We start from the raw sequence: 54,841 nt of genomic DNA on the forward strand, positions 1-54,841 counted from the left end.
GATGACGAAATGGCGGAGACTTCGGTGCTGTCGCGCGTGCTTGGCCTCGGCGGGCGGCAAGGTGCGCTGCAGCCGCAGCTTTCTCCTGAAAATGTCGTTCTGGTGGGATTGCGCGAGGCCCATCCGGCCGAGGCGAAAATCCTCAAGCAATCCCGCATCTCGGTATTCACAATGGCGGAGATCGACGGCTCCGGCATGCGCGATGTTATGCGCGAAGCGATCCGGATCGCCTCGTCCGGCACAAGCGGCTTCCACGTAAGCTATTCGCCGACAGCCACGGAAATGCCGGGATGGGCGCCGGGCGCAGGAGGCATGACGGTCCGTGAGACACATCAGGCGATGGAGGCCATCGCGCTCAGCGGCCGCATGACGTCCATGGACATTTCGCCGGTAGCCGCCGGACTAGATTCCCGGATCGGCCATGAAACGGTTAACTTCGTGATGTCTGCTTTCGGGAAGCGGATTTTGTGACGAACGCCCACATCCCGGACTGAACGCCCCGACGTTCGCGGGTTTACGCTTGTTGTTCTGAGAAGGCCGAACGCTGCATCTACCGAGATGAACCTTGGGTGTTTTCGTTCGTCTCCTGCAATTGAGACGGTGCGGAGCACCTCGGGGAGTCCATACCGTTCAAAAGCGTAAGCACGAGGATGATAGCGATCACCATTACCGCCATGCCGATGAACTCCGCCGGCGGGAACCAAGCCGGATGACGCGCCGCCTGCAAGCGGCGCTTGGCCATTGCCTGATCATACTTCGCATTGAGACGCCCCACTTTGGCGGCAATCCGTTCGATATCCGGGTCATCACTCATGGTCATCGATCCTTGCGCAGAGCTCCTCGATGTCGATAGGATCTGTCGTATGAAGGAAACCCCGGTCGTCAGTCGAGATCCTCATTGCCAGCTGTCGGCGCATCGTGAGTCGCAACCGCATCATCGCGAATTGCCGGGCGTTGGACGCAGCTTCCAAAGCATCGTGCATTGGCTCCTTCGGGATGCTAAAAGTCGCGCCTTTGCAACACGGCAAGTACCACGCCAATCTCTGCGTCGGTCATTATTGCAGGCTCCACAAGCGATCTTCCTGAGAGAATCAGTAGAATTTTTGTAAGCCACATTTTTATGTGATGCAATAGAACCGCATATGTATTTTAAAATGTTCCCGTTTTATTCTTCTTCATGTCGTGAAGTTCTACTGCGTTTTTTGGACTTACATTTGTGGGTAACATGGAACTGGCGATTTTGACGCCTAGTATTCTCTAGCCAATTGCCGGGGTCATGACGCCGTGCGCAGTTGCACAACTCGGATGCAGCGTCGTTGGATGGCGCGAATTTTGAAACCGGTTGCAAAATTCCCAAGCGAAGTCACCAAAACTGCGCCCGGCAGCCGTTCACAAAAACGGTCCTGGATTGCCGCCACCAACAGCCGTGTAGCGTCTGATCTCGCAGACCCTCAACCCGTCGCTGCAAAGTGCAAGGGAAGGAACCGGGACGCTCTCACGATTGTAGTAGGAGGGTCTTTCAGCGCGACGCGCGTGACCGGTTCACCTAGAACGAAGGTGTGTAAGCTACGAAGTTGGGACAAAGCCGACGCCTTCGTCTTTCTAAGCTCTCGTTAACCGCTGTCTGCCATCCTGACCCAACGTCAACCGGGCGGTGACGTGACGAAATTCGCTTTAAGCGATCACGCCGAGGTGTGTCTATGTCACGTTTCGCCCAACTGACTTTGGCCGCCTTGCCATCGCCGCAGGCTCCTGCGGCTGCCTACTGCCTTCCACCGGTTGCTCTACCGGGATCGGAATTCAGGACCCTGCCCGTATCAGCGCTTCCACGTCACGATCGTCGACAGTTTCGGCTATCAGCTGCGCGACGTCTTCAATCGGCGCATTCGGGCGAAACACCGAAGGGCAGCCATGAGACGCCGACGTCATATGCAGCGTGTTGAATGAATGATGAGGATTGAGTCGTGCCGTTTGCACATAGAAGTATTTTCATCGCTGCCATTGTTTCGGCGACTGCCCTTTCCCCGCTGACTGCTTCCGCCGAAAGTATAACGGGCGCGTTATCAAAGGCCTATCAGCGAAATTCGACACTGAACTCGGCGCGTGCCGGCGTTCGGGTCACGGACGAGAGCGTAGCTGTCGCCAAGTCGGGCTATCGCCCCACTATAACCGGTATATCGAGCATCGATTACACCTCGCAGTCGGGCACCACGCTGACCACCGGGTCTTTTGGCGTGGAAATCCAGCAATCGCTGTTCGACGGATTTCAAACCATCAACAATGTCGCCTCGGCCGAGGCGCGGGTGTACGCTTCAAACGAAAGCTTGCGCAACACCGAGCAGAACATCCTGTTCGATGCCGCTGCCACCTATATGGACGTCATTCGCGACCGGCAGATCGCCATATTGACCGAGCGAAATCTCGAATTCCTGAACGAGCAGGCGCTTGCCGCACGTTCGCGCCTTGAGGTCGGAGAAGGCACCCGCACCGACCTCGCGCAAGCCGATGCGAGCCGCTCGGCCGCGATTGCCCAGGTCGCCGTGGCGCGGGCGCAGGTAACGGTAAGCGAGTCCATATACAGGCAGGTGATCGGCGAGGCGCCAGGCAAGCTGCAGGCCACCTCTCCGCTTGCCAAACTGCTGCCCGCCAGCCTGGGCAAGGCGTACGCCGTTGCCGAAGGCAATCATCCGGCCATCCTGGCGACGCAACATCTAGTCGATGCGGCCGGCTTTACCGTCAAATCCGCGGAAGGCCAGTTGCTGCCGCAAATATCCGCGCAAGCCGGTATTTCGCGCAACTACAGCGACACGATCGGCGCGCTGAATGACGGCACGTCGGATGCCGCGAGCATCGGCGCGACGCTTACGGTGCCGATTTACCAGGGTGGCAGGACGTCCGCGCAGGTGCGTCAGTCCAAAGAGTCGCTCGGCCAGGCGCGCATCGAAGTCGACGTCAGCCGAGACCAGGTCCGTGCGGCAGTTGCCGCAGCATGGTCGCAATATCGAGCAGCCAGGGAAACCGTTGCTGCTACACGTGAAGCCGTAGCGGCCGCTGAACTCGCCCTCGCCGGCGTCATTGAAGAGCGCGATGTTGGCCAGCGCACGACGCTCGACGTACTCGACTCCCAGGCCGACCTCATCGACGCCCAGATTGCTGTCGCCAATGCGGAACGCGACGTGGTCGTGGCCAGCTATGCGATCCTTTCCGCAATCGGGCGTCTTTCGCCCAGGCGGATCGGTCTCAAGGTTGCCGAGTACAGGCCCCAAGAGCACTATGACGCCGTCAAGGACAAATGGTTCGGGGTGCGGACCCCGGACGGCCGATGACAGCAGTCACCCGGGTTCGGCCAGCGGCGGTGGCAACGCTCGCGCATTAAGCGCTTACCGCTGCCGCGTTGATCGGCTGCAGTGACGATCTATTTTCTCGGCGGAAGGCGCTTGTATTCGACGCCGTCGAAAATCATCGTGCTGGGGTCGGGCGCCGACATTTTTCTCTCTTTGCCGTCACTGCACAGGAACATTGGCCACTCTAAGGCTATGCACTCCAATTCAGTAAACCAGTTGCCAGCATAATTTCCGAGGGAGACCCGGAATACGTCGTTTCCTATCCTGCGCACTGAATCACCGTTGGCGCCAACCCAGGTCCACGGCCCCGTGAGGACTTCGTATCGCCTCATGGCCATCACGTATTCAACCACAACTGCCTGTCTGTCGGCATATAGGGTGGCGATATCGGATTTGCCTGAAACGATGGTCGTCAGGTTCGGACCCGCCCATTTTGTGGCGAGGCCGCCCTCCGCCTTTGCCGGAACCATCGAACACAACAGGATGGTAGCGATCGATGCCCTTTTCACCCTCTCCTCCCAGCGCCGGAGCAGACATGGTCACAAAAGTCGATTCATCCCCGTCGCGGCCCCTTGAATACGTTTCGTTGGCTGAAACATCCCGAAAAGCAAAGGATAGCTGCACCGCGTCTCCTCCAAATAACTCGGAATGCTTAACAGTCCGCTACAAGCCGCAAAAAGCGGACCATTAGCCCATAGGTATTAGTCTTACCGGGTGACGTCACTGTCCTAGCCGCGACTTCAACTAGCGCTGACGAGTCCGCTTCGTGCCCTCCTGGACGGAGGTGTTTCGCCCGTCTTGGCGTCTATCACCGTTTTCCGAAAGATGGGATGCTGGGTCCTGCGATAGCGCCGATCGGCGGTCACGGGAGGAGATTACAATGGCGCGTGACGAGCACAACAAGAAAGAAGCGACCGTCGACCGCGGTAACGTGGATAAAACGGAGGAGATCGATTTCACCCAATACGACGACGATCTTGATGGTGATGGCGGTCGTAGCCTTGATATCAATCTGGACCAGGACTCGCGCCTGGAAAACGATGACGCCATCGGGGTGAAGGTCATCGGATCGCGGCCGGTCAAGGTCGAACTCGATACGGAAATCGACCAAAACGGCGAAATCGACCAGGACGAGGATGTTGACGTCGACGCAGGCGGCGGCTCCGGCGGACGCGAAGCCAGCGTCAGGACGCAACAAAGACTGGAAGTGGACCAGCGAATCGACGTGGATGTCGAAGTCAGCGAAAGAGATGGCGTTGTCTTCATCGAGGTCGGTGTTGACATTGAGGAAGATATTGAGATCGAGAGTGACGCCGACATCAATGTGCGCGATGGCGACCGGAACAGCCTCGAGACGGACATCGATCAGGACGACGAAATTGATCAGAACATCGACGTGGATGTGGAAATCCGCGACGGCCTTGACGCCAGCGTCGATGTAGACATCGTTCCTCTCGTACAGGCCCTCGCGCGCGCAGCGATCGCTTCTGCTCAAGGCAAAGACGGGGACTCGATCGACGTCCGCCTCGACGAACTCGCCGCTGCGCTCGGGGATGTCCAGATAGTCGTCGATGTAAGCGACGACCTCGACCTCTGAACTTCACCGTTTTGGGGCATGCGTGACAGCCGGGCTTTGTCCCGGCTTTTCTTTGACGCTTTTAATATGCACGAAGGCCCATTGGATCTTGGTAGCCCTTCAAGATTAGCAGATTGGGTTAACGATCGCCAATCGGAATGAACCCGATCGGACGTGAGCGCCCATTTAGGTCGGATGCCCATTGGTAACTATTCTCTCCGGCGCAAAACGAACATGCTTCGCCCATCGACGCGCCGTCGGAGGATCCGCCGGATCATCCTCACGGCGGTCGGTCCGCTCCGGCAGCAAATGGCCGAGAGCGGCGTTCCTCAACAACAGGGAGGGAAATCCCATGAAGTCGAACAAACCCAGCTATTTCGATGACAACGACTTCGACATCGACATCGATGCTGATATCGACCAGGACTTCGACCAATATCAGGATCAGGACATAAAGACCAATACCAAGCAGGACTCGGGCGTTAAGATCGACAACGACAATAAGAGCAAGGTCGACAACGACACCGATCAAGACGCCAAGACGGACAATGACGCCAAGGCCGACTCCGACAGCGACGCCGATGCCAAGACCCATAACAAGTCCAGGGCCGACTCCGACAGCGACGCCGATGCCAAGACCCACAGCAAGGCCTACGCGGAAGGGGGCGACAAGGGCAAGGCCGAGGCGAAGTCCGACGGCGATTCCGACGCGCGGTCCAGGTCCAAGGCCGACTCGGACGCAGACGGCGATGCTGACGCGTGGTCCAAGTCACGTGCTGACGCGGACGCCGACGGCAATGCCAAGAACGACAATGACACTGATATCGACGTCGATCAGGACAACAAGAACGATGTCGAGGTCTACCAGGACCAGGACGTAAAGGTCTACGCCGATCAGGATCAGTACGGCAAGCAAGACGCGAACATTGATATCGACTTCGATTTCGATTTCGCCTGAGCGTTCTTCCTGAGCAACGGCGCCCGGATTCTATCCGGGCGCCTGCCGGGGCGCCGAAACGGCCCAAGTTGTCAAGGTTTCGACTTCGCCGTTGGGGCTCCCATGCACCGCTGCGACGTCCTCATGGAGACATTGGCCATGGCTCCCTTCCCATTGAATCTCCTCGGAAGAAATGGATCGCGGCGCAACGGCCAATTTCTGCACGGTGCGCTGGTCCCGGTGCTCGTGCGCAGTATTGTGGGGGAGATGCCGCCGATGTCTGTTGCCTGGGTGAAGGGCCGCGCAAAAAGGGGAATCCAGCGCGCTTCCGATTTCTGCAGAGGGCTGCCATTCCCGGCGTTCGCAGGGGGTTACGCTGCGGGCTGTTCCGAGAGAGCATACGATTTCTACAGATATGCTGTCGACATCGGACGGCACAAGTCGCGTCGTCCGTTCTCCTGGATGCGGGCCGTGGCGACAATAGGGATTGCAGGCGCATCCGGCCTCAGAAATGCTTGGCGTTCTGCGGTTACAGAGCTTCAAGACGGGGAAAAAAAGCGGCCGGCCCTGCATTTTGCGGCCAAGGCCGCTGGACGGACCGAGGTGGAGCAGGCGTTCAGTCTCTGCAAGGCCTCGCTGGTCATGATTTTCTTTCTCAGCTTCTTTGTGAACCTGCTGGCTTTGACGGTCCCGCTGTATCTCTTGCAGGTCTACGATCATGTCCTTTCAAGCCGCAGCCTCGATACGTTGGTGATGCTGACGTCGATCGTGATCGTGGCGCTGGCGGTCCACTCAACCCTCGAGGCGTTGCGCCGCGCGATGCTTGCGCGGATCGGCGGCTGGCTGGACGACCGCCTCCAGGCGCCAGTGCTTGTCGCGGCCGTGCACTCAGCCTTGCGCAACGACCCGTCTGCGGCGGCACAGGCGTGGCGCGATATTGGCGGCTTCCGTTCGTTCTTCAGCGGCAGCGCATGCACAGCCCTCTTCGATCTGCCCTGGACGCCGATCTTTATTCTCGCAATGTTTCTTGTTCATCCGCTTCTTGGCGTGATCGGCCTTTCGGCGTCGGTTGTCCTGTTCGGGTTGGCGATAGTCAACGAGATGGTGACCCGCAAGCCTCTAGCCCGTTCGAGCGCCGCCTGGGTAGTGAGCCAACACCGGTTCGAATCCCTATTGCGCAACGTCGAAGCCATCAGCGCCATGGGAATGTTGCCTGGAGTGGCCCGCCTCCTTCACGATGACCAGTCGGACGCGAAGGAGGCTCAACTAGCCGCAGCAGCGCGTGGTTCTGCCATTCAGGCCTTCGCGCGCTTCATCCGACTTGTCACACAGGTCATCGTTATGGCCTGCGCCGCCTGGCTTGTGATTTTGCACGACATCAGTCCGGCAGCGATCTTTGCGACATCGATCCTTCTGGGGCGCTCGCTAGGCCCGGTAGAGGGCGCCATCGGCACCTGGAAGGCGGTCAGCAGCGCGCGTCTGGGGTACGCTCGCGTCCACAAGATCCTAGCTGCCGCGCCCCGGCCTCGAAGAGCCATGGAACTGCCGCGCCCCAATGGGCAACTCTCCGTCGAGCAGGTGACCTTCATGCCGCCCGGCGCGGACAGGCCGGCGCTTTGTCGGCTGAGTTTCGCCGTCAATCCGGGCGAAATCCTTGGAGTGGTTGGTCGCTCGGGCGCCGGAAAGTCGACCCTTGGGCGTCTCATCGCCGGTACTCTCACTCCTACAGCAGGCCATGTGCGCCTCGACAGCGCAGACATCGGGATCTGGATGGCCTCCAGCGGTCATCGTTATTTCGGCTATCTTCCCCAGGACATAGAGCTATTCGGCGGCACCGTTAGGGACAACATCGCTCGCTTGCAGGATGCCCAGGCGCATGATGTCATCACTGCCGCTGCGATGGTGGGATTGCACGAAGCGATCATGCGGCTTCCCCTAGGCTACGAGACCGATATCGGCGAAGGCGGCATGCGGCTGTCGGGCGGGCAGCGGCAGCGGCTGGGGCTGGCACGCGCGCTCTTTGGTCGCCCACGTATCATCGTGCTGGACGAGCCGAATGCCAGTCTCGACGCCGAAGGCGAAGATGCCCTGCGGCGGGCGATCCAGGAGATGCGAGAACGGGGATCAACAATCATCCTCATCGCCCAGCGCCTTGGTATTATGAACATGTGTGACAAGATTCTGGTGCTCGACGACGGCAGAATGGACGCTTTCGGGAGTCGCCGCGACGTGGCCGGGAAGATCAAGGCCGGGCGCACAAGCATTCCCATCAGGCATTCGCAGATCATCACCGCGCGGAGGACTACAAAGCAACTAGCTCACGAGGACGAACAGTCACCGGCAACGATAGCGGCAGGCCTCATCATAGGGGAGGAATCCGAGAGGGTCGTGTCATGAGAGGTTCGAACCACACCATCGCACACGATCTTGCGGAAATTCTGCCACCGCCATCAGGAACGCCGTTCCGGCGCCTGCGCCTCCTTGCGGCGAGCGCATTTGCAGTTGTCGGTGTGTTCGTGATCGGCTTCGGCTTGTGGGCGATTTACGCACCGCTGGAAAGCGCCGCCATCGCCGCAGGGGCTATCGAGGCAGAGTCGAGGCGCAAGACCATCCAGCACCTGGAGGGCGGGATCATCGGGCGCATCCTCGTCGCCGACGGCGACGAAGTGACCGCCGGGCAAGCACTGATCCGGCTCGACGACACCAGGACTCGCACCACCGTCCAGATGCTTCAAATGCAGCTCTGGGAAGCACTGGCCCTGGAGGCGCGCCTGCTGGCCGAACGCGAGGGTAGCGAAACCATCACGTTCCCGGAAGCTCTTACCTCGGCCGCTCAGGGCGACCCCTCACTCGCGGAGACGATGGCTGGACAGATCAACATCTTCGATACCCGCCGCAGGCTCCAATCATCCCGGATCAGCGTCATTCAGCAGCGCAAAGCCCAGACGAGGCGGGAAATCGCCGCGCTACGCTTTGAGGTGGAAGCGGCGACGAAACGCGCGGCGATCATCAAGAAGGAACTGGCAACCGTGGCCCCCATGGTCATCAAGGGACTGCAAACGCGCGGGCGCCTCTTGCACCTGGAGCGCGAACAGGCTGAGTTTGATGGACGGATTGGCGAAACACTAGCTCAGGTTTCGCGAGCCGAGCAAGCAGTCGGAGAATCGGAAGCGATGATTCTCCAGCTGAAGAGCGACCATTACACAGAAATCGCGCAGACCCTACGCGACACACAAGCGCTGATTTTCCAACTCCTCGAGCGCATCCAGGCGGCCAACGACGTGCTCGCCCGAACGGTAGTTCGCGCCCCCGAGGCCGGCACCATCACGGATCTGCGCATTCACACCCTCGGAGGGGTTGTTGTCGCTGGCGAGCCCCTAATGGATCTCGTTCCCCATCAGGACCGTCTGATAGTGCTGGCTCAAGTCAAACCGGAAGACATCGACCTGGTTCGTCCCGGTCTCGAGGCTAGGGTCCGTCTCCTGTCCTATAAGGACCGCCGGGTACCCCCAGTGGAGGGCGTCCTCACCTATGTCTCCGCCGATCGCTTCGTCGACAAGGAAACGGAGCGAGCCTATTACACCGCCCACGTCCGGATCAACGAGGCGCACCTGCGCGAGTTGCCGGAGGTCGAGATCATGCCGGGTATGCCGGCCGAGGTACTGATCAAAACCGGCCAGTTCACCGTCGCCCAATACATGTTGCGCCCCTTTCTCGATAGCTTCAACCGTGCCTTTCGAGAGGATTGAGACATGGGGCAGCAGGATCAGTGTGGGGAAGCGACTGACATTTGTGGATCATCGCCGGCCGTCGTATTCGCGAGGGCTCGCGGGCCAATGCTTTGGAGATGAATGATTAGGCGAACTGGGTCGCCCCGTCGGAAGATGTCTCTCGAAGCGGGCGCACCATTGGGGAACGTGCCTTGTGGCACTGGAGGGTTTTATGATTACCGCCGATGATGGCACTCGCGACCTGCTGCCACCGAACGAAGCCGATCCAAAGGAAATCATTGGAACTGAGACGATGTTCGACGGCAGCTTGGAGCGGGCGATCGAGGTCCCGCTCTCTACCATCCCGTCCGCGGCGATGCAGCCGGCTGCTGATCTGCCGCCGCCGAGCGAAGCCAATCCAGAGGAAATTATTGGAACTGAGACGATGTTCGCCGGCAGCTTGGAACGGGTGAGCGATGTCCCGCAATTTACCATCCCGTCCGCGACTATGCTGCCGGATGCAGATCTACTGCCGAACGAGCAGGAGGATTTGCCGCTCGATCGGGGTTTCCACGGACAACCCGCGCCGGTACCGATCAAGGGACAGGCGGTGTCAATCGATGCGTCTTCCACCGCGTGCGGAGACGGAGGAGCCTGCGGCCGTGACCATCGCGAAGACGGACCGGATAAGAAGCAACCGCTGCCAGAGAGCGATGAGACCAGTGGCGCGAGCCGCTGTCCGAGCCGCTCTGACGACATACTTGGCGAGGTTGATGATGCTCACAGCATTAATGTTGCGCAGATCGCGATTGTCGACCAGGAAGCGAGTGTCATGGTCAGCGGCTATGTGGGTGAGGTGGTCGCGCGTCTTCACATCAACCAAGACCTCATGATGGACCAGGACGTCGACATTTCCTTTGCAATCGACGGTGATGGACACTTCGCCCTTCTGCTCGACCAAAACATGCGCATAGACCAGGATGTCGAGATTGACCTTGAAATCTTCGATGTTGACGGGATCCTCTACGTCGATCTTTTCTTGCACGACTCGATCGAAATCGAGCAGGACACGACTGTCGACATGCGCATCAGTGACGGATCTCCTGGTGGCACAGTCGAAGTGAACCAGGACCTCGAGTTCGATCAGGAAGTCGATATCGACATAGACATCGAAGACGAATTGAAAGAGCGCTATATCGTCAAAGTAACTGTCGAATCGCTCCAGGAGGTCGATGCCGAACAGGACGTTGCGGTAGCCATCAGGTACTTGAATGGCGAAATCGATATGGATGTGGACGCCGTGCAAACGGCGGCCGTCGAGCAGCAAACCATCGTGCAGGCCGATTTCAGTCTTGCATAGGGCGTGTGGACACGGGATCCCTTTTCATCTGACGCGTGGTTCAAACGCTGCTCCGTGAGAAGAGCGGCTTGATTCGAGTCTGATGAGCGATGAGGAGTGGGCGTTCTTTACGCCATTCCTGATTGAGACCAGGTAGCGGAGGGACGGCGTCCGCGTGATCACCGGTTCTGGACGGGCATCTTCTGGATCACCAGGATCGGTTCGCCATGGCGCGACCTGCCAGCCGAGCTCGGGGGACTGGAACTTCGCCGCTGGACGGAAGCCGAACTCTGGAATGTGATGCTGGCGCTTCCCGAAAGTGACATCTCCGACACACGCCGCAAATCATGGACAGCAACATCGTCCAGGCGCATTAGCATGCCGCCCGGGGGAAAGGGGGGGATTCAGAAATGCTAATGGCCGTTCGCCGTGGCCTCACGACTAACACTTAATACCGAACGGATGCACAAGACCTGCCATCGCCTCCTCTCTGAGCCAGGCTAGGCCACCAATATGGCCGACAATGAGCGCCTGATGGAGGAAGACGCGCCCGATCCGGCACGATGCTGGCCGACAAGGGCTAGGACGGCGATGCGATTCGTCACGATCTGGAACGCCGCAGCGCCGATCCGGTGATCCCGACAAAGTCGACTGCATGGTCCAGTACCTGGTCGACAAGCCGACCTACGCCCTGCGAAACCACATCGAATGGTTCTTTAGTCACCTGAAGCACTCACGCAGCATCGCCACACGCTACGACAAGCTTGCGTCCAACTCATCGGCTTCGTCCGGATCCCAGCGATCAGGAAACGGATCACCTAGCGATTTTGTAGAATTACTGCGCGGCAAATCACTGAAACTACTATGCAACCAGCAATTGAAGTTGAAAATTTGAGTTAAATGCAAGCATTTTTAACCATGTCATCAACTAAATGTAGACTGGCGCTGGTTAAAGCGTTTAGGTGATATTGGGCGGCAAATGAGGGGGGAGTAATTGACTCTCTCGTTTTCGGTCGAACAAAACGGCTTATTTGACGAACGTGCTGCTATCGTCGTAGTTGATCGTCATCCTCTGCCGCGAAGTTGCCTTGCCCGCATCCTTCGGAACGAATTCCAGGATTTCACCGTCCTGGAGATCGAGACTGTCCACCAGTTCGACTCCATAATCGGCAAAAACATCAGCCTGGTTGCTCTCAATATAGGGAGCTCTGCCATGACTGATGAATGTGTGCTGCAGAATCTCGCCTATGTTCGTCGATCACTGGCCGAAGGGCCTCTCATACTTCTTACCAAGCTCGACGAGTCAATGATATCCGATGCAATGATTTCCGAAGTCACCCACTATGGCGTGAGAGGCTACATCACGGCTTCTGCCTCCGTTGAGATTGCCCTTGCGGCCCTTCGATTGGTAATCGCCGGTGGTGCTTACTTTCCGCGGGCGGTGGTTGTGGACTGTCCGAATTGGACGCCCGTCTCATCCGACAACATCGTGGCGTTGCAACCAGCTATGCCCATGAGCGACGCCGCGCCTGAGATGTGTGCTATCACCAAAAAGACCAATGTCGCATTCACGGAACGCGAACGACAGGTTTTGGCGACTTTGTTGCGTGGCCTGCCGAATAAGGTCATCGCCAGCGAGCTGAATTTGTCGCCGAACACGGTCAAGTCGCACATCTCGCGCATCATGCAAAAACTACATGCGAAGAACCGGACCGAGGCGGTTGTTCTATCCCAGCACGCCGGCTGATACAGTCCGGTTCGTTGAAGCGGAAAGAGACTGACCAATAAAGAAACGACTTTGCAGCTTGCCGCAGCCTGTCCCGCGCTGTTAGGCGGAGCCGCGACTAAAGTACCACGAATCGGACCATAAACCCTTGTCCCGCAACTGTTTTACTCGACCTGAATGGAACCGCTGCAGCCGCAGCCTTCTCCGGAAAGCATCGTTCTTGTGGACTTTCTCGAGTCTTGCTTCTCGGTGTTCACCATGGCCGAGATCGACGGCTCTGGCATGGGTGATGCCATGCGCGAGGCGATCAGGATCGCTTCGTCGGGAACCCGGGCTTCCATGTGAGCTATTCGCCAACCGCGACCGAGATGCCGGGATGGGCGCCTGGTTCCCGCGGGACCACCGTGCGCGAAGCACATCAGGCGATGGATGCGATCACGCTCAGCGGCCGCATGGCATCCATGGACATTTCGCCGGTAGCGGCCGAACTTGATGCCCGGATCGGCCTTGAAACGGTTAACTTCGTGATGTCTGCTTTCGGGAAGCGAATCCTTTAAGCTGACAGAGAACTCAGATTGGTGCTATCGAGAGGCCGTGGTCGATCGTTCGGCCAAGGATTGGGAATGCAGGGGTATCAATGGTACCGAGGTTTTGGAGCCGGCTGTGTTGAACGGCGTCGGCTGTTCAGGTAACAATGTGGCGGCGCCGGGCATTGTCGCATGACATTTATTGAGACGAAAATGCATCCACGCCGAGCATTGTTGCATGAAACTCAGTAGCTTGCGCCTGCCCGCCCGATTTGCCCGTTATGCAGGGACTCTGCACGATTTCGGAATCGCGGCCGGCTCGTTCGTCCTGGCTTACCTGACCGTTCTCGGCGTCCAGGCGTTCGAGGTGCCGGGCAATGAGGAGAAGACGCTCGGCTTCGTGGCCATTTTCGGGATATTCTATTTCGTGTTTTCGCTGCACCGCGGTTCGTGGCGGTACGTCTCAATTCCCGATCTGATCATCATCATCAAGGTGGCGGTCGCGACCACCGTGATCTACACGGTCGCGTCGTTCCTGATGACCCGCGGCGCCAATGTTCCGCGCTCGGTGCCGATCCTGGCAGGAGTTTTCATGGTGACTGCGCTTGCCGGCTCCCGGCTGGCCTGTCGCCTTCTGGTCGAGAAAGTCCTCTGGCGCACAAGCCCCCTCGCTCCCTCGCCGGCAAACCGGCGAAATGTGCTTCTCTATGGGTTGAACGACAGCGCGGAAAGCTTCATACGGGCAAGCCGCCGGGGGCAGAGCGAGTTCAACGTCGTCGGCATCCTTGACGACAGCATGCTGAACCAGGCCAGAACGCTTCAGGGCGTCAGGGTTCTCGGCTCGTTCGAGGATGTCGGAAAAATCGCCGACCGCCTGGAGCGAACCGGCATTCCCGTCTCCGAGTTGATCGTCACCGAAGCCGCCCCCACCCGCCAGCAGCTCGGCGAGTTCGTCGAAAAGACGGCAAAGCTCGGCATCAAGACTTCGATAATCCCGGATGTCACGGAGACCGCGCTCATTACGAGCCACTCGCTGCTGGAACCGAAAGAAATCGAACTCGGAGACCTTCTCGACCGTCCGGAGGTCGTAACCGACATATCGAGCATAGCCCGTCTCATCAACAACAAGACGGTTCTCGCCACCGGTGCCGGAGGGTCGATCGGTTCGGAACTCTGCCGCCAGATCGCGCAACTCGGACCGAGACTCTTGGTCATCACCGACAGTTCGGAATTCCATCTCTACATGCTCGATATGGAACTCCGGGAAAAATACCGCGATCTGAAAATCAGCACGCGACTCATGGACGTGCGCGACAGCACACGGGTTTCGCGGCTGTTTGCCGAAATGCGCCCCGACGTGGTGTTCCACGCTGCCGCGCTCAAACATGTGCCGCTGGCCGAAAGCAATCCGGTGGAGGCAATCAAGACCAATTTCCTCGGCACCAAGAATGTCGCCGACGCAGCCCTCGTCAACGAGGCCGCAAGCTTTGTGATGATCTCGACCGACAAGGCGGTGAATCCCACGAATGTCATGGGGGCCACAAAGCGGGCTGCTGAGGCCTACTGCCAGGCCCTCGACATCAGCTCGAAAAAAACTCATTTCAAGACGGTCAGGTTCGGCAACGTTCTCGGCTCGAATGGCTCGGTGGTGCCGCGATTCCAAGAACAGATCCTGGCCGGCGGGCCCGTGACGGTCACCCATCCCGACATCGTGCGGTTTTTCATGACGATCCCGGAAGCGGTCCGGCTAGTGCTGAACGCGTCGGCCGAACACACTGACACCGAGCTGCAACGCGGCAAGATCATGGTGCTAGACATGGGCGAGCCAGTCCGCATCGTCGACCTGGCCGAACGCATGATGCAACTCGCCGGGCTGAAACCCTATGCCGACATAGACATAGTGTTTTCCGGCCTGCGGCCGGGAGAAAAGCTCTTCGAGGAGCTTTTCGATCCTTCCGAAGCCCAGGACCTGCGCACGGAAGACGGCTATGTGATTGCATCGCCGCGCGTGATCGACAAGTTGCTTCTGGACAAGTCGATTGCGGAACTGCAGAACGCGGTAGCACGTGAAGACCGCGGGCGCGCGCTCGAACTGCTGCTTCACATCGTTCCCGAGTACCGCAGCGCCAAAGCAATGCAGGAGCAGGCTGCTAAGCCTGTTGCGCAGGATTTCGACGACGCCGCGCCATATTCATGAGACGTTCGATCCAGTGACGGTGACTGCAGGAAATTCAGCGGTTCTTTCGTCTGGAGACACCAACGGCTATATGCTCCGCGCTTCGCTGCCGCGAGTCGGTGGAACCAGGACGGTCCGTGGAGTACATACCGAGAAGCAGGCTCCTTCCGTCAGTGTGGGAGAAGCTTGCCGCCAGCTGCCGCGCGGCGATGGGGAGCGACCGCCGTTCACAATGCTGGCGAGAACTTCTGACTCCGCACGCCAATCGTTGTTTCTTGTGCTTACAGATATTGCTACCAGATTGAATGGTAGCTGACGGACGGACGCAGCAAGAGCGACAAATGGGATTCGAAGACGAGAAACAAGCCGTGCCTGCGGGAACGACGTTTACACCCTCGGTGCTGAAGGATTACCGCTGCGACTTGGAGACGGATTGCAGATGCTCGCCCGAAATGCGCCCGACCTGCGAATACAACGTGAAAACGCGGCCCGCATGGAACAGCGTCATATACCGGCATGGCTCGAAAGCCACAAAAAAGGCCGAAACAGCGAAGAAACCTTCGATGCTTTACGAGGTGAATTCGCCCATGGCCATTCGCCTTTTGCTTCTGCTTCTCGTAATAGCGGGAGCGGTCGTAGCCGTGACCTGGCATTTCGGGGAGTGGATTCGATACTCCATCCAATAAAGGTCGCATGAAACGCGCATTCGACATTGTACTTGCCGCTATCGGACTGGTGGTCGCGGCGCCGCTATTCCTGGCTGCCGTGATATTGATCCGGCTCACCTCTCCGGGCCCGGCGATTTTCCGTCAGATTCGCGTGGGGCTGGACGAGAAGCCGTTCACCTGCCTGAAACTGCGCACCATGTACTGCGAAACCGGGAACGTGCCGACCCACGAAGCGGGCGCGTCGTCGATCACGCCGGTCGGAAAGCTTCTTCGGCGGTTCAAGTTTGACGAACTGCCACAATTGTGGAACGTGCTGATGGGCGATATGAGTTTCGTCGGGCCGCGGCCATGCCTCCCGTCGCAGACCACGCTGATCGCCGCGCGCAGGGCCTACGGGCTCTATGCGATATGTCCCGGCATCACCGGGGTGGCGCAGGTCGCGGGCGTGGACATGTCCGAACCCGAAAAGCTGGCCGTACTCGATGCGGTCTATCTGCGCGACATGTCGCTTGCCGCCGACATAAGGTTGATCCTGGCAACGGCGCTCGGCTCGGGGCAGGGTGACCAGGTAAGATCGGTGGAATAGGCCCGGGATGCAGTTCAGCCGAGCGAGAGCGCCGGGGACATCGCAGCGGTCTGCTTGTCGTCGACGAGCAGACGCACGAACTGCTCGGTCACCGCATCCTCGCCGAACTGGCCGTTCCTGAACAATTTCAGTCCCGCACGGCCCTGAACGTCCAGTAGCTCCGGATCGGCAAGGTAAGTGTCAATTGCGGCGATTATCGATGCCGCCATTGCGCCGGCATCGCCCGGTGGGATCAGCGTTCCGTTCACGTCGTGGCGGACGATTTCACGGCATCCCTGAAGATCCGTTGCAAGACAGGGGACGGCACTCGCCGCCGCCTCGATCAGGATGCGTGGGATGCCCTCGCCGTAGCGGGATGGCAGGCAGACCAGATCGACGCTGCGCAGAAGCTCGGGCATTTCGGAAACTTCGCCCAGGAACTTGATCGCGCTTTCGCGCTTGAGCAGTTCCTGCGCATAGCGGTCTGGGTCGTGCGGCTCGACCATGCCCGCAACCAGGAATTCGACCTTGCTGTTCCCCGAATAATGGCGCGCCGCCTCCACGAACGCGTCCAGTCCCTTCGACCGCAGCAATCTCGACGCAAACAGGATTTTCACGGGCGACCGCACCCGGCGATCGCCGGCGGGATGAAACCGCTCCGGATCGACGCCGGCACCGCTGATGACGGTCGAATTGTGCCGGCCGATCAGCCCGCGATGCAGCCAGTCATCACAGTCGTCGGCGGTCTCGAAGGTGAAGTGCACGCCGGGACGCGACGACAGAAACCGTATGGAGGCATCGACTAGGGACCGCGCCAAGCGGTCGGCCACCCTCTTCCGCGTGCTCGACGGCGACATCAGTCGCCCGAGGCCGGGTATGGTGATCAAGATCTGGCGCGGTCCGCTCCCTAACTTCCGCGCCAGCACGGCGGCGAGGCCCGATAGGACCGCTGGCTTAAGCGTGATGAGGTGCACGGCATCCGGCTTTTCGGTCCTGAAATGCCGCAGCGATCGGCGTATAACGTTCGCGTCCAGAACCGGATGGAAGGAGAAGCGCTCTATCGGCATATGCTCGTGGCGCCAGCCGGCCGGCGGTTTGCCCATCGGCTTTCCCCCCGTGATGACGGTCACGTCCGCGCCAGTGTCTGCAAGCCGCTCCACCACATGGAGGCGATGCCTGAGGAAATAATCGCTGTCATTGCATATGACAGTGATCCTGGTCATTCGCTGTTCTCCGACGCTTTGCGGCCTTTGAGTGGTGCGCATCCATCGCATAGTCAAGCGGAAAAGGCCTCCGCCTCCAAACAGCTGCCGGAAATGCATCGACCGAACGGCTAGCGACGCGCCTCCAGCGATATGCTGTCCTTCGGGATACCGTAGAGCGATTCAAGATGCCATCCCGGCGACAATTGCAGCGACAGACGCGGCGCCTTCGCCAGCGACGCCGAAAGCGCCCTCAGCGCTCGCAGCTTGGAGCCCCGGAAACGGTAAGCGGCCGCGATTTCGAGATCCATATAGCTGTCGAGGCGGGCAAACAGCGTACGGTCCAGCACGCTTCGCCATTTCGCCCGTATGGCGCCGGCGGCGGCCTCGATTTGCTCGGGACGCTGCACGCGCTGTCTCTCGATCGCAATGGCCGCGACCGGAAGTATTTCGAGTGAAAAGCCCTTCAGAGCCAACGACAGGAACCAGTCGACGTCCTCGAAGCGCCTGAGCGTCTCATCCTGGAAGCCCGCGGCGGCAACGGCTTTGGCCCCGTTCAGGATCACGCATGAGCCTGGCGAGAACCAGCATCCGGAGGCGAATGCGCGCGGCGTGGCGGCGGGATAGGGCCAGCGCAAGCGGGAGGCTTCGTGGTTGGCGGTGAAGTCGATCCAGCCGCAGCCGAAAATGGTGGTCTCCGGCGCGCCGTGGCGAAGCCTCTCCTGCACGCCTTGCCATCGCTCCGCTATGCTGCCGCGGAGCAGGTAGTCGTCGCTGTCGAGGAATGTGATCCAGTCGGTGCGCGCCTCGCGCATGCCGGTGTTGCGGGCGGCGGCAGGCCCGCGATTGCCTTCATGGCGTATCAGGCGAACATTCAGGCGGCGCGCCAGATCAGGGTCGATCGCCGAGGGGACGGGTGAACCGTCGTCGACCACGACGACTTCTTCGGGCAGGCTATCCTGGCCATCGACGCTTCGGAGCGCCCGGTCCAATGCATCCGGGCGGCCATAGACCGGAATTATGAGCGTCAAAGGCACTTTCTGCATGATGAACTGCTAACAGAGAGCCAGATTGCGGGAAAGCTCAGCCGTCAGACCGCAACTCGGAATCACGCCCGCTGCCGAAGACAAAAAACAGGCTGGTCAATATTCCGACGATGAACAGCGAATCGGACAGATCATGGCCGATCATGTTGTTCAACAGACCGCTTAGGAAAAAGCTCGTCGCGATGCCGGCGGTCATCGCCAGGCCATAGTCTCCCATCTCGTCGCGGTTCTTGCGCCAGGCCAGGATGACCGGACCGAGAAGCATCATCGCGACAATCAAGGCGCCGGGAATGCCGTCGCGTACGGCATAGTTCAGAAAGACGTTGTGGAAATGCGAGTAAGGGAGAGGCGTTCCCGAAATCGCCTTGGTGCGCTCGATCATCAGTTCTTCGCTGTGCCCCGGCCCGTGACCGAAGAACGGCGCTTCCGTCACGAGTTGCCAGCCGGCTTTCCAGACGGTCAGCCGCTGGCCGACCGATCCCGAATAGTCGCCCTTTTCCACTATCTGCCCATAATCTTCGATCAGCAATTCGACACGGTCACGGACGAAGGGTGTGGCAAACAGCCCGAAGGCCAGCAGTGCTACCGAAAATGCCGCCATCGACGGCAGCAGATAACGCCGCGCTATGTGATCACGATAGAACCAGATGCAGACCGCCGGAACGATGGCGAGTCCGGGCCACAGGCCGCGTGTTCCCGACAGGATGATGCTGCCGACGGATGCGAGTGCGGCCAGCGCGAACAGCACACGCCATCCGCCATGCGCGCGCTGGCTGGCCAGGAAAGTGATCGTGAGGGTGATGAAGTTCGCAAGCGCGAAAGGATAGGCGTTGCCGGCGCCACCTTCAGCCCGCAAGCCAAATCCGAAGCTCTCTACAAGGGCGATGACGAACGCCACATAGGCGCCGCCCATCGCAGCGAGTTCGACCGCGTCGCGAACGCCCGGGCGTTCCGAAACCGAAAGGCGAGAATAGATGGGCAGGAAAGCGAGATACAGCGTGTTTTGACCGATTTCGTACAAGGTGACGACGCCATTGAATGTAACCGCCCCGGCGAGCGCTTCGATTGCGAAAAACCCCGCAAAGATCAGCGCCACTATTCGCGCTTCGCGAACACGCGACAGGGGAAAATCCCGTCTCAGGAGGCGGACGATCGCCCAGATGAACGCACCGCCGACCATGAAGCTGACGGCGCTGCCGATAACCGCGCCCCAGCCGGTGACGATCCCCATATAGAGGCGATTCATCCTGTCCAGGGTCAGGCCGAAAATTGGTTGGGGCACTATGATTTCGACCTCATGACTTCGACTTCTGAAAATCTCTTGCCGCTTCCGCCAGGCCAGGCCGGGGATCTTCGGTTTGCCGCCATCCATCGTCTGCCAGCGCTGAAGAATCGCAAATCTGCTCGGCAAACAGGCCCTGCCAGTCTTCGCTGCGCCCGGCAAGCTTTGCAGCCGTCTTGAGCAGGCTCGCTGGAACAGGCAGCAGGCGCCCTGGCCTGCCCAGCCCGGCGCGGAGCGCGGTGAATATCTCGGCTGTGCTCACCGGATCGCGGTCGCCCGCGAGGTAGACCTGCCGGGTTTGCACCATCTGGAGCAGATCGACCACTGCCGCGGCAAGCGCCTCCACCGAGAGCAGCGATCGACGGTTGCGAAGGGCTCCGAATGGGAGAGGGTAGGGGGTATCGGCCAGATGGAGCATCCTAGCGAGGTTTCCTTTCATACCGCTCCCGTAGACCGGCGGCAGGCGAAGTATCGCAAGCCTGGAGGCGTTTGCGTCCGGATAACGCGCCAGCGCAGCGAGTTCCGCAGCCCGCTTGGACCGCCCATAGGCGCAGGTCGGCTTGGCAGGCATTTCCGGCGTTAATATGCCGTCGAAGCCGGCGTCGGCGACCGCGCGGATCGACGACATGAGCAGAAACCGGCCCGCAACCACCCGCGCTGCGGCTTCGGCAAATCGCGCCGTCAGCTCCGCATTCGCCTGCATAAATTCGGATTCCGGCGTTTCGGCGGAAGCATTGGTGAGACCTGCACCATGCACGACGTGGTCGACGCCATTGAGGACACGCTCGAACTCGTCGAGCGAAGCGGAAGGATGTGGGAGGGTGGCGGTCTCGACACCTTCTTCCCATGCTCCGATCGTCCGCGAGATTGCCCGAACGGAAAAACCGGCGTCACGCAGATGCCGCACGACCCTTCGCCCGACGAACCCGCTTGCACCCGTTACCGCGACCAGCATTCGCGAGGCTATTCCTCGCGGAAGGCGCGGGCGAAGGAATCGGCGAGCGGCTGGATAAGATATTCGATGAAGGTTCGTTCGCCCGTTCTGATGAAGGTTTCGACCGGCATGCCTGGATAGATCTGGTCGGCGCTAATCTCAGGAGGCAGGTTTTCGGTGATCTTCAGCCGAGCCGTGTAGTAGGGCAAGCCATTGGTTTCATCGATCAGGCGGTCGGCCGAGATGTAGAAGACGGTGCCCGGAACCTGCGGCGTGGTGCGCGCATTGAGCGCGGAAAAAAGCATGCTGGCTTCCTGGCCGACCCGCAGCAGGTCGATATCCTGCGGGCGGACCTGAGCCTCGATGATCAGTTCTCGCGTCGTCGGCAGCATCTGGATCATCGGCTCACCCGCCCGGATCACGCTGCCGGGTGCGGTGTAGGCGGTCTTTACTATGATGCCGTCGGCGGGCGCCCGGATGACCGTACGCTCAAGTACCGACTGGGCCGCGCGTACCTGCTCTTCCAGATCGGCGATCGAGGCGCGAACGGTATTGAGTTCGCCCACCGCCTGTTCGACCCGCGTGGTGGTCAGCCGTTCAGTCTGCTGCCGCGCTTCAACGATCTGGGTCGCCGAACTCGCTATCTGGGATTGCAGCGCGCCGACCTGGCCGATGAGTTCGGCCTCGCTGCGCAGCAGCGCCGTATATTCCGACCGGTTGGTCAGCCCCTGTTCCAGCAGCTCCTTCTTGCGGTTCACCTCCTCCCGCACGATGGCCAGCTGATCCCCGCCCGCCTTTTTCTGGGCGTTCAAGCCCTCGATTGCTTCCTTGAGAGCAGCGACGCGCTGGGCGAGTATCTCAAGCTCCGCCCTGTAGCGGGCAAGGCGGGCGGCGAACTCCTTCTGCTGCTCGCTCACGATCGCCAGATGTTCCATCTTGTTTCCCGGCGCCGAGAAGCTGTCGGGCATGGAAAAGTTTTCCTCGCCGTCTCGCTCGGCCTCCAGGCGCCATCCCTTGGCCTGCAGTGCGACCATCTGCTTGACCAGGCGATTGAGCTGAGCTTCCGCGACCGTGGAGTCGAGTACGATGACCGGTTCGCCGGCGCGGACGCGTTCGCCCTCCCGGATCCTGATCTCGTGGATGATTCCGCCTTCGAGGTGCTGGATATTGATGTTTTGGCCGGCGGCTGCAACGATTCCCGGCGCGATAGCCGCGCCCGCGAGCGGCGCGGTAGCAGCCCAAAAGCCAAAGCCGCCGACGAAAGCCACGATGGTCAGATAGCCCGCCGCGGCAATCCTGCCGGTGCGTGTCGCCACCCGCTTGCGCCAGTCTATTGTCTTCTCAGTCATTTCCACTCCACGACCCGGCTTAACCCCACCTGGGTCACCCGACCGAGACCCGCACCGGCTCGCCCGTATCGCTGCGAGCTGGCGCAGGCTGGGTCTCGGGCGCCTTTTGCGGCCCTTGCGTCAGGCGCTGCAATACGTCCTTTGCGGGTCCATAGAGCTCGATCTGCCCGTCGCGCAACATCAGTACCCGATCGCATTTGGCTGCGATCGACGGTTTGTGAGTGATGATCACGACGGTCCGCTTGCGCGCACGCGCCTCGAGGATCGACTTTTCCAGCGCCTGTTCGCCTTCCGCGTCCAGATTGGCGTTCGGTTCATCTAGGACGATGAGCTTGGGGTCGCCGTAGAAAGCCCGGGCAAGGCCGATGCGCTGCTTTTCGCCGCCGGAGAGCCGCACTCCGATCGGGCCGATCTCGGTCGCGTAGCCTGCCTTTTGGCGCAGGATCAGCTCATGAACTTGCGCGCGCTGCGCCGCCGCGACGATCTCCTCGTCGACCGCCTGCGGGTCGAACCGCGAGATGTTCTGGGCGATCGTGCCGGGAAACAGCTCTACATCCTGAGGCAGGTAGCCGAGATGGCTTCCAAGTTCGTCCGCATCCCAGTTTTTGATATCGGCGCTGTCCAGGCGGATGACGCCGGATCGCGGAGCGATCGCGCCGACGATCAGCCGAGCCAGCGTGGATTTCCCGGCCTGGCTCGGTCCGATCAGGGCAACGGATTCGCCGGCCTCGATCTTGAAGCTGATGCGCTTGATGAGCGGCGGAGCGCCCGGATCGGCATCGGGAACGAAATAGATGAGCTGGTCGGCGGCAAGCGCGCCTTGCGGCTCAGGCAGAGATACATGTTCGCCCGCTGCGGCCGCGGTTCCACGAGCCAGCGCCTTCAGCCTTTGCCAAGCTCGCTGCGCATCGACGAGCTGGCGCCAACCGCCGATGATCTGGTCGAGCGGCTGCAAGGCGCGACCGGAGATGATCGATGAGGCGAAGATCATGCCCGCCGTCATCTGCGCATCCAGCACCAGATAAGCGCCGACGCCGAGGATCGCGATCTGGAGAACCATCCGGATGGTGCGCGACAGACCGCTGTAAAAAGCATTGGTCTTGTTGACCCGGTCCGATGCGGCAAGCGAATCGGCAAACCGGTTCCCCCACAATTGGAGGATGTTCGACGACATGCCGAGCGCCCTGACCGTCTCGAAATTGCGGGCGAAAGACTGCGCGGAGTTCATCGTCGAAACCAGCGTTTCGCTTGCCGCCCGGCCGCTGCGGCTGGTCGCCGCCTGGTTGAGAATGGCCACGGCGATCATCAATGCCGCGCCGATAACTGTGATGATGAAGAGCAAGGGATGAATGAAATAAAGAAGCACGATGAACAGCGGCGCGAAGGGGACGTCGAAGAGAAAGAACAGCGCGCGCGAAGACACGAAGGCCCTGACCGTCGCAAGGTCGCGAAGCGGCTGGACATCGCCGAGACCCGCCCGGGGTCCGTTCATCGAAGCCAGGAACATGTCCGACCCGATTACGGTGTCCAGTTTCGAGGCCACGCGGCTGGCATATTGCGCGCGAAAAACTTCGAGAAGCCCCAGAACAATCAGTGAGGCTAGTGCGAACAGCGAAATATAGACCAGCGTGTCCATGCTGGATGAAGGCAGCACGCGATCATAGACCTGTAGCAAATACAGCGGAACGACGAGCAGAAGCAGGTTCGCCGCCGCCGAAAAGATCCCAATCTCCACGATACTCTTCAAGAAATATCGTTTAGTGTCATCTGAAAACATCCCCGCCGCCTCTCTTCACGCCTTCATATGAATTTTTGCGTCCTATTTCGATAGGATTAAGTTGGAAAGAGTGCGGAGGCCTGGCATTGAAATGGGCGCAGGCTCTTCGTTCTTCTCGCATGGATCCTTCCCGTAGGGATCGTAGGTGAACCTCGTCGTCAAGGCGCTCGTCTTCCAGCCCACATCCCTCAGGTAGTGGTTGAATCGTGCAGCCGACCTTAGTCGGGAAACCCTGTAAAAAAAACTGCAGCTCCCTTTCACGATCATTCACTGTTGAAAGTGACTATTTAAGGACATGGCCCGGGTCTGACGGTCATGATGACCCATTGCCAGACAGTCTTGCTCTTGGCCGGGTACTTCTCCATCTCGCCGGGACCGGCCACGGCCCGGTGACGGTCCTGGCCTCGGCCCGATCATCGCCACGGTCGTCAATTATTCCTCGCTGCCGGACTCGGTGATATGAATACTGCATCTACCGCAGAAACCGGTGGCCGGTGTTTAGATGCGAGAGGATCCGTCGATGACGGCCCAGGCTGTCACGCGTAACTGAGTCCCGGTGCAGCCCGACCCCTTCGATGTCCACCCCGGGACCATTTCGCAGGCACTCTCAAAGCCGGCGATCGTAAGATTTCTGCGCGTCCAAGAACCTTAACCGGCTGGTCTTGGGAGCGGTGACGAATGGCGCGGCTCGGGTTCTGGCACGAGGCGGAATCGCACCGGCCCAGACTTCCAGTCGAAGGGGAGCGGCAATGGGACAACGCAATTCGTGAATAGCGTTTGCTCCTCGTTCGTCACCTCGAATATCATTCCCGGGCGCTCCATGCTGCTGCATTCTGGCCACCGGTCGAAATCAATCCATTCGCCCAACAGCTCCTCCCCGGTTCCTCAAAGCCAGAAATCGCTCTCGATGAGCACAGAGACATTTGTAAGCTGCACCTGAAAGTCAACCATTCGGTCTGCATCGACATCGCCCGAAAGCATCCCGTCGCGGAACTGCAGTTCGCCAGCCGAGCCGGTGAACTCGCTATCTCCGATGAACGAGAATGCCTGATCCCCTGCTTCATTTCTGTTGGCGTCGAGGCGTCGCAGGTCGATCTTGTCCAACCCCGATGAGAAATCGGCAATTGTGTCCCGTTGTGTCGGGAGGGAATCTCCAATTCCCTGGAACAGGAAGATGTCTGGTCCCTTTCCGCCGTGAAGCCAATCGCCGCCATAGCCCCCTATGAGAACATCATGGCCATCTCCGCCCTGGATCTGATCATTGCTACCTCGGCCATAGATTACATCGCCACCAGGACCGCCACAGATGAGGTTGGAGCTTCCGTCTCCTCGGAGGTCGTCATTGAAAGTTGAGCCATAGAGCTGCTCGATCGAAACGTATCGATCGCCGGCAGCTTCGCCAGTGTTCAGACCCTGCCATGCCAAGTCGGCAATGATGCCCGTTCCCTTGGCAGCGCTTGTTGCGGCAGCGCCCCAGTAGTTTGCCATATCCGCTCCACTTCCACCGTCAAGCCAGTCAGCACCTGGTCCTCCTCTAAGGCAGTCATTGCCTTCCCGGCCGTAGAAGGTGTCATTTCCCGCACCGCCCCACAGCCCGTTGGAGGTCGCATTGCCGGTGATAACGTCGTTGCCGGAGCCGCCCCTGGCGTTCTCAATCAGTGAGCGCGCATCATTGTTGTAGAGAAGCGCGTTCGCGATATTTCCGACCGCTACCTTTGAGCCGTCGTAGTGGAGCTTTGCGAGTTGCGCAGACGAAGTTATGGTCCATTCACCCGGCCGTAGATCTATCTTCAGGTTGGTTGTGTAGCTGGAAAAGTCATAGGTGTCGGTCCCGCCGCCGTCCCATACCGTAAGGAAGATTCTGTTGGCGCCGGGGGCCCCCTGGCCGATGCCATTTACGAACATCTCGCCCGTGGTCGGGCTCCACGAATAGGTGGTGTTGGCGCTATTGGTGGTGTAGTCCGCGCCGTACATATGCTGCAGACCCGCAATGTCGTACATCATCAACGACTGCGCGTAGCCCCAGGTTTCGTTGGTATATCCGCCACTGGTCGAGCCGCCGACGTAGGATCGATAGCTCATGACCGTGTATTCCATGGAATCCCGGTCCGTGGGCATCACGTTTCCCTCGTGGGCATGCTCCAGTCCAACCGCATGCCCAATCTCGTGGAGGAAAGTCGTATAGGCGTAGTTGCCCTTTGCCGGGCTGTCGTAGTAGCCGTTCGATCTGTTGAACCATGCATCTCCGCCCTCTGCCGCCGTTGAAGGAAGATACGCCCAAGCAGTGCTTGGCGCGTCCGACATAGCGAGACGAAGATCAGCGTGCGCTGTCGAAGTTTCGGCGACTTCTGTGAAGGCCAGATTGGCGACAGAGGAGATCATGTTGAAGGTCGCGCGTGCGGCGAACTGCTGGGCGGCGTTCAACGAGCCGAAGTTGTCAGTTGGCTCTCCATCGCCATAGCCGGCTCCGTAAAAGGAGGCGCTGCTGGGAAAGCTGAAGGTAAGGTCGTTGACGGCCCATTTGGGGCCGCCGAGGACGCCGTCGATGTAAGGATCGCCGCTCAAGGCGAAGGTGGCGGTTGCAGGCATTTAGTTGTCCATTCTAGTTGCCGATGCTTCAGCATCGCGGTGTTATGGCCGAACCCGCAGCCACGAAGTCCGGCTTTTCAGCTTTCCGGAGCGACCGGCTCAGCGTCCGCTTGAGTGGAGCGGTGAGATAGAAACGTGCGACTCCCGGTGGTGGTGAACACCTCCGCTCCAATGCCAATCCCAGCGCGATCGAACCCCGGCGATGCCTCAAATTCGGCACTTGAGCCAAACGGTCCAAAAGGGTCGTCCGGCCGAACGATCGACGGGATTTCCTAATTTTTGAGTTGCCGCTTCTGTGCAAATTGCGCGTTTCTTATGACGTCCTTTGTCAAAAATGACAGCTTGCCTGGAAATCACTCGGCTCGGTGAACGGAGTATGAATCGATCGCGCCCCCCAGGGAAGGTCCAGCTGCGGGCATTGGCCGCCGTGCTCTCCGGCATGGGCCGAGCTGATCAGTGCGCCACGGCTGGCAGGCTATTGAGTGGATCATCGCTCATCTGGCTGACCGTTTCCAACGTCATTTATCTGGCCCGCTGCACTGCCCATTTATGTTGAGCAGGATTGCGCCGACGAGGCGCACGATGAAAGTGGACGCCGGCCTTTTTTCACCCTCCCGTTACGGCAAAACTTCGGAGAGTGCCCCTTGCCCTTACAGCGTTGAATCTTCGGACGTGCAAAAGGAGTGCCGGGCGCGGCGAAAGCCGGTCAGGGGACCACGTCACGGAAGAACTGATCGCTCGACGGCCGTCCCCCCAGCCGCCCGCGGGTTGTGTGCGTCAAGTTCTGCAAATTGGGGCGGCCATGATGCTGGTCATGCGGCTTGACGCAGCGCGAGCTTCTTGTGCTCGCGCAGGTCGTCCATGTTGATGTAGCGGTTGGCCTCCATCCAGTTCTCGTGGGTTTCGACGGCGAGCGCCCTGACGAGACGCAGACAGCTCTCGGCATTGGGGAAGATGCGCACGACATAGGTGCGGCGCCTGATCTCCTCGTTGAGGCGTTCCAGCATGTTGGTGCTCTTGAGGTGCTTGTGGTGCTGGCGCGGCAGCCGGAAGAAGGTCAGCGTCTGCTCGATGGTCTCCTCCACCCAGGCGGTCAGCCGCGGATAGCGCGCCGCGCGCTGCTGCCGATGATGAGCAGACGTCTGAGCGTGCGCTCTCCCACCTTCGATATAGTCCCTAGCTTCTGCTTGCCTCCGGTCGACCTCTACAGCGGGGCAAGCCCGAGCCAGGCGGCGAAGTCGCGCCCCTTTGCGAAGGTCTCGACCGGCGGGGCGAGCACTGCTATTGCGGTCGCGGTGATTGGCCGACGCTGGGAATCGTCATTAGCCGTCGCGATACCTCATCCTTGCGGGCGCGCCGCGCGGTCACCTGGTCGAGATCGTCGATCCTGCCATCCAGCTCGGCCAGGAAGTCCAACATCACCTTGAACATCTCAAGGGCTGCTGGCGGCAACGAGGAGACCATCTCCTCTTCGTCGAGTAGGTCAGCAAGCATCACGACATAGGACGGCCCCTTGGGCGCGACCCAGCCATATTCCGTCAGGTGACCGCGGATCGCGTTGATCAGTTGCGTACGCTGACGCACGAGAAGGTCATACGTCCGGAACACGAGCCCCGCCGCCTGCTGGTCTTCGCTCTTAACGGCGACAAAGCGCATGTTGGGAGTTGTGCCGCCTCGCAGATCGCCTCCATATCCACGGCATCGTTCTTGTGCCACTTCACCTCCAAAGACGGGTAAAGAATAGCGACCGCCGCGAACGCGGCGACAAAGAGGGCGTTCCACGGGACGTCATTCGGTAGATGCTTCAGCGACATAAAAACCACCAAGCCGGCGAGGAGTAATGGCCGGCATAGAAAACCGATTGACCGAAGTCTCCGGCCCGGTCACGATCCGCTGGTACACAAATAAGGCCCCAATCATCCCTAGTAGCAGCGGCAGGAGCCACTTCGGTCGAGCCCAGTACAAGATCCAGAGCGCCGGGAGACCAGATAGAATTTGACGTCGATTATCACCGTCCAAAGCGCGTGATCGCCCGCATAATGGCGAGGTGAGCCGCCACGTCTTCCCACAAGTTGATGTGATAAGCCCAGAAAATGCCAATGAGAAATAACTAGCGTGAGGGCAAGCTCGCGAGTACCACAGCGAGGAACAAAGGGATCACGCGCAATCGCCGCTGAAAAAAGGTCCAGATTTTGGTCGGTGTGGGTCTCTCCGGAAAAATCGAGATGGGACATCATGAATCCGGATAGGGCGAAGAAAACCACGACGCCCAAGTGGCCACCGCCATTTCCTAGTACCCCACCTGTGAATTCAGTCAGGCTCGAGAATGCGAGATAAAGACGATGTAGGCGGCTAGCCCGCGCAGGCGCGCAGGCCGTCCAGCGCCTTGATGTGATTGACATCACCCCCCGCTCCCACTCGTATGTGACCTGTTGTTCGCAGACCTTCCTAAAAACTCAACATCGTGTTTGGGCGATGTTAACGCGAGGCCTGACGATCGAAGCGTTTCGGTGGCAATCTGCACCTATCTCTGGATATCGGGCGCGCATCCGGCCCGCCAGGATCTCGGCTCCCGCCAGCGATATGTGAGAATCGTCCAGATAAAAGAGTCGGCCATCATCCCTGAAGACTGTGCACTCTGACGGGCATTGCAGTTCCATGAAGTCGATGAATGTGGCTGACTTGCCAAACAGTTCGTCGATCTTCCGGTTCACCTCGTATTGGGTTTGAAGTACCGCCCCCTGCGCCTTCTTCGCCGCCCCGATCCGGCTGAGAGAAGACATCACGATCGCGGGCAGGCGATCGGCAAAGCGAATATGCTGGCCCACAATGACGACGTTGAGCCCAGTGTTTTCGAAATGACTGATGAAGTCCTCAATCCTGTAGTAGTGGCCGTCAAGCCAATTGGAAGCAAGCACGACGCCATCGTAGTCCTTGGCCAGTTCATTGATCGCGCGGTCGAACAGCTTGCGGCAGTCAGAGTCGTCATCGAATCTCTTCGGCATCCGCAAGTGGCAGCCAGGGACGGTCACCTGGCCGAAATACACCTCAGGGTACGCTTTGCTCATGACCAGATAAGCGTCAGAGGCAAAACTATCACCGATGATCAGATACGACATACCTGTTTTGGGTGGGCTTGAGCACGCTTTCGCATCGAATTGCTCGGCCTTAAATGTGTCAATTTGGAAATTGCAGACACCCGTGCGCACGGCCTTTTGTCGTGCAGCCCATTCCGGTTGCAAGTTGCCGGCCAACTTCGTGAGTTCTTCTGGAACTCTTTCGGGAAATCCGCGGAGCGCCCAAAAATGCGAGCCTGATAGGAAGATGACGACGCTCAAGCCAACCACGCCCGCCAAGACGCTGCCACGAAACTGCGGTGTTTGAGCGCGGTGGAAGCGGAAAGGCCGCTCGACAACATCGTGCAGCACTGCGCCTGCGACGACCGCGACAATCAGGCCGATAGCCTTCTCGACAGGAGACAGGGTGAAATCTGTGCCCATCTTCCAAAGGACAACAATGGGCCAATGGACCAGGTAGATCGAATAGGAGCGCTTGCCGACCCATTCCGCTGGGCGCGATGCCAGCAAGCGCATGGCGAGCGCCGAATGGCTGGACCAAATCACAGCCCCCGCGGCTAGGGCGGGTGCAAGTGCCGTATAGAGGTAGCTCTGCTCACCGTCGGTTGCGGTACAGGCGATGATGATGAGAAAGACCAAAGCACCTCCACAGGTCGCGGACGTGACGAGATTACGCGGACCGACGCCGACGAACGCGAGCAGCGCTCCGATTGCAAACTGATGCACCCGGAATGGGGTTAGAAAGAAGACTGCGCCGGGATGCGACGACACCAGATCCATGGATGCCGCTAGAGAGATGGTTCCTAGGAGCAAGATCAAGGCGAAGGCCGCGCGTTTGCTAGCCTTCGTAACGCTCAGCCAAATCATCACCGGCCAGACGAGATAGAACTGTTCTTCAACGGCAAGTGACCAGGTATGCAGGAGCGGTTTGAATGCGGCGGCCGTGTCGAAATACCCGGAATCCAGCCAAAAAAAGATGTTGGACACCGAAACGGCGGTCAGTATCGCGGCTTGCCCGAGATGTGCCAAGTCATCCGGGCCGAGCACCCAGAATGATGCCGCCAGCGTCAGCGCAATCGTGGTGAACAGGGCCGGAAACAACCTTGCTACCCTGCGGAGATAGAACTGCGAAAAACTGAAGCGCTGTCCATCAACGTCGCTGAGAATATTTCGTGTGATCAGAAACCCGGAGATCACGAAGAAAACATCGACGCCTGTATAGCCGCCACGGAATTGCGGAATATCAAGATGGAACAGGAGTACCGACAGCACAGCGATCGCGCGAAGGCCGTCTATGGCGGCGAGGTATTCGCCGTGAATAGTTGTTTTAGCCTGCATTCTCGGCCTTGGCTATTGGGGGACCGTCACGACCTTGGGGCCGCGTTGGGTGATCTGAGCTGCAACGTCCATCCGAATTACTTCGGCGAGTTCACGCGCGGCGCGGTTCTCTGCGTCTCGCATTGCGCGCAAAGCCGCAAACTCCTGACGCGGCCTATCGTAGGACGACATAATTTGGTGCTTTCCGCTGGCCAGAGTTGCTCCGGTCCGGCCAAAGGCCGACCCTCGCCACCCGGAGGCGCCACCAACCCCAGTTCCGCGACTTGCGACTGCACACTTAGCGTCAGGGTATATTGCGGGTTCGCTGGCTCGCCCTGACCGCGCCCAATCATAAATATGAGATGGTTGCGGAGTTCCTGGCCGACGCGCGATCTTGGCTCCGAAATGGCGACAGCGGCCACCTCTTGCACTACTCCGCCTGTGTCGCCCCCCGACAATTGCGAGACCATCGCTACAGAGCGGCCGGACCGTACAACCTGCGGCGCACACGAGAATAATAAGTAAAGCCGCTCTTAGCACGTCGAGCTGTCCCCCAATTGAGGGGCGGAACAAACCACACATTGTGCGGAACTTCAATCTGCCCTCTCGTGCGGGCTGCGAACGGATCAGGGCACCGTCGAGCGAACAGTTCTTCCGTGACGTGGTTTCCTGAACCGGCTTTCGCCCCGCCCGGTGCAGCTTTCGCATACATCTTCCGAAGATTCATTGCTGCGAGGAGCGCCGACCGGGCCGCAACCAGGTGCCATGGAAGCCTGTTCATCCGGTGTGCCGCTTCGGCACTCGATGAAGCATTCATCAAGCAGGTGTATTCGGTCCCGTTGCTGACATAGTGGCAAATGTATTTGGGCATGGTCGTTCAATGCTCTCTACGGGCATTAGTCGGTACATGTCCTCCGGCGATCGGCGAGGGCGTTGAGCCACTGCGACCACGTTTTGGGCACGCTGCCGATGGTGGCGGGCTCTTGGTATTAGCAACCATCCCTTCTTCGCCATCGCGCCAGAGCGCGCCAAGGCATATTCTTCAGGTGTTTTGCCATTGGTGTTCTTTTTGCGCCTTACTTGGCCATCCCGCTCTGCCTCCGCGTAACCAGCACAAACTTCATGCTGATCGCGCCCGAGCGATTTGACCAATGTCGCATGAAAGCGCGTTGCCCGTATTCCGTTTCGTCCGCCATGTTCAACCCCGTTTTGCAATCGGTAGTTAGGATTTTGAGCCGACATGCTGTCAAGCGGGGCCGCGATCTCACTGCGGCAAAATGCCAGCGGCGTCTAAAGCGTTCGGTTTTCGCCGGGTCTGTACATCATCACGGTGACAGAGGTGGATCGTGTAGTCGCCATCATCGGGCCGATAGATGACTGCCCGGCGCAAGTTCTCCCTTTTTGCATCGCGGCGTCTTCTAAAACGAAATGCGTAAAGTCTTTTCCAAGCGTGATTTGCGCCGCCGGTTTGATGGTCTGCTGCGGAATGGCGGACGCGCCGAACCGGCCTGTGCCGCCTACTTCCAGGCGGTACACATTCGCAGATAGTGGAATTTCCTGCGAAGAAACGCAGCCCCCGAGTGTCGCGGCGAACGCGCCAATGCCTTCGCTGAGTCCTACGTCCCTGTACGGCCCGCTGTGGCCCCGGCCGGCCCGTCTGCCTCGCTCACTGCGGAAGAAAAAGTAGCTCAGGCGCTCGCTGGCGGTGATGCTGGCCCCGTGTTGGCCTCCGCGACCTTCAGCCATGCCGTGGCATGAAACAATCGTGAACACCTATGGCCTCAATTCCCTGCATTGTGACATCGGCAACCTTGTCGCGCTGGTCGATACGGTAAGCGAACTGTTGACCGAAATACAGCGCCCGGATGATATCGAGCAACACGAAACAATAAGCTGAACAGGCTGGAAGGCTGCGCGCATGTCGCCGCCTTGCGAAGGGCCTCACGAATCAGGTACCCGGGCCCCGCCAAAAGCCCGCCACAGTTCGCCCTGGCGGGCTTCTTCTACCCGAAGCAAGTAAGCAGCGGAAAGCCCATCCCATCCGCTGATGGTGCCCGTCATCGCCCCTGATTACAAGCCGCCCTAAGAGGAAGCGCTCGGTTGACGTTCGCTATCTGTCGGTCACTGCCGAACAGTTGACCGAATCGATCGTCAAGGACGAGGCGTTTCTTGCGGCTCAACGATACCTTCGATTTCGATGCCGTTTCCGACAGCCTGGGCTAGACCGGCACTTCGCGACTCCATCCTCGGCCGCTTCAGTCACGGGTGGGACCGGATCGATCTTGCCATGCTGGTTGTTGGCATCAACTTCATGACTGGCATCGACTTAATTCTTATTGAAGTCAGCCCTAGCTCCGTCGCCGGATTGGGCTCTTTCCAACTACGGGACACGACCGGTGCCTTCTGCTATTCAGCCGTCACGACGGAGCGGCGCGATGGCGGCCATGATCGAAAATGTCGAGCTGGTCTATGAAGGCTGGGGACGATTCCTGCTTGTGCGCATGCGGCGCGAAGACGGCTCCGTTCTGACGCAGCAGCTCGACGATCACGGCGACGGAGTGGCCGTGCTGCCCTCTACGATCCCGACCGCAAAGTAGTGACAATCGTGCGGCAGGTCCGTCCCTCGGCTTTGTACACCGGCAGGGGCGTGATGGTGGTCGAGGCGCCGGCCGGGCGGCTCGACACCGACGATCCGGAGGCTTGCGCCAAGCGGGAAGCGCTCGAAGAGTCCGGCCTCAAGATAGCCGAACTCGAGCACATCGGAACGTTCTGGATATCGCCTGCGACTTCGACCGAACGCGCCCATCTCTACCTTGGCCGCTATTCGGAGGCGGACCGCCTTTCCGACGGCGGCGGACTGCACGACGAGGGAGAACAGATTATCGTCGAGGAGGTGCCGATCTCCAGGATACTGGCCATGGCGGATAGCGGCGAACTGGACGACGTCAAGACGTTTTGCGCCGTGCAGGCGCTCCGCCTCCGTTATCCGGAGATATGCGCATAGCCCTTGTGCTTCGCCGCTCTATGACCTGCCGTACTGGTCCTCGAAGCGAACGATATCGTCCTCGCCCAGATACGACCCCGTCTGAACCTCGATCAATTCAAGCGGAATCTTGCCGGGGTTTTCCAGCGCGTGAACCTCGCCGAGCGGGATATAGGTCGACTGGTTTTCGGTGAGGAGAATGGTTTCGGCGCCTTTGTAGACCTTCGCCGTTCCCCGCACGACAATCCAGTGTTCGGCGCGATGGTGGTGCATCTGCACCGAGAGCTTGGCGCCCGGCTTCACCGTAATGCGCTTGACCTGATCGCGGCCGCCGAAATCGATGGAATCGTAGTGCCCCCAGGGCCGGTAGACTTCGCGATGGTTGATGTGCTCGCTTCGCCCCTTCTCCTTGATCAGATCGACGATATCCTTCACCTTCTGAACCTGATCCTTGTGCGCGATCAGCACCGCGTCCTTGGTCTCGACCACGACGAGATCGTTCACGCCGACGATGGCGACGAGGCGGCCATCCGCGCGAACGAGGTTGTTGTTGCTGGAAAGGGACAAGACGTCGCCCTTGAATGCGTTTCCGTCGCCGTCCCGCTCCTGCACGTCCCACAAAGCGGACCAGGAGCCGATATCGCTCCACCTTGCATCGAGCGGGATGACGACGGCGTCGTCGGTTTTTTCCATCACCGCATAGTCGATGGAATCCGCCGGGCAGGCCTTGAAGGCTTCCGCGTCGACGCGCACGAACTGCATGTCCGGCTCGGTGACGGAAATCGACCGGCTGCAGGCGTCGAAAATTTCAGGCCGGTGGCGCTTCAGTTCCTCCAGATAGCGGCTGGCGCGGAACATGAACATGCCGCTGTTCCAGTAGTAATCGCCGCTCTTTACATATTTTTCGGCGGTCTGCCGGTCGGGCTTCTCCTCGAACCGGCCGACGACGAAGCCGCCGTCGGGAAGGGCCTCGCCGCGCAATATATAGCCATAACCCGTCTCGTTACGGTCCGGCACGATGCCGAAAGTGACGAGCTTTCCCTGCTCGGCCAGAGGCACGGCTTTTTTGACGCTTTCACAAAAGCGATCGACGTCCAGGATGAAATGGTCGGCTGCCAGAACGAGCAGAAGCGGGTCGTCGCCATGTCGCGTGGCAAACAGCGCCGCAAGCGCGATCGCCGGAGCCGTATTGCGGCCGACCGGCTCCAGAAGGATCGACGCATCTTCCCGGCCGATCAGCCGCATCTGCTCGGCCGCCAGGAAACGATGCTCCTCATTGCAGATCAGCAGCGGCGATTCGGCGCCCAGTCCGTCGAGCCGGATCGCAGTGTCCTGCAGGAGGGTCCGTTCTCCTGTGAGTGCATGAAATTGCTTGGGGTAAAGCTGGCGCGAAAGCGGCCAAAGTCTCGAGCCGGACCCGCCCGCCATGATTACAGGTAGAAACACGGAAACGCCCTCTCGTATGCTCACTGTCCAAACTAGCCGGGCCACCTAATTGAAATGCGGCCGCGATGGCAAACACAATTTCAAGCAGGCATTTACAGGCTGTGCTGGCTCGAGGCCCGACATTACCACCCCGAGCCGTGTCCTCGATAGTGACGATAGAGCGAAAGGCCGCGATACCAATTAGCCGGTGAGGGGTTGTCGCGGAATGCCGCCAACCCGTCGCCCATCGCCTTTATGGGCTCGCCGCCGAAGAACGCGGCGCGTGCCGCTGCGAGACCGGAAAGCGAAGCAAAGGCGTCGATCAGTCCTCGCTCGTCCTGTCCGGAGGCTTCGTCGCGCAATGCTCGGGTCATCCGCAGATTCGCGTCGTGAACGTCGCGATAGGATTTCCACGTCGCGGCCATGGTTTTCGAACCGCTGTGCGAATTGTAGCGATAGGCCGTCGACGGCTGAAAGGTCCTTCTGCCGGCCAGGCGCAGCAGTTTCAAAAGCATGTACCGGTCCGCCCCGAGCCCGATATCGCAAGGGAACGGTCCGGCCGCTTGGAGCAGTCCGGTATGCATCAGCCGGCTGTTCACGGTCGGAACGGCAAACAGAATTGACGCCGGGCTCATCGGGCCGACATGATGATCGCTCCTCCAGACCACTTTGCCGTCGGAAGCGATTTCAGCCTCTCCGGTGACGATGTCGGCCTGGCCTTCGCGAGCCTTGCGCCAGAGGTCGGCGACGCCGCCGAGTAGGAGGTCGTCCGAGTTTAGCCAGGCAATGTATTGTCCGTGCGCAAGGGAAATCGCATTATTCAGTCCTTCATAGAGCGAGCGGTCCGGCTTCTCGATCAAGGTCACACCAGCATTGCGCAAATAGTCGAGCGTGCCGTCGGTGGAACCGCCATCGGCAACGATGATTTCGTGGCTGTCGCCGGAAAGGACGGATTTCACGGATTCGATAGCGGCGGGCAAATGCGGCATGCCGTTCAGGCAAGGCATCACGACGCTTAGAATCGATTCCTTCATCAATCAGATTATCCGTCTCATGCGTTCCCGTGACGGCGGATGCGTGATTGCAGCGCGCCGGGAAACGGCCTCCGGACATGGCCGGTGGCGGTCTTTCTTACGCCGCCGCCGCCTGCGCGCGCAACGGCGGGGTTGCGCCGTTCTCGTTTCCCTTTTAACGCGGCAAGTGGCTTCGCTTGGCCGGCAGGCATAAATTCGCACCAGAATTTGGGAACCAGATGAAATCGCCATTCAAAGCCTACGACGTCCGCGGGCAGATTCCCGAACAGATCAACGTCCCGTTCGCATATCGCTTCGGGCAGGCCGTCGCCAGCTTGCGCGCACCTTCCGCCGTCGTCGTAGGACACGACATGCGCCAGGATAGTCCAGCCTTTGCGGCAGCGCTCGCCCAGGGCCTGCTCGACAGTGGCGTGGACGTGCTGCCGGTCGGACAGTGCGGCACGGAGGAGGTCTATTTCCACACGGCCAGCTCGGGTGCGGACGCAGGCCTCATGGTGACGGCCAGCCACAATCCGGAAAGCTATAACGGCTTCAAGATGGTGCTGAAGGACGCGACGGCGGCGACGCGCGAAAATTCGCTCGATGCGATCGAAGCCCTAGTGCTGTCGGACAGACCCATTGCAAAAGTGTCCGGATTCGCTTCCCGCGGCGCGCTCAAACCTACCCTCGACCGCACTCCCTATATCGAGAGGCTGTTGGAGCAGGTGGCGGACAGCCGACTTCGGCCGATGAAAATCGTCTGCCATGCCGGCAACGGTTGCGCCGGCCCGGTCATCGACCTGATCGAGAAGCACCTGCCGTTCGAGTTCATCAAGATCGACCATCAGCCCGATCCGACCTTGCCGAACGGCATACCCAACCCGCTCCTGCCGGAAAAGCGCGTCCGTGCGAGCCAGGCCGTGATCGAGCATGGCGCCGATCTGGGGATCGCATGGGACGGAGATTTCGATCGCTGTTTTCTTTATGATCACAATGGCCGCTTCATCGAGGGGTACTATCTGGTCGGCTTGATTGCCCAGACGATGCTGGGCGCCAATCCGGGCGCGACCATCCTCTACGATCCGCGGCTGACCTGGAACACGATCGACATGGTGGCTGCCGCCGGCGGCGTGGCGAAGCCCTGCCCGACAGGCCATGCCTTCTTCAAGCGCATGATGCGCGAGAAAAATGCAGTCTACGGCGGAGAAATGAGCGCGCACCACTATTTCCGGGATTTCAGCTACTGCGATTCGGGCATGCTGGCGTGGCTGGCCGTTGTGGCGGAGCTTTCTGCCACCGGCGCGACGCTTGCTGAACTCGTGGAGCAGCGCCTAGCCAAATTCCCCTGTTCGGGAGAGATCAATTTCACGGTCGTCGACGCGAAAGTCGCGCAAGAGCGCGTTGCCGAGCATTTCCTCCCTGCAAATCCGCTGGTGGAAGCGATCGACGGGCTGAGCATGGCGTTCGACGACTGGCGCTTTAATCTGAGGGCGTCCAACACCGAGCCGCTGCTGAGGCTCAACGTCGAGACTCGCGGCGACGCGCGGCTTCTCGACAAGCGGGTCGCGGAACTCTCGCAACTGATACAGGCGGCGTGAAAGTGGCGCGGGTGCCGTCAGGCGACGTTCAGCCGCGCTTCGCCTTTCTCCACGTGCTCCATGAACCAGGCGTAGGCATGTTTCAGGCCTGACTCCAGGTCATATTGCGGGCGCCAGCCGGTCTCGAACAGCGTCGAGACGTCCATGAGCTTGCGCGGCGGTCCGTCGGGCTTGGTCGAATCGTTGCGGATCTCACCTTTGAACCCGACGACGGAAGCTACCAGTCGGGCGAGGTCGATGATGGCGATGTCCTCGCCTGAACCCACATTGACGTGGCCGTCGCCCGAATAGTTCTTCAGCAGATAGACCATCGCGTCGGCGGCATCGTCGACATGGAGGAACTCACGCTTGGGCGTGCCCGATCCCCAGATCTGGAGTACTTTCTCCCCCGCAAGCTTGGCCTCGTGCGCCTTGCGCATCAGCGCCGGGATGACGTGGCTTTTCTCGAGATCGTAATTGTCGCCCGGACCGTAAAGATTGGTCGGCATGGCCGAGATGTAGTCGACGCCGTGTTGCCGGCGATACGCCTGGCAAAGCTTCAGGCCGGCGATCTTGGCGATGGCGTACCATTCATTGGTCGGCTCCAGCGGTCCGGTGAGCAGCGCATCTTCCGGGATCGGCTGCGGCGCGAACTTCGGATAGATGCATGACGAGCCAAGGAAGATCAGCTTGCCAACTTCGTTACGGAAGGCGGCCTCGATCACATTCGTCTCGATCACCAGGTTCTCGTAGAGGAAATCGGCAGGGTAGGTATCGTTGGCGAGGATGCCGCCCACCTTTGCTGCCGCAAGAACGACGGCGTCCGGCCGCTTGTCGGCCGTCCAGCGTCGCACGGCGGCCTGATCGCGCAGGTCGAGTTCCGAGCGCGAGGCGGTAAGGATTTCGCAGTCTTCGCCGGCCAGCCTGCGGACGATCGCCGAGCCGACCATCCCGCGATGGCCGGCCACGAAAACACGTTTGCCCCGAAGCGAGTAGATATCCGTCATCCGCGCATCCTATCGTGCAGAGCGGTCGTTGCGCCAGGATTCCCGCTCGATCAATTCCATGTCCGCAGCGACCATCTCGGCCACGAGCGTCTTGAAACTGGTCGTGTGCTTCCAGCCCAATTTGGCCATGGCCTTGGCGGGATCGCCTATCAGAAGATCGACCTCTGTGGGACGGAAATAGCGCGGATCCACGCGCACCAGGATCTCGCCGGATGTCTTGTCGCGCCCGACCTCGTCGACACCTGCGCCCTCCCATAAAATCGTCCGGCCGACCTCAGCGAACGCAAGCTCAACGAATTCCCGCACCGAGTGCGTCTCGCCCGTAGCCAGGACGAAATCGTCGGGCTCGTCATGCTGGAGGATGCGCCACATGCCTTCGACGTAGTCGCGGGCGTGACCCCAGTCGCGCTTGGCGTCGAGATTGCCGAGATAAAGCGTATGCTGGAGGCCCTTCTGAATGCCGACCACCGCGCGCGTAATCTTGCGCGTCACGAAGGTCTCTCCGCGGGTCGGGCCTTCATGGTTGAAGAGGATGCCGTTCGCGGCGAACATCCCGTATGCCTCGCGGTAGTTTACCGTGATCCAGTAGGCGTAGAGCTTCGCCGCGGCGTAGGGAGAGCGCGGATAAAAGGGAGTCGTCTCCCGCTGCGGAACTTCCTGCACCTTGCCGTAAAGCTCCGAGGTCGAAGCCTGGTAGAAGCGGACCGTCTTTTCCATGCCGAGAATACGGACGGCTTCCAAGAGACGCAGCGTGCCCAGCGCGTCGGCGTTGCCTGTATATTCCGGCGTCTCAAAGCTGACCTGGACGTGGCTCTGTGCCGCGAGATTATATATCTCGGTCGGCTTCGTCTCCTGCACCAGCCTTATGAGGTTGGTAGAGTCGGTCAGATCGCCGTAATGAAGAAAGAAACGCGTAGGGCTTTCGTGCGGGTCGACATAGATATTGTCGATACGTTCAGTGTTGAATGATGATGAACGCCGCTTCACGCCATGAACGGTGTAGCCCTTGTCGAGCAACAATCTTGCCAGATATGCTCCATCCTGACCTGTCACTCCCGTGATAAGCGCTGTCTTCTCTGCCATCAATCCGATCCGGTTGCCGTTAGCCGAGCACAGCACTTATCGAATTAATCGGCAAACGCAACTCCCCGACATCTATGAGCTTACATTCACGGCCAGATCGAGCGATCTTGCCCAATTTTCATCGGGCACGAATGACCCCAAGCCGTAGGCGCTCATTGGGCCCCCTCGATTTCCGACCTGTTCGGCCTGACCTGACCATGCGAAGATGCCTCTCCGATACGGAGGGGGATCTTGTGCATGGCAACAGACGGCAAAAGGGACGTCCAGTTGGACGTCCCGAGTGAAGGCTATGGCGGTCGGCTTGAAGCGATCATAAAGGCCGTGCGGGCGAGTTCGTCGCCGCATAGGTCCCCTTGCCCTGGATGGCCATCTCGCCACCCCTGATAGCGCACTGACGTCAGGCCCAGATGCGTGCAGACAGCCCTCGACCGGCGGAAGCGGTCCGGCCGATCGATCATGGCACGGAACACGAGTGCGGTGGTGGGCCACACACCTGGACGCTCAACAGTCGCCGACAGCTTGCTCCTTGCGGGCGATAGTGAGGGCAGCTTTTGTCACGGTGTTACCTGCCACGCGGACGTCGATCGTCTTCGATGGATAGGCCGAGAACCGGGTCACCGGTGGCTTTTCCCGATTGACCGGATAACGGACCAAATGGCCGGCTCGGGCTTTCAAAAAAGCTACGCAATGGGGAATCTGACGCCAAATCCGGGAGCGGTTCTTTGGAGAGCCATTGTTTTCGTATTTCTGAATTTATGAAGCATTCGCCGCTCCTCTCGTCACTTTTTCTCGGCGACCGTCGCAAGCGCAAGCCAAACTGAAACCATCCGAGGCGTAGAGTTGCAAGGTAAGATGAATACGTTTTCTCTCCGAGAATGGCACGTGCAATGCTTTTAGCGGCGATGAATAACTGAATGTGCCAGCGGGAACGCATGGACCCCTCTCGTATGGTGCGAATGCGTCCAAATATCAGAATCGATCGATAATCGCTACCGATCGAGGACCAGTCCGACTCCAGGGACCGGTGCCGCTGCGTGCCTCGCTGCCGGTTTCATGCGGGCCAGCCGGTGAACTCTCCCCATAGACGGGTGCATAGACTGTCAGCCATGTCATCTAGCAAACTCCGGTTTGACGGATCTTGGTGTTGGAATACAGTACGCAGCTAGGCGCTCCAATGCATAGAAGCTGGCGGTGGCCAAGAACCATGGCGGGGGAAACGGAAAAGCCAGACGCGGCGAGCGGGCGCAGTACGTCCAATAATCCAATTGTCCCATACAAGAAATGCTGCGCACTCGAATCGCCGGCTTCACCCGTGCCGGTTTCTCGATGACGGTACACCAGGCACACGACACAGCATGGATCGCAGGCGTCGCCACAGCGAGGAAAAGCCAAAGCGTTTCACCCAACGTCGTAAAGCGGTTGAGCATCCAAAAAGTACCGGCATGTACAGCAGAAAAGGGAGAACGACACTGCGCCTAGCCAAGCCGCAGGGCCCGTGCCCGAGCGACGGCCAGCCAGAGCCGAGTTGGCCACGCTGAACACCAGTTAGCATCTTCGCGCACCGTCCCGAATAACTCAACCGATGAACAACGTTGTGCGGCCGTCGGCCGAGGATTGCCGCATTGGCTGTCTGTGGCCAGCAAGCCACATTGCTGCACCAAATGCGGGTGCGCTATTCTGCCGCGCGCTGCACGGCCGTTGTTTTTCGCCCTTGGCGCGGCAATAGAGCGCCTTGCCGGCCGCTCTATTGCGTAGAAGCTAACAGTCGAGACGCTCAAGAGCGTGAGAAACGACGAAGAACAGCCACATGTGGTCGTCTAGGGGTGTGGACCTATTCAAATACCAGAGCACCGGCATGTGGAGCAGGTAGAACGAGTAACTGACGGTCCCGAGGAACCGGAGTGGAGTGCTCCCAAATGGCCGATCTGCAAAGCCCGATTTCACCGTCGTGGCGGGCAGTGCAGCGACAACTACCCCGATCTCGTGAACCTCACTGTCGGCACCCCGCACCAGATCAACTCGTTCCGGTTCCGACGCTTCAGCGTTGCCCGCCGGTCTCTGCCTGCAGTTCAAGATGAACGCCAACGAAGCCGGTGCGGCGGAGATTGCGCTTCTAGATTGAGCCGGGAATGACGGCAACTCCCCGTGAGTCGCCGTGATCAGGGTACGGAACAGGCGGAATGGGAGCGCTTTTTTCTAGCGCTATTCATCGCCTGCAACGGCAATGCCACCTGAGCCGGCCAGATAGACATTTGCATCGGCGCATGTGAATTTCCGGCAGGCCATGCGCGCCACGCCGCCCCAAGCTTCGATGCTGCACCGGCAAGGTTTGAGGCCGGTGGTTTGATTAGATCCGTTGATCGTGCAAGGATTGCTGTCGCGCGGCATGGGACGAGGGTATTTGCACTTGGACGAGTCACCGAACACAGACTTGGACTTCTCGAGCTCTAATGGCTTTTGCATTCGGCCTTGGCAACAGCTTGGTATTCTGCCGAGCGGAAAAGCCCGCTTTTGCTGCCTCGCGAGCCGCCTGATACGCGACGAGGCCGGTCCGGTCTCAATCCATAGCCACAGTCTAGACGACATATGGAACGGCGACAGCATCAAGGCCGTCCGCCGGATGATGATGGCGGGCGAGCGGGCACCTGAATGTACCGGCTGCTATAAGGCTGAAGAGAGAACCGGTCACAGCTCCCGACTTCAGATTAACAAGGACTTCGTGGGAGGGTTTTTGAATCCGACTCGCGACGCGCCTGCGGAATTCGCGCGCCACGTTACAGGTTCGGACGGTAGCTGCAGTGCCTTACCAGTCGATCTCGACCTTGAAATGAACAACACATGCAATTTGGCATGCCGCATGTGCAGCCCCGATTACAGTTCGAAGATTGAAGCCGACGCCGTTCAAAGCAAATGGCGCCCGCGTACTGCCACTGCGCTGAAGGAACAGGCTACAACCTGGGAATTGCTTCCTTCGCTCGCGTCGGGCGTGCGCTATGTAGACTTCGGAAAGCAAGGGACTGACGAAGTAGGCGTCTATTGTTCTGGGAAGCACTGGGCCCGCGTCGCTTTCAACACCGATCGAGCGATATTGAGTTTGCGGATGCGCGGAGTCTTTGAGGAATCGAGGGCGACCTGGAAAGTACACTTGAAATTGGGAGATAGGTATCTCGCCACTTCTTTACTTTCAAATAAGGTGACGCGCATCGATCTTCCTCAGCACGACATCACTGGAGAGTGCCGAATTGTCATCCGCGCCTACCCGAAGCCAGGCATCGATCAGGCTTCGTTTCATACAGATCCTCCCACATTCCGGTGCCATCTCTTGCAGGTCGGTTTCAACGAAGCAGGCGCGCGGACTTCGTCTGGCGCACTTAGATCTTGGGCTGGAAAAGGAGCCGAAAGGGCTCTTGATCTCGTAAATGCCAATCCAAACATTCGTCGCCTTCAGCTGATGGGCGGGGAGCCACTGCTCCTCAATGAAACGATGGAGATTCTAGACAGATTGATAGAGAGAGACCAGGCAGGCCAAGTTGTCCTGTCGCTCGTTACCAATGGAACTATGTGGAGCAGCGCCGTTGAAGAACGTATTCGAAAGTTCAAGACCGCGATAATCACGGTCAGCATGGATGGCGTTGAAGACAAGTTCGAGTACATCCGTCATGGAGCGAAGTGGACGGAAGTGGCGGCCAACATCGGAAGAATGGCCGCGCTGCCCAACGCCCGAGTTGGCATCGGGCCCACCATCCAAATCTACAATTTCAGGCAGTTGCCAGAGATGGTGCGGTTTGCTGCTGCGGAAAGCTTGTCCATCCGGTCGACATGGCTGACACACCCCCGATATCTGTCAGTGGAAATCCTGCCATCTTCTTTGAAGCAGGCGATGTTCGAGGAACTTTGCGCCTTCAAAGAGGAGTTGGATGCTTCGCCAAACGGGGGTTCCGCGCGCTACCAGGAGTTCGTGCGCAACACTGCCATGGAGGCGGCAGCCATTATGAATGGCGAAGGCGACAAGAGCGCTCTCAACGAGTTCATACTTTACACTAATGATCTTGATAAAAGCCGGGGGCAAGAGTTCAAGGCGACGTTCCCTGAATTGTATTCACAGTTGGCAGGTGAGGGCGTGCGTTGGCACACCAAAACTCGACACCTGAACTCCACGCCGGTGGCCCTTGATGCCCACAGCTCAGCACTGCGTGACCTGGCGGCCAAGGGGCTACGGTGGCTCAGGATCCTGTTGCCTGCTCTGAGCCGGCCTTAAAAGCGGCCTAACTATTTTCCGCCCACAACACACGCGAAGATGGGAGTGTCGTGCGGTTGGACAGCACTGTCACAGCAGCACCGATGACCCAGCGACAGCAGCCTGCCGTGGGACGCGGTGCGGATCATGGTGCGCCTGCTGAAATTCGAACTTGGGGGCGGATCGGGAACCCTGGGTGATCGGGATCAATCATCAATCTCTTCCGATCTAGGCGCGGCGTCGCAGGCTTTGGCCAAAAGTCCCACTCCAATCTCAACCCGGTGGCCGAGTGTCCGGCGAAACAGGGGCACTACAGACCCACAATTCGAGTCGGTTTGTGACGGCAGATCGTCGCAGTCGTGCCGTCGCGTAGCCAGTCTTCGTTATCGATGCGACAACGACACTCCCCCAGAAGCGGAACGAGGAATTGGCCCTAGTCTTACTGTGTCATAAACTTTGTTAACGATTGATTGCGAGAATGGAGATTCCAGCTTCAAATGGAGGGAGCGATGGATCTCCAGGACGGAATCGAAACGAGTGAATCGCGTTTTGCGGCCTATGTCGAGACGCTCGCCTCGGCATTGGGTCATGCCGACCGCGTAGCGCCGCTGAAGGCCTATTGCACCGGGCTGCTTTTGCCGGGCGAGCGCAAGAGCGTCGAGCCAATGGCGGCACGGGTGGAGCCTGGGCGTGTCCAGGCGACGCACCAGTCTCTGCATCACTTCGTGGCGAAAGCGGACTGGTCGGACGATGCCGTGCTTGGCGTCGTGCGGGAAAAGGTTTTGCCGGCGCTTGAGCAACGGGGGCAGATCCGCGCCTGGATCGTCGACGACACCGGCTTTCCCAAGAAGGGCAAGCATTCGGTGGGGGTTGCGCGGCAGTATTGCGGCCAACTCGGCAAACAGGACAACTGCCAGGTCGCGGTCTCTTTGTCGGTTGCCACCGGCCAGGCGAGCCTGCCGATCGCCTATCAGCTCTATCTGCCGGAAGACTGGGCCAGCGACCCTGACCGGCGGGAAAAGGCGGGTGTGCCGGAGGATCTCATCTTCCGCACCAAGCCCGAAATCGCCCTCGCGCGGATTCGGACGGCGCTGGAGGCCGGCGTCTCGCCGGGCGTGGTGCTGGCCGATGCCGGTTACGGCAACGACACCTCCTTCCGCACCGGGCTGACGGAGATTGGCTTGACCTATGTCGTCGCCGTCCAGTCCTCGATCCGCCTGTGGTCGCCGGATACGCAACCGCTGCCGCCCAAGCCGTGGAGCGGACGCGGTCGCCCGCCCTCGCTCGTCCGGCGCCAGTCCGGGCACGCGCCGGTTTCCGCCAAGGAACTGGCGCAAGCCCTGCCCGAGGACGCCTGGCGCCGCATCACTTGGCGCGAGGGCTCCAAGGTTCCGCTCGCCTCGCGCTTTGCCGCCGTCCGCATCCGGCCGGCCCACCGCGATTACTGGCGCTCCGCACCACGACCTGAGGAATGGTTCCTCATCGAGTGGCCGCAGGGCGAGGTCGAGCCGACCAAGTACTGGCTCTCGACCTTGCCGGAAGATACCGAGCTTGCCGACCTCGTCGACCAGGCCAAGCTGAGATGGCGGATCGAACGGGATTATCAGGAACTCAAGCAGGAGATCGGCCTTGGCCATTATGAGGGCCGAGGTTGGCGCGGCTTCCATCACCACGCCACGCTCGCGATCGCCGCTTACGGTTTCCTGGTCTCCGAACGGAGTCTGATTCCCCCCTCAGCCCCACGCTCGGCGCCGCTCCTCAAGGCACCTGCGCTACCCGAAGATTATCGACCCCGCGGCGCCGCCGCTCCGTCCCGAACGCCACGTCAGCAATTCCATCGCCACAATCCGGATTAGACTCGCCCACGCCTTGGCGAGGCGGCTGCCACGATGTCCATGCTGCAAACGCAATTGATGACACAGTAAGACTAGACGGACGGAGCTGTGCGCAATATCACGGAGCTGTGCGCAATATCTAAGAATTTATGGTGAAGGTGAACCCGTAGGTCCGGTGGCGGTGAGGAAGTGATGCTGGAGCCTGCCAATCTCCAGGTGTTTCTTACCCCGCCATGCATGATACCTGAGAATTTTCACCCGTACCGATTGCGTCGGTTCGGTCAAGAAATTGTAAAACTATTGTCTTAAAGTTCTGTCCAACGATCATGATTACGACAATCCCCACTTATAGCTTTATACGGCCCACAACGAGTTGACACGCGGAGAAATGTTCAGTGAAATCATACGATAGTTGGCCACCAGGCGGGAGCGACCCCCAGATTGACGCTTTGGCTAGGCGCCATGTTCGGCATGACCAATTGGATTTGGCTGCTCTTTTGGCTGACGTAGATGTCGGAAACATCGCTTTAGTTTCGTCCTTCGGTGCAGAATCCGCGATCTTGATCCATATGGTTTCCAGTGCCCTCGAGCGCGTCCCTATACTGTTTATTGATACCGGAAAACATTTCCCGGAAACGTACGCTTATGTTGAAACCCTGAAGGCCGCGTTGAATTTGCGCGATGTGACGTTTGTAAAACCCGATTCAAAACTCGTCCGCGAAGAAGACCCAGGCGGCAATTTGTGGCGAGTAAACCCAAACATGTGTTGTACGATTCGAAAGAACTTTGCGCTCCAGGATGCCTTAACGAAATTCGATGGGTGGATTTCGGGCAGGAAGCGTTATCAGGGGGGATTGCGTGCAAATCTTCCATTCATGGAACGAGATGGCACGCTTCTTAAGATAAATCCACTGATTCACTATACACAAGATATGATCAAAGCTTATTTCAAGCAGCATGACCTTCCTCTCCATCCACTATTGGATCGCGGATACCGTTCAATAGGATGCGCGACCTGCACGATCCCGGCAAAGGAGGGGGAAGATCCTCGCTCTGGACGGTGGAGTGGGGTAGATAAGGTAGAATGTGGGATACATCTGGGCCCAAGCGGAAGCATTTCCCGCTTTCAAACCTGATGGGAGTGCCTGCAGCGCAAAGTAAGGACTTGAGGAGGTGAATGCAAAGGTGTGTCCTCCTCGCTTCGAATTCACCTGCATGTTCAGTGAGTTACGGAAACGTTCCCCAAACGTCTCGCCCGTGTGTTGGACCGTATGGCCGCGAGCGGGACAAACTGTACTGACCGTTGCCACCGACTTCCAGCGCACCGGCTTGCGTTCTGGCGATCCTACCCCGAGGCCGCTCGTCAGAATGCATCGACATAGACAGTTTCGGGATGGCCTTCACATCGCGTAGCCCATCATGCGTGACTGTCGAAGCTGTTCGAGGTTTGTAGAAATCCTGCCCGATGGAGCGCCAAAATGGCAAGATCTGGTTGTGCTTCGAAGACGTAAGCGTTCGCGGATCAATCCACTGCGACTCGTCGAATGGTTTCGTCGGCGGTAAAAGCGGGTTCGCAAAACGTGCGAATTGAGTCACGATCATTAGATTCGTTTTAGAGAGGGACTTTGGTCTTCACTCTTCAAACCCGTCAGAGGACTTCAGCGAATGCAGCAGCCTGAAAGACCGACTCGTGATTTCCAGACCCTCTTTCGCCGTGTGAAGGCGCTCGGCTTCCAGCCAGAGATCTGTATTGACGTGGGCGCGGCCGGCGGCACCGGTGTAATTTATGAGGCGTTCCGAGATGCCCTGCATGTCGCATTCGAGCCCCTTCCCGATTTCCGTGAGCAACTCGCTAAACGCCTCTCGGGTTTCAAGCACAAGATCTACAACTGCGCTGTGATGGACCGGGACGGTGAAATGGAAATCCTGCGCACGGAGCAGAACGTGCTTGGCTCATCCCTGATGCACAGGCGCTCCGGCACAGACGATTCGCGGCTGCTAACAGTTCCGGTCAGGACACTCGATGGCGTCATGGGAGATCCACAGCCGGAGGGTCAAATCTTGCTTAAAACCGACTGCCAAGGAGCGGACCTTCTAGTCATCAAGGGTGGCACCGAAACCCTCAAGCGATGCGAGTTGGTAATCATGGAAACGTCTCTGTTTCGCTTTTGGGGTCCCCATCAGCATGATTTCGCTGATACGGTAACATTCATGAAGGATCACGGGTTCGTGGTGTACGACATCGTCGACGGAATCTTTCGGCCCTTAGATGCTGCTCTCGGCCAAATCGACTTGGTTTTCGTCAAAGAAGACGGCATGTTCCGGCAGAAGAGCGGCTGGCAGTAGGGAGCAACCGATTAGCGTGGTTCGTTTCGCCGTAGATTAGCCTCCCGAGCAGCGGAGCCGAGTTGTGCCAAAGAGTGGAGCAAGATGAAGGTTGGGCGCGATGGATGAGTCGGAACTCTGGCAGACAGTGCGTCGACTTGGCGAAAAATCGGAAGGCCGGACGATTGTTGATGTTGGTGCCTATCTCGGCGCCACGTCTGCGTGGTTTCTGAGAAACTTTCCCAGGGCGCACGTCTATCCATTTGAGCCCGATCCGCGGTCCTATGACAGGCTGCGCGGCAACGTGGAGGGCGTGGCGCGAGCCCATCCGTCTGATGTTGCGCTCTCGAGCGCCAAGGGCGAAGCCGTGTTTAACTTGGGAACACAAGGCTTTATCTCGTCCCTATATTCTCGGGAGGAAGAGCGCCGGCGATACTACAGAAGGGATTTCACGATGGTCGATCGTGTTCCCGTTAAGACCGACACCCTCGACAACCTGTTCCACGAAATGACGATCGACGTCCTCAAGCTGGATACCCAAGGTGCCGAGCTCGACATACTCAGGGGTGGCGAGGGTCTCCTCAAGCGTGGTGCGGTCTCGATTATTGTGACCGAGTTTTTCTTCATCCAGCACTACGCGGGTGTGCCACTCCTGGATTCTGTTTGGTCCTATCTCCGGCAATTTGGCTACGAGATTTACAACCTCTTCAAAGGATCGCAGGCAGCGAACGGTCAGATCAGATATGGCGACGCGATATTCGTCAGTCCGGGGTTCCGGCACACAGTCATTGACGCGGTGCCGGACGAAGAATGAGCAGAGTCCAAGGTACGACCAGCATCCGGGGTATAGGCGGGGGCAACTTCCGCTCTTGCACACACAGCAGAGGCTCGACGGCGCTCGGCCAAGCCCGACAAAATCGCTTGCATTTGGCGGAAGGCACGGTATTTAGTCCGCGCTGCGCGGCAGAAAGTCGTTAGCGCGCGCTCTCTCAAAGGATCCTAACTTCTGTGCGGGTATAGGAAGTATGGAACACCAGCCGTAAGGCGCGACAACTTGCGAGAAGTGGGAATGGTCATGCGAACTTTAATTTTGGGCGGGGATGGTTTCTGTGGTTGGCCAACGGCCCTGCATCTATCGAATGTTGGTCACGAGGTGGTTATCGTCGATAACCTTTCTCGGCGTAACATCGACAACGAGCTCGAGGCCTACTCGCTGACGCCTATCCGCCCAATGGGCGAGCGCCTCACGGCGTGGCGCGAAGTCTCGGGTCGATTGATCAAATTCATCCGCTTCGACGTTGCAGAACACTATCACCGCCTCTTGACGCTGATTCAGGAATTCCGCCCTCACGCAGTGGTGCACTTCGCCGAGCAGCGTGCGGCCCCCTATTCGATGAAATCGTCGTGGCACAAGCGCTACACGGTGTCGAACAACCTGAATGCCACCAACAACCTGCTGGCCGCTATCGTCGAGGCGGGTATCGACACGCATGTCGTCCATCTGGGTACCATGGGCGTCTATGGCTACGGCACCGCCGGCCTGAAAATTCCTGAAGGCTACCTGCAGATCACCGTCAAGACCGAGGATGGCAGGGAGGTTAACCAGGAGATTCTATACCCGGCGAATCCCGGCAGCATCTATCACATGACCAAGACTCAGGATCAGATGCTGTTCGCCTTCTACAGCAAGAATGATGGCATCAAAATTACCGACTTGCACCAAGGCATCGTTTGGGGCACGCAGACCGCCGAGACCAGCATCGACGAACGCCTGATTAATCGCTTCGATTATGACGGCGACTACGGTACCGTCCTCAATCGGTTCCTTATGCAGGCCGCAGTGGGCCATCCCCTCACCGTGCACGGTCAGGGCGGCCAGACGCGTGCCTTCATTCACATCCAGGATACGGTGCGCTGCATCCAACTCGCGATCGAGAACGCTCCGAGAGCGGGCGAGCGCGTGCGGGTGATGAATCAGATGACCGAAACTCATCGGGTAGTTGAGCTGGCGAAGCTAATCTCCAATATAACGGGCTGCGAGTTCCGCCACGTCAGCAACCCGCGCAATGAGGCTGGCGAGAACGAACTCCACGTCGAGAGCAGCAAACTGGTTGATCTTGGCCTCAATCCGACGACTCTGAAGGCGGGTCTGCTTGCCGAGATCACAGACATCGCCCGCAAATACGCCGGCCGCTGCGACCGCACGAAAATTCCTTCGGTTTCTGCTTGGAATAAGGAGCGGGAGAAGGAGCTTGCAGCGTCGACGACGGGTGCGGGCGCGGCGGCGCACGCCGCAGAGTAGCCGCGGCCGATCAGAGACATCTCCAACGAGCGTGGATTGCTAAAAATGGCCGCAGATGCTGTGACGGGCAAGGACGCCGACCTGCGCCCGACAAGAACGTTCGAGCAGTTCTTCCGGCACGTTAAGAGGCTGGGTTTCGATCCGGCGCTGTGCATCGATGTCGGTGCGGCCAACGGTACCGGCGTGATCTACGAGGCGTTTCCGCGTGCGTTGCATGTAGTTTTCGAGCCGCTGCCGGACTTCCACCAGGCGTTGGCCAAACGCTTGGAGCGGTTCCGGCACGAGATCCACCACTGCGCGCTCATGGATCACGATGGCGAGATGGAGATCCTCAGGACCGAGCACAATCTCTACGGCTCGTCGCTAATGCATTTGCGCTCCAGGGCGAATGACCCACGCCTCCTGCGCGTTCCTGTGCGCCGCCTCGACGATGTGCTCGCCAACCACCAGATCGACGGACCGGTGCTTCTGAAGACCGACTGCCAAGGCTCGGACCTCATGGTCGTCGAGGGCGCTCCGAAGACGCTGGAGAAGTGCGATATCGTCATCCTGGAATGCTCGATGTTCCGCTTCTGGGGCGATCATCAGCCGATCCTCTCCGATATCGTCCTGCACATGGCTAAGCGCGGCTTCGCGATGTACGACATTCTGGACGGAATCTTTCGGCCGTCGGACAATGCACTCGGCCAGCTCGACGTGGTGTTCGCCAAGACTGACTGCTTCCTGCGGGCCTCGCGGAAGTGGTAGCTGTTCACGGTATAAGCCCGGCAGCGGAGGCAGGCCAGTAGCGGTGGTTTCGGTGGCGAAGAGCATGATTCCTGAGGGGGCATTCTTCTGGAGGCCCGTCTTTCGGGACTGGCCGATTATCCGCGTCTTCGCTTGGCGGCATATTTCCGCCCGCTATCGCGGCTCCGCCTTCGGCTTCGTCTGGCCGGTGATCACTCCTCTGCTCATGCTCGGCGTCTATACGTTGGTGTTCTCAGTCATCTTCCAGCGCACCTGGCAGGTCCAGTCCGGCAGCCAGGTCGACTTCGCGCTGTTCCTGTTCGCCGGGCTGATCTGCCACCAGTTATTGGCCGAATGCATTAACCGCGGGCCGAACCTAATATTCGAGAACAAAGTGTACGTGAAGAAGGTGGTCTTTCCGCTGCAGGCACTGTCCTACATCTCTATGCTGATGGGCCTGTTCAACTTCCTGATCGGCCTGGCCATCCTGTTGGTAATGTACGTGATCGGTTATGGGCTGCCACCGGTGACGGCACTGCTGCTGCCGCTCGCCGTCGTTCCGCTCGTCATGCTGTGCCTCGGCGTCGCTTGGTTATTTTCCGTCCTCGGCGTCTTCTTTCGCGACATGCGCCACCTGGCGACGCTGCTGGTGACGCTGCTTCTGTTCCTCACGCCTATCTTCTACCCGATCGAGGCGGTCCCGGACCGCATTGCCTGGGTGATGGTGCTCAATCCGATGGCCTCAATCGTAACAATCGTGCGCGACGTGGTGTTGGTCGGCAACCTGCCCGACGCTGGGCCGGTGATCTACGCCTGGCTGTCCAGCATCCTCTTCGCCGCGGTGAGCAGCATCGTTTTCGTGCGGGTGCAAAAGACCTTCGCCGATGTCATTTGAGGCAACAGCGATCCGGCTCCGTAGTGTGTCGAAGCACTACCTCGTGTTCGACACCCCACGCGACAGGTTTCTTCACGCCGTATCGAGAGGCCGCCTGGGGCGTTCCGCAAGCCGCATCGAGGCGCTCGCCGGCATCGACATGGACGTGCCGCGCGGCAGCACAGTTGGAATCGTCGGCTCAAACGGCGCCGGCAAGTCCACACTGTTACAGATCGTCTGCGGCACTCTCCAGCCGGACGGCGGCACGGTCGAGGTAAACGGACGCATCTCGGCGCTGCTCGAGCTTGGCGCGAGTTTCAACCCCGAATTCACCGGCCGGGAGAACGTGCGCATTAGTTCGCTTCTAGTTGGCATCGACACGGTGCGCCAGAAGCAGAAGTTCGCCGAGATATTGGCTTTCGCCGACATCGGCGACTTCATCGACCGGCCGGTGAAAACCTACTCGAGCGGCATGTTCGCGCGCCTCGCTTTCGCGGTCGCCATCAATGTCGACCCCGACATCCTAATAATCGATGAGGCGTTGGCAGTCGGCGACGAGGCATTCCAGCGCAAGTGCTTCGCCCGGCTCGATCACCTCAAGTCGAGCGGCGTGACCATCCTGTTCGTGTCGCATTCTGCGCGCGCCGTGCAGGAACTGTGCGATCATGCCGTCTTCCTCTACAAGGGCGAATGCATCCTCAGCGGCCACCCAAAGGATGTCATCACCCAGTATCAGCGATTGATCTATGCCGCTCCAGCCGATCATGCCGGCGTTCTCGACACCATCCGCCGCATGGGCCGCGGAGAGGCGGTGCCCGGCGAGCGTGCCGTTGGCGCTCAGACCCCGGGAAAGGCCCAGAAACGCGCCGCAGAGCCGCCTCGCGAGTATTTTGATCCGGGGCTTATCTCCAAATCAACCGAATATTATGTCTCGCGCGGCGCGGTCATCGAGGATGTGTGGATCGAGACGAGGGGCGGTCGAAAGGTCAATGTGATTCGCGGTGGGGAGGAATATCTCTTCCGCTACCGGGTTGCGTTTCTCCAGGATGCGTCGAAGGTCCGTTTCGCAATGACGATCAAGTCGATCAATGGGCTGGGCATCGGCGCGCAGTGGACCGCGCCGCGAGGCGAAGGAACGGGCGACGTGGCGGCGGGATCGGTGGCCACCGTCACGCTGCCGTTCCTTTGCCGCCTCAATCCGGGCACTTATTTCTGCAATGCGGGCCTAGAAGGCCAGGTTGATGGTGAGCCGGTCATCATGCATCGAATCATCGACGGCTTGATGTTCCGCATCGACAAGGTCGGCAAGACCCGCACCGACTATCACACCGATCTCACCTGCGGCAGCCCGGACGTCACGTTTATGTCCGGCGGAAAGCTGGAACCGCAAAGCAGGAGGACGCATAGAACATGATCATCTGGCTGGCGTCTTATCCCCGTTCGGGCAATACGCTGATACGCCTGCTGGTCAGCCAGGCTCTGGGCCTGCGCACCTATTCTCAGTATAACGACCGCAACGACCTCGGCGCCGATCCCGACGTGGCCGCGACGGTGGGACACGTCTCCTACGAGGGCAAGTGGAGCGCCTTCTACAAGCAGGCGCGGGCCGGCGACGACCTCCATTTGGTCAAGACCCACGATTATCCGCGGGACGAGGAAAAGGCTATCTACGTCCTGCGCGACGGCCGCTCCAGCATCGTTTCTTACCGCCACTATATCGAGAGTTTCGGCGGCCAAGCCGTGAGCCTCGCCCAGACGATACTGGGCGCGGTGCCTTTCGGCGGCTGGAGCGACCACGTCAAAGCGTGGCGGCCGCTGCAACGCCCAAACACGCTCTTCCTGAAATACGAGGATATCGTCGCTAATCGGGAGGGGGCGATCGCTGAGATCGCGCGCTTCCTCGGCTTGGAAGTGGCGGGGTCGGCGGTGTCGCAGTTCGACGAGCTGCATGCCAAGGAGCCGAACTTCTTCCGGTCCGGCAGCAACACTCGCAACATCGAGGAATTTGACGAGTCTCATCTTGCGCTGTTCCGCATGTTCCACGGCAAGACGATGGCAAGCTACGGTTATGATCGCGGTGCGGATGACCTGATACAGGCAGATGTCCTTCTGCCCGCGATCGAGACGATGCGCGCAGGCCTCCTGGAGATGTCCGGGTACCACAACATCATTAGGCAGAAAGAGGAACTCACGGGCAATCTCCGAAACTCCAACAAGCTGCTGGCTGACGCGACGGCGGTGGCCGAGCACCTGAGAAAAGAGCGTGCGGAAAAGGACAATACGCATGCAGCCAAGCTGCGCGAGAAGGACAAG

The 54,841-nt window shown here is 59.4% G+C and carries 45 protein-coding genes and 4 pseudogenes (1 of these 49 running past the window's edge); 28 read left to right on the forward strand and 21 right to left on the reverse strand.

The window, feature by feature from the left end:
• Positions 1-471 carry the end of an alanine racemase gene (locus G6N73_RS13615; protein ID WP_165028385.1) on the forward strand. 1,353 nt of this gene lie to the left of the window's left edge, so 471 of the gene's 1,824 nt are visible here — the last part of the coding sequence; its start codon lies beyond the left edge, outside the window; the stop codon is at positions 469-471.
• Between the two features lie 79 nt (positions 472-550).
• Here the strand turns inward: G6N73_RS13615 and G6N73_RS13620 are convergent, their stop codons facing one another.
• Positions 551-814, reverse strand: coding sequence for a hypothetical protein (locus tag G6N73_RS13620; protein WP_165028387.1), 264 nt, complete (start codon positions 812-814; stop codon positions 551-553).
• Positions 815-1,964: 1,150 nt separating this feature from the next.
• Here G6N73_RS13620 and G6N73_RS13625 point away from each other — a divergent pair.
• Positions 1,965-3,326, forward strand: coding sequence for a TolC family outer membrane protein (locus tag G6N73_RS13625; RefSeq protein WP_165028389.1), 1,362 nt, complete (start codon positions 1,965-1,967; stop codon positions 3,324-3,326).
• Positions 3,327-3,415: 89 nt separating this feature from the next.
• Here G6N73_RS13625 and G6N73_RS13630 read toward each other — a convergent pair whose 3' ends face one another.
• Positions 3,416-3,853 carry a hypothetical protein gene (locus G6N73_RS13630; protein ID WP_165028391.1) on the reverse strand — a complete coding sequence of 146 codons (438 nt, stop codon included), beginning with the start codon at positions 3,851-3,853 and terminating at the stop codon, positions 3,416-3,418.
• 371 nt (positions 3,854-4,224) lie between these two features.
• On the opposite strand from G6N73_RS13630, the gene G6N73_RS13635 reads away from it, so the two are divergent.
• The 11 genes from G6N73_RS13635 to G6N73_RS13685 all read left to right on the forward strand — a co-directional run bounded on the left by G6N73_RS13635 (position 4,225) and on the right by G6N73_RS13685 (position 16,589).
• Positions 4,225-4,941, forward strand: a complete 717-nt coding sequence (locus G6N73_RS13635; RefSeq protein ID WP_165028393.1) for a hypothetical protein — start codon at positions 4,225-4,227, stop codon at positions 4,939-4,941.
• Between the two features lie 331 nt (positions 4,942-5,272).
• Positions 5,273-5,878, forward strand: a complete 606-nt coding sequence (locus tag G6N73_RS13640; RefSeq protein ID WP_165028395.1) for a hypothetical protein — start codon at positions 5,273-5,275, stop codon at positions 5,876-5,878.
• A gap of 138 nt (positions 5,879-6,016) precedes the next feature.
• A complete protein-coding gene (locus tag G6N73_RS13645; RefSeq protein WP_246252010.1) occupies positions 6,017-8,254 on the forward strand; it encodes a type I secretion system permease/ATPase in 2,238 nt (745 codons plus the stop codon).
• Positions 8,251-9,606, forward strand: coding sequence for an HlyD family type I secretion periplasmic adaptor subunit (locus tag G6N73_RS13650; RefSeq protein WP_165028397.1), 1,356 nt, complete (start codon positions 8,251-8,253; stop codon positions 9,604-9,606). Before G6N73_RS13645 ends, G6N73_RS13650 begins: the two co-directional genes overlap by 4 nt.
• 193 nt (positions 9,607-9,799) lie before the next feature.
• Complete coding sequence (locus tag G6N73_RS13655) at positions 9,800-10,927, forward strand: hypothetical protein (RefSeq protein ID WP_165028399.1); 1,128 nt, start codon at positions 9,800-9,802, stop codon at positions 10,925-10,927.
• A gap of 973 nt (positions 10,928-11,900) precedes the next feature.
• Positions 11,901-12,653 carry a response regulator transcription factor gene (locus tag G6N73_RS36855; RefSeq protein ID WP_246252012.1) on the forward strand — a complete coding sequence of 251 codons (753 nt, stop codon included), beginning with the start codon at positions 11,901-11,903 and terminating at the stop codon, positions 12,651-12,653.
• A gap of 201 nt (positions 12,654-12,854) precedes the next feature.
• Positions 12,855-12,977 carry a hypothetical protein gene (locus G6N73_RS37950; protein WP_281352881.1) on the forward strand — a complete coding sequence of 41 codons (123 nt, stop codon included), beginning with the start codon at positions 12,855-12,857 and terminating at the stop codon, positions 12,975-12,977.
• Between the two features lie 80 nt (positions 12,978-13,057).
• Entirely contained in the window at positions 13,058-13,189 is a 132-nt protein-coding gene (locus tag G6N73_RS37955) for a hypothetical protein (protein WP_281352882.1), read from the forward strand.
• A 208-nt stretch (positions 13,190-13,397) separates the two neighbouring features.
• Positions 13,398-15,356, forward strand: coding sequence for a polysaccharide biosynthesis protein (locus G6N73_RS13675; protein ID WP_165028403.1), 1,959 nt, complete (start codon positions 13,398-13,400; stop codon positions 15,354-15,356).
• Positions 15,357-15,768: 412 nt separating this feature from the next.
• Complete coding sequence (locus G6N73_RS13680) at positions 15,769-16,032, forward strand: hypothetical protein (RefSeq protein ID WP_165028405.1); 264 nt, start codon at positions 15,769-15,771, stop codon at positions 16,030-16,032.
• Positions 16,029-16,589, forward strand: a complete 561-nt coding sequence (locus G6N73_RS13685) for a sugar transferase (RefSeq protein WP_165028407.1) — start codon at positions 16,029-16,031, stop codon at positions 16,587-16,589. Before G6N73_RS13680 ends, G6N73_RS13685 begins: the two co-directional genes overlap by 4 nt.
• Before the next feature lie 14 nt (positions 16,590-16,603).
• Here the strand turns inward: G6N73_RS13685 and G6N73_RS13690 are convergent, their stop codons facing one another.
• The 14 genes and pseudogenes from G6N73_RS13690 to G6N73_RS13745 form a co-directional block, all read right to left on the reverse strand.
• The gene (locus tag G6N73_RS13690; RefSeq protein WP_165028409.1) at positions 16,604-17,791 is read right to left on the reverse strand and encodes a glycosyltransferase; all 1,188 of its coding nucleotides are present in this window, start codon (positions 17,789-17,791) and stop codon (positions 16,604-16,606) included.
• 110 nt (positions 17,792-17,901) lie between these two features.
• Positions 17,902-18,816 carry a glycosyltransferase family 2 protein gene (locus G6N73_RS13695; protein WP_165028411.1) on the reverse strand — a complete coding sequence of 305 codons (915 nt, stop codon included), beginning with the start codon at positions 18,814-18,816 and terminating at the stop codon, positions 17,902-17,904.
• Positions 18,817-18,853: 37 nt separating this feature from the next.
• The gene (locus G6N73_RS13700; RefSeq protein WP_165028413.1) at positions 18,854-20,098 is read right to left on the reverse strand and encodes an O-antigen ligase family protein; all 1,245 of its coding nucleotides are present in this window, start codon (positions 20,096-20,098) and stop codon (positions 18,854-18,856) included.
• 13 nt (positions 20,099-20,111) lie between these two features.
• Complete coding sequence (locus G6N73_RS13705; RefSeq protein WP_165028415.1) at positions 20,112-21,053, reverse strand: NAD-dependent epimerase/dehydratase family protein; 942 nt, start codon at positions 21,051-21,053, stop codon at positions 20,112-20,114.
• Between the two features lie 8 nt (positions 21,054-21,061).
• The gene (locus G6N73_RS13710; RefSeq protein ID WP_165028417.1) at positions 21,062-22,381 is read right to left on the reverse strand and encodes an HlyD family type I secretion periplasmic adaptor subunit; all 1,320 of its coding nucleotides are present in this window, start codon (positions 22,379-22,381) and stop codon (positions 21,062-21,064) included.
• A 34-nt stretch (positions 22,382-22,415) separates the two neighbouring features.
• Entirely contained in the window at positions 22,416-24,116 is a 1,701-nt protein-coding gene (locus G6N73_RS13715; protein ID WP_165028419.1) for a type I secretion system permease/ATPase, read from the reverse strand.
• Between the two features lie 690 nt (positions 24,117-24,806).
• Positions 24,807-25,025 (reverse strand): hypothetical protein, encoded by a 219-nt coding sequence (locus G6N73_RS38270; RefSeq protein ID WP_343044617.1) that lies wholly within the window; start codon positions 25,023-25,025, stop codon positions 24,807-24,809.
• Positions 25,026-25,043: 18 nt separating this feature from the next.
• Entirely contained in the window at positions 25,044-26,747 is a 1,704-nt protein-coding gene (locus tag G6N73_RS13720; protein ID WP_165028421.1) for a M10 family metallopeptidase C-terminal domain-containing protein, read from the reverse strand.
• A 453-nt stretch (positions 26,748-27,200) separates the two neighbouring features.
• Positions 27,201-27,346: pseudogene (locus G6N73_RS38275) on the reverse strand (IS256 family transposase); the annotation flags it as partial.
• A 213-nt stretch (positions 27,347-27,559) separates the two neighbouring features.
• Positions 27,560-27,862 (reverse strand): annotated as a pseudogene (locus G6N73_RS13730) (transposase); the annotation flags it as partial.
• A gap of 89 nt (positions 27,863-27,951) precedes the next feature.
• On the reverse strand, positions 27,952-28,026 hold the full coding sequence (locus G6N73_RS38580; protein ID WP_425484082.1) for a hypothetical protein: 75 nt from the start codon (positions 28,024-28,026) through the stop codon (positions 27,952-27,954).
• A 2-nt stretch (positions 28,027-28,028) separates the two neighbouring features.
• A complete protein-coding gene (locus G6N73_RS36860) occupies positions 28,029-28,403 on the reverse strand; it encodes a hypothetical protein (protein WP_246252016.1) in 375 nt (124 codons plus the stop codon).
• 800 nt (positions 28,404-29,203) lie between these two features.
• Complete coding sequence (locus G6N73_RS13740) at positions 29,204-31,162, reverse strand: acyltransferase family protein (RefSeq protein WP_165028423.1); 1,959 nt, start codon at positions 31,160-31,162, stop codon at positions 29,204-29,206.
• 1,269 nt (positions 31,163-32,431) lie between these two features.
• Entirely contained in the window at positions 32,432-32,914 is a 483-nt protein-coding gene (locus G6N73_RS13745; protein WP_165028425.1) for a hypothetical protein, read from the reverse strand.
• On the opposite strand from G6N73_RS13745, the gene G6N73_RS37960 reads away from it, so the two are divergent.
• From G6N73_RS37960 to G6N73_RS13750, 3 genes are all read left to right on the forward strand, one after another.
• The gene (locus tag G6N73_RS37960; RefSeq protein WP_281352883.1) at positions 32,907-33,038 is read left to right on the forward strand and encodes a hypothetical protein; all 132 of its coding nucleotides are present in this window, start codon (positions 32,907-32,909) and stop codon (positions 33,036-33,038) included. The two genes, G6N73_RS13745 and G6N73_RS37960, sit on opposite strands and share 8 nt — an antisense overlap.
• A 538-nt stretch (positions 33,039-33,576) precedes the next feature.
• The gene (locus tag G6N73_RS36865; protein ID WP_246252018.1) at positions 33,577-33,738 is read left to right on the forward strand and encodes a hypothetical protein; all 162 of its coding nucleotides are present in this window, start codon (positions 33,577-33,579) and stop codon (positions 33,736-33,738) included.
• 8 nt (positions 33,739-33,746) lie between these two features.
• Positions 33,747-34,145: an NUDIX domain-containing protein gene (locus G6N73_RS13750; protein WP_343044618.1), complete on the forward strand. Its 399-nt coding sequence runs from the start codon at positions 33,747-33,749 to the stop codon at positions 34,143-34,145.
• Positions 34,146-34,163: 18 nt separating this feature from the next.
• Here G6N73_RS13750 and G6N73_RS13755 read toward each other — a convergent pair whose 3' ends face one another.
• Positions 34,164-35,570, reverse strand: coding sequence for a mannose-1-phosphate guanylyltransferase/mannose-6-phosphate isomerase (locus G6N73_RS13755; protein WP_343044619.1), 1,407 nt, complete (start codon positions 35,568-35,570; stop codon positions 34,164-34,166).
• 122 nt (positions 35,571-35,692) lie between these two features.
• Positions 35,693-36,583 carry a glycosyltransferase gene (locus G6N73_RS13760; RefSeq protein WP_165028427.1) on the reverse strand — a complete coding sequence of 297 codons (891 nt, stop codon included), beginning with the start codon at positions 36,581-36,583 and terminating at the stop codon, positions 35,693-35,695.
• 218 nt (positions 36,584-36,801) lie between these two features.
• On the opposite strand from G6N73_RS13760, the gene G6N73_RS13765 reads away from it, so the two are divergent.
• Positions 36,802-38,160, forward strand: a complete 1,359-nt coding sequence (locus tag G6N73_RS13765; protein ID WP_165028429.1) for a phosphohexomutase domain-containing protein — start codon at positions 36,802-36,804, stop codon at positions 38,158-38,160.
• A 17-nt stretch (positions 38,161-38,177) separates the two neighbouring features.
• On the opposite strand, the gene fcl is transcribed toward G6N73_RS13765, so the two are convergent.
• The 3 genes and pseudogenes from fcl to G6N73_RS13780 all read right to left on the reverse strand — a co-directional run.
• Positions 38,178-39,137, reverse strand: coding sequence for a GDP-L-fucose synthase (gene fcl / locus G6N73_RS13770; RefSeq protein WP_165028463.1), 960 nt, complete (start codon positions 39,135-39,137; stop codon positions 38,178-38,180).
• A gap of 18 nt (positions 39,138-39,155) precedes the next feature.
• Positions 39,156-40,229: a GDP-mannose 4,6-dehydratase gene (gene gmd / locus G6N73_RS13775; RefSeq protein ID WP_165028431.1), complete on the reverse strand. Its 1,074-nt coding sequence runs from the start codon at positions 40,227-40,229 to the stop codon at positions 39,156-39,158.
• Positions 40,230-40,531: 302 nt separating this feature from the next.
• A pseudogene (locus tag G6N73_RS13780) lies at positions 40,532-40,752 on the reverse strand (transposase); the annotation flags it as partial.
• 1,839 nt (positions 40,753-42,591) lie between these two features.
• On the opposite strand from G6N73_RS13780, the gene G6N73_RS13785 reads away from it, so the two are divergent.
• The 11 genes and pseudogenes from G6N73_RS13785 to G6N73_RS13830 form a co-directional block, all read left to right on the forward strand.
• Positions 42,592-44,487: a twitch domain-containing radical SAM protein gene (locus G6N73_RS13785; protein WP_343044620.1), complete on the forward strand. Its 1,896-nt coding sequence runs from the start codon at positions 42,592-42,594 to the stop codon at positions 44,485-44,487.
• A 35-nt stretch (positions 44,488-44,522) separates the two neighbouring features.
• A pseudogene (locus G6N73_RS38280) lies at positions 44,523-44,658 on the forward strand (ISNCY family transposase); the annotation flags it as partial.
• Between the two features lie 317 nt (positions 44,659-44,975).
• The gene (locus G6N73_RS13790) at positions 44,976-46,322 is read left to right on the forward strand and encodes an IS701 family transposase (RefSeq protein ID WP_165028437.1); all 1,347 of its coding nucleotides are present in this window, start codon (positions 44,976-44,978) and stop codon (positions 46,320-46,322) included.
• 458 nt (positions 46,323-46,780) lie between these two features.
• The gene (locus G6N73_RS13795; protein ID WP_246252021.1) at positions 46,781-47,437 is read left to right on the forward strand and encodes a phosphoadenylyl-sulfate reductase; all 657 of its coding nucleotides are present in this window, start codon (positions 46,781-46,783) and stop codon (positions 47,435-47,437) included.
• A gap of 529 nt (positions 47,438-47,966) precedes the next feature.
• Positions 47,967-48,647 (forward strand): FkbM family methyltransferase, encoded by a 681-nt coding sequence (locus G6N73_RS13800; protein ID WP_165028440.1) that lies wholly within the window; start codon positions 47,967-47,969, stop codon positions 48,645-48,647.
• 100 nt (positions 48,648-48,747) lie between these two features.
• Positions 48,748-49,440 carry an FkbM family methyltransferase gene (locus tag G6N73_RS13805; protein WP_165028443.1) on the forward strand — a complete coding sequence of 231 codons (693 nt, stop codon included), beginning with the start codon at positions 48,748-48,750 and terminating at the stop codon, positions 49,438-49,440.
• 261 nt (positions 49,441-49,701) lie between these two features.
• Entirely contained in the window at positions 49,702-50,928 is a 1,227-nt protein-coding gene (locus tag G6N73_RS13810) for an NAD-dependent epimerase/dehydratase family protein (RefSeq protein WP_165028465.1), read from the forward strand.
• A 45-nt stretch (positions 50,929-50,973) separates the two neighbouring features.
• Positions 50,974-51,675: an FkbM family methyltransferase gene (locus G6N73_RS13815; protein ID WP_165028445.1), complete on the forward strand. Its 702-nt coding sequence runs from the start codon at positions 50,974-50,976 to the stop codon at positions 51,673-51,675.
• A gap of 43 nt (positions 51,676-51,718) precedes the next feature.
• Positions 51,719-52,549, forward strand: a complete 831-nt coding sequence (locus G6N73_RS13820) for an ABC transporter permease (protein WP_165028447.1) — start codon at positions 51,719-51,721, stop codon at positions 52,547-52,549.
• A gap of 25 nt (positions 52,550-52,574) precedes the next feature.
• Complete coding sequence (locus G6N73_RS13825) at positions 52,575-53,942, forward strand: Wzt carbohydrate-binding domain-containing protein (RefSeq protein WP_165028449.1); 1,368 nt, start codon at positions 52,575-52,577, stop codon at positions 53,940-53,942.
• On the forward strand, positions 53,939-54,841 hold a 903-nt coding region (locus tag G6N73_RS13830; protein ID WP_165028451.1), incomplete at its 3' end, for a sulfotransferase domain-containing protein. The genes G6N73_RS13825 and G6N73_RS13830, both read left to right, overlap by 4 nt.

It is taken from the genome of Allomesorhizobium camelthorni (assembly GCF_011045125.1).
GTDB lineage: Bacteria > Pseudomonadota > Alphaproteobacteria > Rhizobiales > Rhizobiaceae > Allomesorhizobium > Allomesorhizobium camelthorni.

What these genes read in the sequence shown, in the direction of transcription:
- G6N73_RS36865 (WP_246252018.1), top strand. Translation starts at nt 33,577, where the DNA reads ATGGCGGCCATGATCGAAAATGTCGAGCTGGTCTATGAAGGCTGGGGA.
- G6N73_RS13790 (WP_165028437.1), top strand. Translation starts at nt 44,976, where the DNA reads ATGGATCTCCAGGACGGAATCGAAACGAGTGAATCGCGTTTTGCGGCC.
- G6N73_RS13640 (WP_165028395.1), top strand. Translation starts at nt 5,273, where the DNA reads ATGAAGTCGAACAAACCCAGCTATTTCGATGACAACGACTTCGACATC.
- G6N73_RS13805 (WP_165028443.1), top strand. Translation starts at nt 48,748, where the DNA reads ATGGATGAGTCGGAACTCTGGCAGACAGTGCGTCGACTTGGCGAAAAA.
- G6N73_RS13690 (WP_165028409.1), bottom strand. Translation starts at nt 17,791, where the DNA reads ATGACCAGGATCACTGTCATATGCAATGACAGCGATTATTTCCTCAGG.
- G6N73_RS13645 (WP_246252010.1), top strand. Translation starts at nt 6,017, where the DNA reads ATGGCTCCCTTCCCATTGAATCTCCTCGGAAGAAATGGATCGCGGCGC.
- G6N73_RS13765 (WP_165028429.1), top strand. Translation starts at nt 36,802, where the DNA reads ATGAAATCGCCATTCAAAGCCTACGACGTCCGCGGGCAGATTCCCGAA.
- G6N73_RS36860 (WP_246252016.1), bottom strand. Translation starts at nt 28,403, where the DNA reads ATGCGCTTTGTCGCCGTTAAGAGCGAAGACCAGCAGGCGGCGGGGCTC.
- G6N73_RS13695 (WP_165028411.1), bottom strand. Translation starts at nt 18,816, where the DNA reads ATGCAGAAAGTGCCTTTGACGCTCATAATTCCGGTCTATGGCCGCCCG.
- G6N73_RS13655 (WP_165028399.1), top strand. Translation starts at nt 9,800, where the DNA reads ATGATTACCGCCGATGATGGCACTCGCGACCTGCTGCCACCGAACGAA.
- G6N73_RS13810 (WP_165028465.1), top strand. Translation starts at nt 49,702, where the DNA reads ATGCGAACTTTAATTTTGGGCGGGGATGGTTTCTGTGGTTGGCCAACG.
- G6N73_RS13705 (WP_165028415.1), bottom strand. Translation starts at nt 21,053, where the DNA reads ATGCTGGTCGCGGTAACGGGTGCAAGCGGGTTCGTCGGGCGAAGGGTC.
- gmd (WP_165028431.1), bottom strand. Translation starts at nt 40,229, where the DNA reads ATGGCAGAGAAGACAGCGCTTATCACGGGAGTGACAGGTCAGGATGGA.
- G6N73_RS13800 (WP_165028440.1), top strand. Translation starts at nt 47,967, where the DNA reads ATGCAGCAGCCTGAAAGACCGACTCGTGATTTCCAGACCCTCTTTCGC.
- G6N73_RS13720 (WP_165028421.1), bottom strand. Translation starts at nt 26,747, where the DNA reads ATGCCTGCAACCGCCACCTTCGCCTTGAGCGGCGATCCTTACATCGAC.
- G6N73_RS13650 (WP_165028397.1), top strand. Translation starts at nt 8,251, where the DNA reads ATGAGAGGTTCGAACCACACCATCGCACACGATCTTGCGGAAATTCTG.
- G6N73_RS13635 (WP_165028393.1), top strand. Translation starts at nt 4,225, where the DNA reads ATGGCGCGTGACGAGCACAACAAGAAAGAAGCGACCGTCGACCGCGGT.
- G6N73_RS13740 (WP_165028423.1), bottom strand. Translation starts at nt 31,162, where the DNA reads ATGCAGGCTAAAACAACTATTCACGGCGAATACCTCGCCGCCATAGAC.
- G6N73_RS13815 (WP_165028445.1), top strand. Translation starts at nt 50,974, where the DNA reads ATGGCCGCAGATGCTGTGACGGGCAAGGACGCCGACCTGCGCCCGACA.
- G6N73_RS13710 (WP_165028417.1), bottom strand. Translation starts at nt 22,381, where the DNA reads ATGACTGAGAAGACAATAGACTGGCGCAAGCGGGTGGCGACACGCACC.
- G6N73_RS13760 (WP_165028427.1), bottom strand. Translation starts at nt 36,583, where the DNA reads ATGAAGGAATCGATTCTAAGCGTCGTGATGCCTTGCCTGAACGGCATG.
- G6N73_RS37955 (WP_281352882.1), top strand. Translation starts at nt 13,058, where the DNA reads ATGGATGCGATCACGCTCAGCGGCCGCATGGCATCCATGGACATTTCG.
- G6N73_RS13620 (WP_165028387.1), bottom strand. Translation starts at nt 814, where the DNA reads ATGAGTGATGACCCGGATATCGAACGGATTGCCGCCAAAGTGGGGCGT.
- G6N73_RS13685 (WP_165028407.1), top strand. Translation starts at nt 16,029, where the DNA reads ATGAAACGCGCATTCGACATTGTACTTGCCGCTATCGGACTGGTGGTC.
- G6N73_RS13675 (WP_165028403.1), top strand. Translation starts at nt 13,398, where the DNA reads ATGAAACTCAGTAGCTTGCGCCTGCCCGCCCGATTTGCCCGTTATGCA.